The 54,867-nt window shown below is 66.5% G+C and carries 52 protein-coding genes, 2 tRNA genes, 1 pseudogene and 1 riboswitch (2 of these 56 running past the window's edge); of the genes and pseudogenes, 35 read left to right on the top strand and 20 right to left on the bottom strand.

Features of this window, described 5'->3' with window-relative positions; translation table 11 throughout:
* Positions 1-259, top strand: partial view of an IPTL-CTERM sorting domain-containing protein gene (locus tag ACORJG_RS13325; RefSeq protein ID WP_427789702.1) — the final stretch only. The gene continues 302 nt to the left of window position 1, outside the view; only the last 259 of its 561 coding nucleotides appear in the window; its start codon lies beyond the left edge, outside the window; the stop codon is at positions 257-259.
* Positions 260-440: 181 nt separating this feature from the next.
* Here the strand turns inward: ACORJG_RS13325 and ACORJG_RS13320 are convergent, their stop codons facing one another.
* Positions 441-692 (bottom strand): hypothetical protein, encoded by a 252-nt coding sequence (locus ACORJG_RS13320; RefSeq protein ID WP_427789700.1) that lies wholly within the window; start codon positions 690-692, stop codon positions 441-443.
* 116 nt (positions 693-808) lie between these two features.
* Between ACORJG_RS13320 and ACORJG_RS13315 the strand changes: the two are divergent.
* The 4 genes and pseudogenes from ACORJG_RS13315 (at position 809) to ACORJG_RS13300 (ending at position 5,241) form a co-directional block, all read left to right on the top strand.
* A pseudogene (locus tag ACORJG_RS13315) lies at positions 809-1,536 on the top strand (IS5 family transposase).
* Between the two features lie 88 nt (positions 1,537-1,624).
* On the top strand, positions 1,625-3,070 hold the full coding sequence (locus ACORJG_RS13310) for an AMP nucleosidase (protein ID WP_427789698.1): 1,446 nt from the start codon (positions 1,625-1,627) through the stop codon (positions 3,068-3,070).
* 66 nt (positions 3,071-3,136) lie between these two features.
* Positions 3,137-3,913 carry a tyrosine-protein phosphatase gene (locus tag ACORJG_RS13305; RefSeq protein WP_427789696.1) on the top strand — a complete coding sequence of 259 codons (777 nt, stop codon included), beginning with the start codon at positions 3,137-3,139 and terminating at the stop codon, positions 3,911-3,913.
* Positions 3,914-3,990: 77 nt separating this feature from the next.
* The gene (locus tag ACORJG_RS13300; RefSeq protein ID WP_427793056.1) at positions 3,991-5,241 is read left to right on the top strand and encodes an anthranilate synthase component I family protein; all 1,251 of its coding nucleotides are present in this window, start codon (positions 3,991-3,993) and stop codon (positions 5,239-5,241) included.
* Here ACORJG_RS13300 and ACORJG_RS13295 read toward each other — a convergent pair.
* Genes ACORJG_RS13295 through ACORJG_RS13285 form a run of 3 tightly spaced genes read right to left on the bottom strand, consistent with a single transcriptional unit; the run spans position 5,238 to position 6,726 of the window.
* Positions 5,238-5,795 carry a TadE/TadG family type IV pilus assembly protein gene (locus tag ACORJG_RS13295; protein ID WP_427789694.1) on the bottom strand — a complete coding sequence of 186 codons (558 nt, stop codon included), beginning with the start codon at positions 5,793-5,795 and terminating at the stop codon, positions 5,238-5,240. The genes ACORJG_RS13300 and ACORJG_RS13295 overlap by 4 nt on opposite strands.
* Complete coding sequence (locus ACORJG_RS13290) at positions 5,792-6,328, bottom strand: TadE/TadG family type IV pilus assembly protein (protein ID WP_427789692.1); 537 nt, start codon at positions 6,326-6,328, stop codon at positions 5,792-5,794. Before ACORJG_RS13290 ends, ACORJG_RS13295 begins: the two co-directional genes overlap by 4 nt.
* Before the next feature lie 5 nt (positions 6,329-6,333).
* Positions 6,334-6,726, bottom strand: coding sequence for a pilus assembly protein N-terminal domain-containing protein (locus ACORJG_RS13285; RefSeq protein ID WP_427789690.1), 393 nt, complete (start codon positions 6,724-6,726; stop codon positions 6,334-6,336).
* 294 nt (positions 6,727-7,020) lie between these two features.
* Between ACORJG_RS13285 and ACORJG_RS13280 the strand changes: the two genes are divergently transcribed.
* From ACORJG_RS13280 to ACORJG_RS13240, 9 genes are all read left to right on the top strand, one after another.
* The gene (locus tag ACORJG_RS13280) at positions 7,021-7,218 is read left to right on the top strand and encodes a Flp family type IVb pilin (protein WP_427789688.1); all 198 of its coding nucleotides are present in this window, start codon (positions 7,021-7,023) and stop codon (positions 7,216-7,218) included.
* A gap of 97 nt (positions 7,219-7,315) precedes the next feature.
* On the top strand, positions 7,316-7,828 hold the full coding sequence (locus tag ACORJG_RS13275; RefSeq protein WP_427789686.1) for an A24 family peptidase: 513 nt from the start codon (positions 7,316-7,318) through the stop codon (positions 7,826-7,828).
* Between the two features lie 119 nt (positions 7,829-7,947).
* Positions 7,948-8,898, top strand: coding sequence for a Flp pilus assembly protein CpaB (gene cpaB / locus ACORJG_RS13270; protein ID WP_427789684.1), 951 nt, complete (start codon positions 7,948-7,950; stop codon positions 8,896-8,898).
* A 23-nt stretch (positions 8,899-8,921) separates the two neighbouring features.
* Entirely contained in the window at positions 8,922-10,730 is a 1,809-nt protein-coding gene (locus ACORJG_RS13265; RefSeq protein ID WP_427789682.1) for a type II and III secretion system protein family protein, read from the top strand.
* A 5-nt stretch (positions 10,731-10,735) separates the two neighbouring features.
* A complete protein-coding gene (locus ACORJG_RS13260; protein ID WP_427789680.1) occupies positions 10,736-11,410 on the top strand; it encodes a CpaD family pilus assembly protein in 675 nt (224 codons plus the stop codon).
* Positions 11,407-12,921 (top strand): AAA family ATPase, encoded by a 1,515-nt coding sequence (locus ACORJG_RS13255; RefSeq protein WP_427789678.1) that lies wholly within the window; start codon positions 11,407-11,409, stop codon positions 12,919-12,921. Before ACORJG_RS13260 ends, ACORJG_RS13255 begins: the two co-directional genes overlap by 4 nt.
* Before the next feature lie 4 nt (positions 12,922-12,925).
* Positions 12,926-14,536 (top strand): CpaF family protein, encoded by a 1,611-nt coding sequence (locus ACORJG_RS13250; RefSeq protein WP_427789676.1) that lies wholly within the window; start codon positions 12,926-12,928, stop codon positions 14,534-14,536.
* Positions 14,537-14,541: 5 nt separating this feature from the next.
* Entirely contained in the window at positions 14,542-15,525 is a 984-nt protein-coding gene (locus ACORJG_RS13245) for a type II secretion system F family protein (protein ID WP_427789674.1), read from the top strand.
* Positions 15,526-15,541: 16 nt separating this feature from the next.
* Positions 15,542-16,525 (top strand): type II secretion system F family protein, encoded by a 984-nt coding sequence (locus tag ACORJG_RS13240; RefSeq protein WP_427789672.1) that lies wholly within the window; start codon positions 15,542-15,544, stop codon positions 16,523-16,525.
* A gap of 4 nt (positions 16,526-16,529) precedes the next feature.
* On the opposite strand, the gene ACORJG_RS13235 is transcribed toward ACORJG_RS13240, so the two are convergent.
* Positions 16,530-16,964: an SRPBCC family protein gene (locus ACORJG_RS13235; protein ID WP_427789670.1), complete on the bottom strand. Its 435-nt coding sequence runs from the start codon at positions 16,962-16,964 to the stop codon at positions 16,530-16,532.
* 113 nt (positions 16,965-17,077) lie between these two features.
* On the opposite strand from ACORJG_RS13235, the gene ACORJG_RS13230 reads away from it, so the two are divergent.
* From ACORJG_RS13230 to ACORJG_RS13220, 3 genes are read left to right on the top strand one after another with little or no spacing between them, the layout of a single operon-like run.
* Positions 17,078-17,419, top strand: coding sequence for a RidA family protein (locus ACORJG_RS13230; protein ID WP_427789668.1), 342 nt, complete (start codon positions 17,078-17,080; stop codon positions 17,417-17,419).
* A gap of 1 nt (position 17,420) precedes the next feature.
* Positions 17,421-17,636, top strand: coding sequence for a hypothetical protein (locus ACORJG_RS13225; protein ID WP_427789666.1), 216 nt, complete (start codon positions 17,421-17,423; stop codon positions 17,634-17,636).
* Positions 17,633-18,091 (top strand): YbaK/EbsC family protein, encoded by a 459-nt coding sequence (locus ACORJG_RS13220; protein WP_427789664.1) that lies wholly within the window; start codon positions 17,633-17,635, stop codon positions 18,089-18,091. The genes ACORJG_RS13225 and ACORJG_RS13220 overlap by 4 nt, the downstream gene beginning before the upstream one ends.
* A gap of 4 nt (positions 18,092-18,095) precedes the next feature.
* On the opposite strand, the gene dapE is transcribed toward ACORJG_RS13220, so the two are convergent.
* Positions 18,096-19,337 carry a succinyl-diaminopimelate desuccinylase gene (gene dapE, locus ACORJG_RS13215; protein WP_427789662.1) on the bottom strand — a complete coding sequence of 414 codons (1,242 nt, stop codon included), beginning with the start codon at positions 19,335-19,337 and terminating at the stop codon, positions 18,096-18,098.
* An 85-nt stretch (positions 19,338-19,422) separates the two neighbouring features.
* Here dapE and ACORJG_RS13210 point away from each other — a divergent pair, with 85 nt between their 5' ends.
* Positions 19,423-20,706 carry an MFS transporter gene (locus ACORJG_RS13210; protein ID WP_427789660.1) on the top strand — a complete coding sequence of 428 codons (1,284 nt, stop codon included), beginning with the start codon at positions 19,423-19,425 and terminating at the stop codon, positions 20,704-20,706.
* A 151-nt stretch (positions 20,707-20,857) separates the two neighbouring features.
* On the opposite strand, the gene ACORJG_RS13205 is transcribed toward ACORJG_RS13210, so the two are convergent.
* Positions 20,858-21,892, bottom strand: coding sequence for a 2'-deoxycytidine 5'-triphosphate deaminase (locus ACORJG_RS13205; RefSeq protein WP_427789658.1), 1,035 nt, complete (start codon positions 21,890-21,892; stop codon positions 20,858-20,860).
* A gap of 92 nt (positions 21,893-21,984) precedes the next feature.
* On the opposite strand from ACORJG_RS13205, the gene apaG reads away from it, so the two are divergent.
* A complete protein-coding gene (gene apaG, locus ACORJG_RS13200; protein ID WP_427789656.1) occupies positions 21,985-22,392 on the top strand; it encodes a Co2+/Mg2+ efflux protein ApaG in 408 nt (135 codons plus the stop codon).
* On the opposite strand, the gene ACORJG_RS13195 is transcribed toward apaG, so the two are convergent.
* From ACORJG_RS13195 to ACORJG_RS13185, 3 genes are all read right to left on the bottom strand, one after another.
* Positions 22,389-23,816 (bottom strand): MFS transporter, encoded by a 1,428-nt coding sequence (locus tag ACORJG_RS13195; RefSeq protein ID WP_427789654.1) that lies wholly within the window; start codon positions 23,814-23,816, stop codon positions 22,389-22,391. The genes apaG and ACORJG_RS13195 overlap by 4 nt on opposite strands.
* A gap of 86 nt (positions 23,817-23,902) precedes the next feature.
* A complete protein-coding gene (gene soxR, locus ACORJG_RS13190) occupies positions 23,903-24,352 on the bottom strand; it encodes a redox-sensitive transcriptional activator SoxR (protein ID WP_427789652.1) in 450 nt (149 codons plus the stop codon).
* Positions 24,353-24,712: 360 nt separating this feature from the next.
* The gene (locus ACORJG_RS13185) at positions 24,713-25,252 is read right to left on the bottom strand and encodes a GcrA family cell cycle regulator (protein WP_427789650.1); all 540 of its coding nucleotides are present in this window, start codon (positions 25,250-25,252) and stop codon (positions 24,713-24,715) included.
* A gap of 234 nt (positions 25,253-25,486) precedes the next feature.
* Here ACORJG_RS13185 and ACORJG_RS13180 point away from each other — a divergent pair, with 234 nt between their 5' ends.
* The 4 genes from ACORJG_RS13180 (at position 25,487) to argF (ending at position 29,688) form a co-directional block, all read left to right on the top strand.
* The gene (locus ACORJG_RS13180; RefSeq protein ID WP_427789648.1) at positions 25,487-26,326 is read left to right on the top strand and encodes an ABC transporter permease; all 840 of its coding nucleotides are present in this window, start codon (positions 25,487-25,489) and stop codon (positions 26,324-26,326) included.
* Positions 26,327-26,412: 86 nt separating this feature from the next.
* A complete protein-coding gene (locus ACORJG_RS13175; RefSeq protein ID WP_427789646.1) occupies positions 26,413-27,327 on the top strand; it encodes a M20/M25/M40 family metallo-hydrolase in 915 nt (304 codons plus the stop codon).
* 135 nt (positions 27,328-27,462) lie between these two features.
* A complete protein-coding gene (locus tag ACORJG_RS13170; protein ID WP_427793054.1) occupies positions 27,463-28,638 on the top strand; it encodes an aspartate aminotransferase family protein in 1,176 nt (391 codons plus the stop codon).
* A gap of 132 nt (positions 28,639-28,770) precedes the next feature.
* Positions 28,771-29,688 carry an ornithine carbamoyltransferase gene (argF, locus tag ACORJG_RS13165; RefSeq protein WP_427789644.1) on the top strand — a complete coding sequence of 306 codons (918 nt, stop codon included), beginning with the start codon at positions 28,771-28,773 and terminating at the stop codon, positions 29,686-29,688.
* A gap of 56 nt (positions 29,689-29,744) precedes the next feature.
* Here the strand turns inward: argF and ACORJG_RS13160 are convergent, their stop codons facing one another.
* On the bottom strand, positions 29,745-29,963 hold the full coding sequence (locus ACORJG_RS13160) for a hypothetical protein (RefSeq protein WP_427789642.1): 219 nt from the start codon (positions 29,961-29,963) through the stop codon (positions 29,745-29,747).
* A 245-nt stretch (positions 29,964-30,208) separates the two neighbouring features.
* On the opposite strand from ACORJG_RS13160, the gene ACORJG_RS13155 reads away from it, so the two are divergent.
* The 3 genes from ACORJG_RS13155 to ACORJG_RS13145 all read left to right on the top strand — a co-directional run bounded on the left by ACORJG_RS13155 (position 30,209) and on the right by ACORJG_RS13145 (position 34,853).
* The gene (locus ACORJG_RS13155; protein WP_427789640.1) at positions 30,209-32,998 is read left to right on the top strand and encodes an SEL1-like repeat protein; all 2,790 of its coding nucleotides are present in this window, start codon (positions 30,209-30,211) and stop codon (positions 32,996-32,998) included.
* A gap of 116 nt (positions 32,999-33,114) precedes the next feature.
* Positions 33,115-34,038 (top strand): sulfite exporter TauE/SafE family protein, encoded by a 924-nt coding sequence (locus tag ACORJG_RS13150; protein ID WP_427789638.1) that lies wholly within the window; start codon positions 33,115-33,117, stop codon positions 34,036-34,038.
* A complete protein-coding gene (locus ACORJG_RS13145; protein WP_427789636.1) occupies positions 34,038-34,853 on the top strand; it encodes a TIGR02186 family protein in 816 nt (271 codons plus the stop codon). The genes ACORJG_RS13150 and ACORJG_RS13145 overlap by 1 nt, the downstream gene beginning before the upstream one ends.
* 142 nt (positions 34,854-34,995) lie before the next feature.
* On the opposite strand, the gene ACORJG_RS13140 is transcribed toward ACORJG_RS13145, so the two are convergent.
* The 3 genes from ACORJG_RS13140 to ACORJG_RS13130 form a co-directional block, all read right to left on the bottom strand.
* Positions 34,996-37,188 (bottom strand): 3-hydroxyacyl-CoA dehydrogenase NAD-binding domain-containing protein, encoded by a 2,193-nt coding sequence (locus ACORJG_RS13140; RefSeq protein ID WP_427789634.1) that lies wholly within the window; start codon positions 37,186-37,188, stop codon positions 34,996-34,998.
* A 17-nt stretch (positions 37,189-37,205) separates the two neighbouring features.
* Positions 37,206-38,411, bottom strand: a complete 1,206-nt coding sequence (locus ACORJG_RS13135; RefSeq protein WP_427789632.1) for an acetyl-CoA C-acetyltransferase — start codon at positions 38,409-38,411, stop codon at positions 37,206-37,208.
* A gap of 280 nt (positions 38,412-38,691) precedes the next feature.
* Positions 38,692-39,924 (bottom strand): PQQ-dependent sugar dehydrogenase, encoded by a 1,233-nt coding sequence (locus tag ACORJG_RS13130; protein ID WP_427789631.1) that lies wholly within the window; start codon positions 39,922-39,924, stop codon positions 38,692-38,694.
* A 193-nt stretch (positions 39,925-40,117) separates the two neighbouring features.
* On the opposite strand from ACORJG_RS13130, the gene ACORJG_RS13125 reads away from it, so the two are divergent.
* A tRNA-Met gene (locus tag ACORJG_RS13125) sits at positions 40,118-40,194 on the top strand.
* Between the two features lie 186 nt (positions 40,195-40,380).
* On the opposite strand, the gene ACORJG_RS13120 is transcribed toward ACORJG_RS13125, so the two are convergent.
* From ACORJG_RS13120 to ACORJG_RS13110, 3 genes are all read right to left on the bottom strand, one after another.
* Entirely contained in the window at positions 40,381-40,608 is a 228-nt protein-coding gene (locus ACORJG_RS13120) for a hypothetical protein (RefSeq protein ID WP_427789629.1), read from the bottom strand.
* Positions 40,609-41,012: 404 nt separating this feature from the next.
* Entirely contained in the window at positions 41,013-41,240 is a 228-nt protein-coding gene (locus ACORJG_RS13115; RefSeq protein WP_427789627.1) for a hypothetical protein, read from the bottom strand.
* 96 nt (positions 41,241-41,336) lie between these two features.
* Positions 41,337-41,918, bottom strand: coding sequence for a manganese efflux pump MntP family protein (locus ACORJG_RS13110; RefSeq protein ID WP_427789625.1), 582 nt, complete (start codon positions 41,916-41,918; stop codon positions 41,337-41,339).
* Positions 41,919-41,926: 8 nt separating this feature from the next.
* Positions 41,927-42,097, bottom strand: a riboswitch (yybP-ykoY riboswitch).
* A gap of 176 nt (positions 42,098-42,273) precedes the next feature.
* On the opposite strand from ACORJG_RS13110, the gene rlmN reads away from it, so the two are divergent.
* The 3 genes from rlmN to ACORJG_RS13095 all read left to right on the top strand — a co-directional run bounded on the left by rlmN (position 42,274) and on the right by ACORJG_RS13095 (position 44,857).
* A complete protein-coding gene (rlmN, locus tag ACORJG_RS13105) occupies positions 42,274-43,449 on the top strand; it encodes a 23S rRNA (adenine(2503)-C(2))-methyltransferase RlmN (protein WP_427789624.1) in 1,176 nt (391 codons plus the stop codon).
* A 129-nt stretch (positions 43,450-43,578) separates the two neighbouring features.
* Positions 43,579-44,022: a DUF350 domain-containing protein gene (locus tag ACORJG_RS13100; protein WP_427793052.1), complete on the top strand. Its 444-nt coding sequence runs from the start codon at positions 43,579-43,581 to the stop codon at positions 44,020-44,022.
* A gap of 10 nt (positions 44,023-44,032) precedes the next feature.
* A complete protein-coding gene (locus tag ACORJG_RS13095; protein WP_427789622.1) occupies positions 44,033-44,857 on the top strand; it encodes a S1 family peptidase in 825 nt (274 codons plus the stop codon).
* 36 nt (positions 44,858-44,893) lie between these two features.
* Here ACORJG_RS13095 and ACORJG_RS13090 read toward each other — a convergent pair whose 3' ends face one another.
* Positions 44,894-47,746: a M16 family metallopeptidase gene (locus ACORJG_RS13090; RefSeq protein ID WP_427789620.1), complete on the bottom strand. Its 2,853-nt coding sequence runs from the start codon at positions 47,744-47,746 to the stop codon at positions 44,894-44,896.
* A gap of 152 nt (positions 47,747-47,898) precedes the next feature.
* Positions 47,899-48,774 carry an isoaspartyl peptidase/L-asparaginase family protein gene (locus tag ACORJG_RS13085; protein WP_427789618.1) on the bottom strand — a complete coding sequence of 292 codons (876 nt, stop codon included), beginning with the start codon at positions 48,772-48,774 and terminating at the stop codon, positions 47,899-47,901.
* 106 nt (positions 48,775-48,880) lie between these two features.
* On the opposite strand from ACORJG_RS13085, the gene ACORJG_RS13080 reads away from it, so the two are divergent.
* Positions 48,881-49,882, top strand: coding sequence for an NADPH:quinone oxidoreductase family protein (locus ACORJG_RS13080; protein ID WP_427789616.1), 1,002 nt, complete (start codon positions 48,881-48,883; stop codon positions 49,880-49,882).
* Between the two features lie 35 nt (positions 49,883-49,917).
* Here ACORJG_RS13080 and ACORJG_RS13075 read toward each other — a convergent pair whose 3' ends face one another.
* Entirely contained in the window at positions 49,918-50,322 is a 405-nt protein-coding gene (locus ACORJG_RS13075; RefSeq protein ID WP_427789614.1) for a YkvA family protein, read from the bottom strand.
* Positions 50,323-50,377: 55 nt separating this feature from the next.
* Between ACORJG_RS13075 and ACORJG_RS13070 the strand changes: the two genes are divergently transcribed.
* The 4 genes from ACORJG_RS13070 to lpdA form a co-directional block, all read left to right on the top strand.
* Positions 50,378-51,160, top strand: a complete 783-nt coding sequence (locus ACORJG_RS13070; RefSeq protein ID WP_427789612.1) for an SDR family NAD(P)-dependent oxidoreductase — start codon at positions 50,378-50,380, stop codon at positions 51,158-51,160.
* 270 nt (positions 51,161-51,430) lie between these two features.
* Positions 51,431-51,505 (top strand) — tRNA-Gly (locus ACORJG_RS13065).
* Between the two features lie 224 nt (positions 51,506-51,729).
* On the top strand, positions 51,730-54,564 hold the full coding sequence (locus tag ACORJG_RS13060) for a TonB-dependent receptor (protein ID WP_427789610.1): 2,835 nt from the start codon (positions 51,730-51,732) through the stop codon (positions 54,562-54,564).
* A 186-nt stretch (positions 54,565-54,750) separates the two neighbouring features.
* On the top strand, positions 54,751-54,867 hold the start of the coding sequence (gene lpdA, locus ACORJG_RS13055; RefSeq protein WP_427789608.1) for a dihydrolipoyl dehydrogenase. Its footprint extends 1,296 nt past the window's final position; the window shows 117 of its 1,413 coding nt (coding positions 1-117); its start codon is at positions 54,751-54,753; its stop codon lies beyond the right edge, outside the window.

Genomic DNA, 54,867 nt, shown 5'->3' with positions numbered 1-54,867 from the left:
GCAGCAGTTTACCCTGAAAACGGAGGCAGTGCTGCCGTCTGGCGCTATGCCGGGAACTCTCTTGACGGGAGAAGCGGAGGTCAGGCCCAGCGCGCTGGATCCTGATCCGACCAACAACCGCGCCACGGCGACGGCGACGGTCGGCAGCGTCGCGCCTGCGCCCGTTCCGACCCTGGCCGAATGGGCCATGATCCTGCTGGCCGTCCTGCTGGGCGGGGGGGCGGCCTGGCAGTTACAGCGTCGTCATCGACCGGTGTGAGGCGCCTGCCTGAGAAGGCCGATCTGAATATGATGGTGCGTCCGGGGTCGGGCGGAACCAACCGCACGATCAGGGGTTGTGCAACCGGACACGTCGGATACGCCCCCCCGATTCCGACCTTGTCTGTGGCGGCCCGGCCTTAACGCCCCCCCGACTGAGAAGCCGGGCCGCCCCCTCTCCCTCAATCCAGCCTCAACACCATGTCCCAGCACAGGGCCACGCTGATCCTGTCCGGCTCGATCGCATTGCCGCCGCAGGCCATGACGCGCCCGTCGCGCTCGATCACCTGATAGGCGTGTTGAAACGCCGTTGCTTGCAGATAGTCGACGAATCCTTCGCGCTCAGCGGCGTCGAAAAAGCGAGGCGTATTGCCGTCGAACAGGGTCAGGCAGGCCTCTCGATCTTCTGCGCGATAGGGGTGTGCGGTCAGCATGCTTTCCTTTGGGCGGCTCATAGCCAAGGTCCCAAGACTCCATCTAGGCTCAGGACCCGTTGATATGAGGCGCTCGATCTGATTCAGGCTGGATATGGAGTGACCTGTATTGGCTGATGGACGAGCAGATGACTCGGCTGGCGCTTTATTTCCCCAAGAGCCCCGGCAAGCCCCGAGTGGATGACCGTCGGGTGTTGAGCGGGATCATCTTCGTCAACCGTAACGGCCTGCGCTGGCGGGATGCGCCAGCGGCCTACGGCCCGCATAAGATCCTCTACAATCGCTGGAAGCAGTGGAGCGAGGCAGGCGTATTCATCAGGATGATGGAGGGCCTGTCCGGGCCCCAGACCGAACGCCGCACCGTCATGATCGACGCGACCTATCTGAAGGCGCACCGCACGGCTTTGAGCCTGCGGGTAAAAAAGGGGGCCTCGGGGGCGCACCAAGGGCGGCATGAACACCAATCTCCACGCCCGTGACCGATGCGAACGGCAGACCCATCAGCCTCTTCATGACGGCGGGTCATGTCAGCGACTACACCGGCGCTGCCGCGATGGTGCGCAGCCTGCCTAAAGTGCAATGGCTGCTGGGCGACAGGGGCTATGACGCAGATGGATTCCGAGAAGCCCTTCAGGCCAGGGGGATCACCCTATGTATCCCAGGCCGCAAATCCCGGACCGAGCCCATCCGATACGACAAACGCCGATATAAACGACGCAATCGTATTGAGATTATGTTTGGACGCCTGAAAGACTGGCGACGCGTCGCTACGCGTTATGATCGCTGCCCCACCGTCTTCCTGTCCGCCATAGCCCTCGCCGCAACCGTCCTGTTCTGGCTATGAGTCCTGAGCCTAGACGCGCTCGCTCAACTGTCATTTCAGATCAGCGTCGCTGTCTCGCCACGGTCATGTTTTTCCGCTAGGGGAAGTCATGACAGAGAAGATGACCCCCCAGGCGGCGCTGGACCGCCTCGAAGCCCTCTACAATCAATCCGTCGCCAATCTGCGCCAGGCCGTGAAGACCTTCCTGGCGACCGGCGAGCGCGCCGAACCTGAGGCGCGCGCGGAAGGCCTGTTCGCCTATCCCCGCCTGACGGTGACCTGGTATGGCGACCGCCCCCAGAATCTGGAAACCCGCGCCTATGGGCGCCTGTCCTGGCCTGGCGTCTATACGACGACGATCACCCGGCCGGATCTGTTCCGCCCTTATCTGCTGGAACAGCTGACGCTTTTGGCCAACGAATACGACGCCGATTTCAGGGTCGAGCCGTCGGATCAGGAAATCCCCTTCCCTTATGTGCTGGATGGCTCGGACGTGGTGTTGGACCGCACCATGACGGCGGCCATCGCCCGCTGGTTCCCGACGACGGAACTGGCCCATATCGGCGATGAAGTCTCCGACGGCCTGTGGGAGCCGGGCGAAGAGCATCCGCTGGCCCAGTTCGACGCCCTGCGGACTGATTTCTCGCTGGCGCGGCTGCGGCATTACACCGGCACGCCGGTCGAGGATGTGCAGAGCTTCATCCTGTTCACCAACTACAACCGCTACGTCGACGAATTCGTGCGCTGGGCCACGGCCGAGATCGCCGATCCCGACAGCCCTTATGAGAGCCTGTCCTGCGCGGGCGGCGTTGTGGTGACGCGCGCCACCGACGACCCGGAGGCGGCCATCATGGACGCCGCATGGCGCAAGCATCAGATGCCCGCCTATCACCTGACGCGACCGGACGGTCAGGGCATCACCCTGGTCAACATCGGCGTCGGTCCGTCGAACGCCAAGACGATCTGCGACCACCTGGCGGTCATGCGTCCGCACGCCTGGATGATGATCGGCCACTGCGGCGGCCTGCGCGGCAGCCAGACCATCGGCGACTATGTGCTGGCCCACGCCTATCTGCGTGACGACCATGTGCTGGACGCTGTCCTGCCCGCCGACATCCCCATCCCCAACATCGCCGAGGTGCAGCGCGCCCTTTATGACGCGACCAAGCTGGTCTCGGGCGCGCCGGGCGAAGAGGTGAAGAAGCGCCTGCGCACCGGCACCGTCGTCACCACTGACGACCGCAACTGGGAGCTGCGTTATTCCAAGTCGGCCCTGCGCTTCAACCAGAGCCGCGCCGTCGCCATCGACATGGAAAGCGCCACCATCGCCGCGCAGGGCTATCGCTTCCGCGTGCCCTACGGGACGCTGCTGTGCGTGTCGGACAAGCCGCTGCACGGCGAGATCAAGCTGCCGGGGCAGGCCAACCGCTTCTATGAAGGCTCGATCTCGGAACACCTGCAGATCGGCATTCAGGCCGTGGATCTGCTGCGCGCCGAGGGCAATCGCCTGCACTCGCGCAAGCTGCGCGCTTTTGACGAGCCGCCGTTCCGGTAAGGGCGTTGTCAGCCCCGGCGCCGGGCGGACTGGCGCCGGGCGCTGAACCGGCTAAGGATGAGGGTCATGAGCGACTTTCTTCCGCCGTTCGAGGCCATCGACAACTTCCGAGATTACGGCGGTTACGCTGCGGACGATCGCCTGCTGGCGCGCGGGCGGCTGTATCGCGCTGCGCATCAGGCGCGGGCCACGGATGCGGATGTGGCGCGACTGGATGCGCTGAAGCTGGCGGCGGTGGTTGATCTGCGCCGTCCCAGCGAACGCAAGGCCCAGCCCTCGCGCCGACCCGCCGGATGGGCCGGGGCGTTGATCGAAAGCTATCATGACGATGGCGGCGAGGCGCCGCATCTGACCTTTCTGAAGACCGCCGAACTGACCGAGGCGTCGGGCCGCGCCTTCATGACCGAGACCTATCGCCGCCTGCCGTTCGAAGCAGCTCACGTCGACCTGTTCAGCCGCTATTTCCGCCTGTTGGGCGATGTCGATGGACCCGTGCTGATCCACTGTGCGGCGGGCAAGGACCGCACCGGCCTGCTGGCGGCCCTGACCCACAATCTGCTGGGTGTAAAACACGATGACCTGATGGCGGATTACCTGGCGACCAATGCGGCGGTTAGGCTGGAAGAGCGGGCCGAGGAAATGGCGCGCAAGCTGACGGTCATGACGGGACGCACGGCGTCGCGCGGCGCGGTGACGGCCTTCCTCGGCGTGGAGGCGGCCTATCTGGATGAGGCCTTCCGCGCCATCGGCGCGCACAGCGGTTCGGTCCGCGCCTATCTGGAGCAGGTTCTGGGCGTGGATGCGCCGCTGGCCGACCGCATTCGAGCGCGACTGGCGCCGTGAGCGACCTGCCCGCGTTCTGCGTCGAGGCGCATCCGTGGCGTGATCCTCTGGCGACGGCGGCGGGATTGAACCGGCGCATGGGGGCGCTGGCTATGCTGGCGGGGGCAGGCGATCCGGCGGCGCATGGCGGACGATGGTCCTATGTGGCCTGCGAACCGGATCAGATCCGTGTGGGACCGGCCAGTGACGGCGCCTTGTTCCAGCGCCTGCGCGAACCTGTCTTTGGAGGCGGCGGGGTCGTCGGTCTGATGAGCTACGACGCCGGCGCGCGTCCGGCGACGGGCGAGCGGGGCGGCGACTGGCCGGACCTGATGTTGGCCCGCTATCCGGCGGTCCTGGTCTTCGATCATCGCGAAGGTCGGGTGCAGGCGATCGGGCGCGGGCGGAATGAGGCGCAGGCGCGCGCGCAGGTTCGACGCGCGGCCCTCTGGCTGGAAGAGGCGGCGCAGATCCTTGAGACGCCCCCTCCGCCCTGTGACGATGTGGTCGAAGACGGCTCAGGCGCGGCTTATAAGGCGGCGGTGGCGGACGTGGTTTCGCGTATCGGTGCGGGCGAACTGTTTCAGGCCAATATCGCGCGTGCATGGACCGGGCGCCTTTCGGCCGGGAGCGATCCTTTCGAGGTGTTTCTGAGGCTGTCGGTCGGGCGGGGCGCGGCTTACGGCGCTTTCTGGCGGTTGGGCGAGCGGGCGGTGGTGTCCAATTCGCCCGAGCTGTTCCTGACTTTTGACGGCGACAGCGGTCGGATCGAGACGCGCCCGATCAAGGGCACCCGCGCACGCGATATGGACCCTGTGCGTGATGCGGCGCTTGCGGCTGACCTGCTGGCCAGCGCCAAGGACCGGGCCGAAAACCTGATGATCGTGGACCTGATGCGCAATGACGTGGCGCGCGCGGCGCAACCAGGTTCAGTACGCGTCGATCGCCTGTTCGAACTGGAAAGCCATCCGACGGTGCATCATCTGGTCTCGACCGTCAGCGCGCAGGCGGCCTCTGGCGTCGGTCCGGCCGAGGTGATGGAGGCGACCTTCCCGCCCGGCTCAATCACCGGCGCCCCAAAGCATCAGGCCATGAAGGTCATCGCCGGTCATGAACCGCCGCGCGGACCGTGGTGCGGCTCCCTGTTCGGCTGGGGGCTGGGCGTGGAGCCACGACTGACCGCCTCCGTCCTGATCCGCACGGCGGCTTTTGAACGGGACGAGGACAGCTGGCGCTGGCGCGCTCAGGCCGGGGCGGGGATCGTCGCCGACAGCGACCCGCACGCCGAACGACTGGAGACCGAGGCCAAGTTTCGCGCGCTCAGAGAGGCCCTGACCGGCGTGGACTAACAGTCAGGGCAGGCGATCTGGTTGGCCGTTCGCGGAAGAAGGAAATAGCGGCGCCGGAAGGTGATGTCCCTGGACAGGGCGCCGGGGATGAACAGCTTATAGCGATACTCTGTTTCACCGAGAATCACGGTCTCACCGGCTGAAATCAGGTCAGGCGGCAGATTGTCGATCTGCGAGTCACGCTTGCGTTGCGCCATATTCCGCCCGTTGGCCCGGCTCCACTGCACAGTGGCGACGCCGCGCGAATTGACCGTGACGCTGGACGCCCGGATCGAGAGTTGCGCGGGCGCGAAAGGCTGCATGATGATGTCGCCGACCCAGAAGGTGCTGTCGAGATCCTTCCTGGATGTGCCGTCGGACTGCGCGATCAGGTCGGCCACGATGGACGCGACGTGGCTGGCCCGACGTTCGGCCATATAGGCCTGGCTGAACACGACGAGCCCGAAATAGATCAGGATCATCACCGGAGCGATCAGGGCGAACTCGATCGCCGACACGCCGCGCTGATCGTTCAGAAGGCGTTTCGGCAGGCTGCTCAGGCGCCCGCGTCTCATAGATAGGGCTCGTTGCGGAACGCCAGGGCGGTCGTCAGCATCACGCGGCCGTCGCCGGTGCGTGACACGGCCTGAGCGATGAAGGGCGTGTAGATGGTGTGATCATACCAGACGCGCACCAGAACGCGTTCGCCGGGCGCGCCGGGTTGATATTCCAGCTCATCGGGATCGAATTCGCCCGATTCCATGGGGTCGACATCCGGTTTGCTGGCGAAGTTGTCGAGGACGCGGATGTCGATGTGGGCGCGTTTGGGGCAGTCGCCGGAAAACAGGCTCATATTGGCGCATAGCCGCGCCTTGATGTCCTCGGGCTTGAGTTGCCTGGTTTGAGCCTGGCCGGTGCGGATCTGGCGACTGGTGTCCGACGCCGCCGTTTCCAACAGGGCGTCGACCAGCAGCATCAGCCCGATTTCCAATATGCCGAACAGCAATACGAAAAAGGGTAAGGCCACCAGCGCGAACTCAACCGCCGTCGAGCCTTCGCGACGACGTCTGGAAGATATGCTGCGTATCAGGCCCGGCGAGTGTCGCATGAAGATCAGGGCGCCGCAGGGCCGGCGACGGCGGGCGCACAGCGCGTTCCGCACGTGACATCGACGGCTTCGCCCCCGCGCCAGACACGCACGGAGCCTGTCTGCCCGGGACTGACGATGACCTGACGCCGGAACAGGGGGCGGCCAAGGGCGTCGACCGCGATGATTTCTGTCAGTCCATAGCTTTTGCCGGTGATGAACAGGGTTCGTGCGTCGGTGACGGCGACATCTGCGATACGGGGATTGGCCACGATCACCGATCCGGCAGGCGCCCGCAACTGGACCTGGGTCGCCTGATTGATCGGCACATCAAGCGGACCCTGCTGCGCCTGAGCCGGCGCCCCTGCGAAGAGGGCGGCAGCCAGGCCGAGGCCGGCGATCACAGGGGAGAGGCGCATGGGCTTCCTTCGCGATATCAAAATTCAATCAAGAACGTGCGCGCGCGAGCGCCGGGAAGAATGCTGACGCTTAAAAGTCAAGAAAGCCTGAAATTCGGCGGAAAACTGCATTGAGCGCCGAAGGCCTGTAAACGAACAAGTAACCATCAATAATTGTCGATGGCGGCGATATTTTACCCGCTCTTAAGGCGTGGCGGCGCATTGTCTTCATGCAAACGGGGTTCAAGCGGGCATAACCGACGACCCTGATGGTGGGTTTAAATGCTCGTTACTTATAAAGAAGGAAGACAATAGATGCGTAACTTCATCACTCGCTTTGTCAAAGACGAATCCGGCGCTACGGCTATTGAATACGGCCTGATCGCTGCCTTGATCGCTGTGGTGATCATTGGGGCTGTTGGTCTTTTAGGCAAGCAACTTAAGACGACGTTTGAAAGCGTCACGGATGGCCTGGAAGGGAAAAGCCCTGCCAGCCCCGGTGCTGGCAGCTAATCCGACTTATTAAGGTTGGAGCCGAAGCCTTGCGGCTTCGGCTCCAGTCTTTAAGCGTTAGTAAGTCTGTTTCAGTAATACGTTTATATAAACGGGAATGTTTGTTGTGAGCTCACTTCTAATCAGCATTTTTCCCGTTCTTGTCGTCATTGCGGCCTTGAGTGACTTGACGACGATGAAGATTCCGAACTGGATATCCGGCTTTCTCATTATAGGTTTTTTTCCTGCTGCATTTGCGATGAATGTGCCGCTTGAGGCCGTGGGCATTGGTGCGGGATTGGCCGCGCTGGCGCTTCTCATCGGCATGGGCATGTTCGCGATGAACTGGATCGGCGGGGGCGACGCCAAGCTTCTGGCGGCGTCCATGCTGTGGATGGGAGCATCCGCAAGCCTGCCCTTTGTTCTTTATACGGCGATTGCCGGTGGCGGTTTCTGCTTGATGCTGATGACGGCGCGCAGCCATTTACCGTTCTTCGCTCAGACTGGTCCCGGTTGGGTGATGCGTCTGATGCAGCCCAAGGGCGACATTCCCTATGGCGTGGCGATCGCCATCGGCGCCTTGCTGGCCTATCCGTCCAGCCCGCTGATGGCGGCCTTTATCGCCGGTTGAGCAGACAATGTTCGTCAAGCGCTGTCCCGCTTAGGGACACGTTAACCTCGTTCCGGCAGCATGGTTAACGTGCAGGCGGCGGCTGGATAGGTTTCTGTTGCGTCTGCCGGAGACCTTTCATGAAGCCCGCCAAGATCGCTGTCATCTGCGTTGCAGCCCTCGCGGCCATCGGGCTGGCGCTTGTCGTGCGGGCCATGGGATCGTCCGGCGCGCCCGATACGGTCACATCCGCCGCTGTCGAAACACGCTCTATGGCGAAGGTTCTGGTGGCCGCGCGCGATCTGGAGCCGGGGCGCCGTTTGGTCGAGGCGGACCTGAACTGGAAAGACTGGCCGCTCGACGAACTCAACCCCCTGTTCATAACGGACGGCGCTGCGCCGACGCCCGGCGTCGGTGGCGCGGCCGCAGAAAATGCGGCGGTCGGGGACGCCAGGCCGGACGCCGCCAAATCCGGTGTCGTGGACAAGGCCGTGAAGGCTGTTGCGGACATCAACACGCCTGGCGCCAAGGCGGACTATATCGGCGCCGTGGTGCGCGAACCCATTCTGGCCGGAGAGCCTCTGGTGGCGCGCAAGATCGTGCGCGCGGGCGACAGCGGCTATATGGCCGCCTATCTGGAGCCGGGCATGCGGGCCATGGCCATCAGCGTGACGGTCGAAACAGCGGCGGGCGGCTTCATCCTGCCAGGCGACCGCGTCGATGTGCTGTTGACCCGCGAGCTCAAATCCAGCGGCGCGGATGCGAGCGGCTCACGATATACGACGGCCACGGTCATGCGGAACGTCAAGGTTCTGGCCATCGATCAGAGCACACGCGCGGCCGAAGACGAACAGGCTGTCGTGGGCGCCACCGCCACGCTGGAGCTGACCGGACGCGACGCTGAGATTCTGGCCCTGGCGCGGTCGGAGGGGAATCTCTCCCTCATTCTGCGTTCCTACGCCGATACGGCGGGCCCTTCCGGGCATGTGCCGGGCGCGGTGCGCAGCCGCCCGACCGAGGCCGGCGGCGGAGCCGGAAGCACCGTGCGCATCTACCGTGAGGGGCAGGTCGAGACGGTGGCGGTGCCATGAGGGCGACGATGGGATTATCCGGCATGAATCGTTTCGCATTGGCGGCCTGCGCGGCTCTGATCGCCATGACAGGCGCAGGGCCTGACGGCGTCAGGGCGCAGACACGGGCGTCCATCACGGCCGGATCGGCGCCGCAGATGGTGAATCTGCCGCGTGGAACGTCTTTTGCGATTGATCTTCCTGCTGACGCGCGCGACGTCATCGTCTCAAACCCCACAGTGGCGGAGGCCATGCTGCACTCGCCGCGCCGGATCACCATGATCGGCCTGGCGGGCGGCGAAACGGACGCGGTGTTTCTGGACGGTGCGGGCCGTACCATTCTGGCGCTGCGGGTTCGTGTCGATGCGGGAGTCAGCGCGCTTCAGGACACGCTCAGCCGTGTGGCGCCCGGCTCAAATCTGCAGGCCGAAGCCGTCAATGACAGCATCATCCTGACCGGCGTGGCCGCCAGTCCGGCCGAAGCCGATCGCGCCGCACAGGTGGCCCGCGCCTTCGTCAGCGGACCGGAAAAGGTCATGAACATGATCGCCGTCGCCGGTTCAGATCAGGTGACGCTGAAGGTCCGAGTGGTCGAGGTGCAGCGTTCCGTGCTCAAGCAATTGGGCGTGTCGACGGATATCCTGCGCAATAACGGCATCCATTCCTACGGCTTCGGCCGGGCCTCCAGCTATGGAGTGAACGGGGCTCAGGGCGGCGGCGCGCTCTGCTATGGCCAGAACGGCGTGCGCACGACGAACCATGCGCAGACTGTTGAGACGACGCAGGGGCGGACCAGCGGCACGAACGCCTCGACCAACATATCGCGGAACATCACCAATACGGCGGGCCTGAACAACTCCGCCGCCGCTACGACGACCCTGACGACGTCAGACGGCCGGACGCTGACCTTCAACGGGGTTGCGCCGGGCGCCGTTACGGTCACGGATTTTGCTGGAAATTCAACCGTGCTGACGGGACGAACTGCTCTTGAGGCCATCCGTTCGGTTCTGGCGAGCGGCGAATACACCACTTCGGCCAACGCCAGTCTGGGCAGCGCCATTACGGATGTTCTGGCGACGGTCACCGGCTCGACCGAGACGACCAGCCTCAGCGATGTTCTGGGCAATGTCGCCTCTACGGCGTGGAAAACGGCGACCGGCACCGAGGCGAACGCCTGTCTGGAGGCATTTGAGCGGGTCGGGCTGATGCGGACGCTGGCCGAGCCGAACCTGACATCGGTCAATGGCGAGGCGGCGAACTTCCTGGCGGGCGGAGAATTCCCTGTGCCTGCCGCCCGTGACCGCGACGGTCAGGTGTCCGTGCAGTACAAGCCCTACGGCGTCGCCCTGGCGTTCCGGCCGATTGTCCTGTCGGAGGGCCGCATCAACATGCAGGTCAAGGTCGAGGTGTCGGAACTGACCCCTCAGGGCGGCCTGACCATCGGCGCCGGCACGCCATCATCAATCACCCTGCCGGGCCTTACGGTGCGACGTAGCGAAAACACCATAGAAATTCCGTCTGGCGGCTCGATGATGATCGCGGGCCTGCTGCAGGAATCCACCCGCCAGAGCGTGGACGCCCTGCCGGGGATGACCAACCTGCCGGTGCTGGGACAACTGTTCCGGTCACGCGATTATCTGATGGGCGAGACGGAGCTGGTGGTCATCGTCGAGCCCTACATCGTCGCGCCGACGTCGCCGGATCGGATGCAGACGCCCGCCGACGGCCTGCGCATCGCACAGGATGCTGAAACCCTCTTCTTCGGCCAGTTGAATCAGGTCTACGGCTCGCCCGCGCCGACCGCCCAGGCGGGCGCCGGGTGGCGTGGGCCTGTCGGCTATGTGATCGAGTGAGCGCCATGATCCGCACCGCTTCCATCTCCGCACTTCTTCTCGGTCTGGTTCTGAGCGGCTGCGTCGGCGGACCGGCCAGCCTGGGCGGGGAACCGCCCCTGACGCCGACGTCTCGCTTCGCCCTGCAGGTCGAGCCGGGGCTGGACCGCATCGCGCTTGCGGTGCACGAGACGGGTCTGTCGCCCAACCAGCACGCCGCGCTGGACGCCCTGATCGGGCGTTTCGCCATGGAGGGGGCGCCCGCTCTGGTGATCGAAGCGCCCGCAGGCGGCGATCCCGTAGCGAGCCGGGCGGCATGGAACGTCAGAGCCGCCTTCGAAGCGGCGGGCGTGCCCGGCGACCGCATTCAACTGATCGGCTATGACGCGCCGGATCCGCGCGCGCCCGTGCTGGTCGGTTTTGAGACCGTCCGCGCCGCCGTGCCGCAATGCGGAACCCAGTGGGGCAATCTGGGCCGGACGGGCGATAATCAGTCAGCCTCGAATTTCGGCTGCGCCATCAACGCCAATCTGGCTGCACAGATCGCCAATCCGCGTGACATCATCGCGCCGCGCGCCATGTCGCCGTCGGACATGGGTCGCCGCTCGGTCGTCTTCGACAACTATCGCAAGGGCGGACAGACCTCGGCCCAGCGCGATCCTCTGATCGCCCGGACCAGGATCTCGCAGGCCGTTCAATGACCACAGCGCCCAAGCCTTTTCCTTCTCAGGCGTTCGATCCTCTGGACGGCTATGATCTCGACGATGAGTTCATGGATCTCGACGCCACGCACGGTCTGACGCCGGCCTCGGCGGCGGCGTCGATAGAAGAAGGTTTCGACCCGCTGGACCTGACGCTGGATGCGGGCGCCCCTGCGGCGGATCCGTCTGCGCCTGTCGTGTCGGCGGCGCCTCCTGCGGCGGCCATGCCCGCGCTGGAGACCGCGATGGCCCTGGCGACCGGCGGACCGGCTGCGGTCGAGGTGTCGATCCCGCGCATCGGCTTGCACATCTTCGCTGAGCGTCAGGACACGGCCGAGGCCGCAGATCGTGCGGGGCAGGACCGCCGTATGACGCGCGCCACGACGCAGATCCGTCTGGGCGGGGTGCAGGCGGCGATCGAGGCTTATCAGACTGAGTCGACGCCGCCTCTGATCATCGTGGAAAGCCTGAAGGCGCCGCAGGATCTGCTGACTGAAATCGATCAGTTGGCCGAGGTCTGCGATTCCGGCACCAAGGTCGTCATCATCGGCGCGACCAACGACATCCTGCTGTTCCGCGAGCTGATGCGTCGGGGCGTCAGCGAATATCTGGTTGCGCCGGTCCAGCCGCTTCAGCTGATCGCGGCCATCGGCGGTTTGTTCTCCGATCCCAGCCAGCCGTTCGTCGGCCGGACCATCGCCTTTGTCGGCGCGCGCGGCGGGGCGGGCGCCTCGGCCGTGGCGCACAACACCGCCTATGCGATGAGCGAGCGGATCGGCGTCAACACCGTCATTGTCGACTATGATCTGCCGTTCGGCACGGCGGGGCTGGATTTCAATCAGGACCCGCTGAACGGCGTGGCGGACGCCCTCAGCCGCCCGGACCGTCTGGACGCCACCCTGCTGGACCGGATGATGGTCCGCTGCACCGACAAGCTGAGCCTGTTCGCGGCCCCCGCCACGCTTGAGACGGACTGGGACATCGGCGCCGAGGCTTTTGAGGAAGTCACCAACCGCATCCGTTCGACGGCGCCTTTTGTGGTGCTGGACCTGCCGCACCTGTGGTCGGGCTGGATGCGACGGGCGCTGATCGCCGCCGATGAAGTGGTGGTGGTGGCGACGCCGGACCTGGCCTCGCTGCGCAACGCCAAGAATATGATCGACCTGATCAAGCAGGGCCGACCCAACGACGCCCCCCCGCGTCTGGTGCTGAACCAGGTCGGAATGCCGGGCAGGCCTGAGATTCCGGCCAAGGATTTCGGAGCGGCTCTGGGGGTTCACCCCAGCCTCATCATCCCCTTCGACGCCAAGGTGTTCGGCGCGGCCGCCAACAACGGCCAGATGATCGTGGAATCTGCTGCGAAGACGAAGACGTCCGAAGCATTCGAAACTCTGGCGCAGATCGTGACGCGCCGTGAACTGCCCGCCGCGCCTGCGCGTGGGGCCACGCGGAACAGGTCGGGAGCGAAGGGCGGCTCTCTGATCGGTTCCCTGTTCGGCAGGAAGTCCTAAACGGATGTTCGGCAAGCGGACAGCACAGCCGGGTCAGGCGCCGCTCGCGTCTCGGCCTGCCGAGGCGGCCGTGGCGGAGGCGCCGCGTCGTCGGACGCCTGAGCCTGTGGACGGCTTTTCAGCCGAGGACCTTGATCCCCTGGCCCCGCCGCCGGTCGCAGTTCCGCCCGCCGTCCCATCTCCGGGCGATGCCCCGCGCAGCGATCGTCTGGACGCGCTGGACGGGCTGACGGGGCGAAGGCCGAAGGCGGCGCCCGTCGGGCCTGTCGCCGGACCCCGCGCCACGCCAGGTCTGGAACAGCTGAAGAAGGCGCAGGCCGTCGCCGAGATCGTGCGCGAACAGAGCGACTATTACCACGCGACGAAGACCACCATCTTCAACGCCCTGATGAACACCATCGATCTGGCCCAGCTGGCGCAGCTGGACCAGAAGACGGCGTCCGAGGAAATCCGCGACATCGTCGCCGAGCTGGTGGCGATCAAGAACGTCTCCATGTCGGTGGCCGAGCAGGAGCATCTGGTTCAGGACATCCTGAACGACGTCCTCGGCTACGGGCCGCTGGAACCGCTGCTGGCGCGCGACGACATCGCCGACATCATGGTCAATGGCGCGGGGCGGGTCTTCATCGAGGTCGGCGGCAAGGTGCAGCTGACCAACGTCCGTTTCCGCGACAACGCCCAGCTGATGAACATCTGTCAACGGATCGTTTCCCAGGTCGGGCGACGTGTCGACGAGGCCAGCCCGATCTGCGACGCCCGCCTGCCTGACGGCAGCCGCGTCAACGTCATCGCCCCGCCGCTGGCCATAGACGGGCCGACGCTGACGATCCGGAAGTTCAAGAAAGACAAGCTGACGATGCGCAATCTGGTGGAGTACGACTCCGTCAGTCCGGAATGCGCGCGCGTCCTGGGCGTCATCGGCGCCTCACGATGCAATCTGGTCATCTCGGGCGGCACCGGGTCGGGCAAGACCACCCTGCTGAACACCTTGACGGCCTTCATCGACCCGACCGAGCGCGTCATCACCTGTGAAGACGCCGCCGAACTGCAACTGCAGCAGCCCCACGTCGTGCGCCTTGAAACCCGCCCGCCGAACCTTGAGGGGCAGGGCCAGATCACCATGCGCGATCTGGTGAAGAACTGTCTGCGTATGCGCCCTGAACGCATCATCGTGGGCGAGGTGCGCGGGCCTGAGGCCTTCGACCTGTTGCAGGCGATGAATACCGGCCACGACGGCTCGATGGGCACGCTGCACGCCAACAGCCCGCGCGAAGCCATCAGCCGGATGGAATCGATGATCACCATGGGCGGTTACGGCCTGCCGTCCAAGACCATCCGCGAGATGATCGTCGGCTCTATCGACGTCATCGTCCAGGCCGCCCGCCTGCGCGATGGTTCGCGCCGCATCACCCACATCACCGAGGTGGTGGGGCTGGAAGGCGACGTCATCGTGACTCAGGACCTGTTTGTCTATGAGATCACCGGCGAGGATGCAGACGGCCGCATTACGGGTCGCCACCGCTCGACCGGCATCGCTCGCCCGCGCTTCTGGGACCGCGCCCGCTACTACGGGCTGGAGCGGGAACTGGCCGAAGCCCTGGACGCGGCGGAGTAGGGCTTATGCTGCTTCCGATCCTCGCGGCGGTTCTGGCCTTCATCACCATCGGCGGCGTGGGCTGGGTTCTGGTCAGCGGCGATGACGCTGCGGATCAGGCGGTCAAGCGCGCCAGGACCATCGGCGGCGTTCGCGCCGAGGCCGTCGCCAACGCCAAACGCACGGCTGTGGCCAATACGCCCGAGGCCCGCCGCAAGCAGATCATGCTTCAGCTGAAGGAGGTCGACCGGCGCGAACGCAAGGCGCGCATGACCATGAGCGCCAAGCTGAAGCAGGCGGGGCTGAAGATGTCGCTGCGCGTGTTCGTCATCATCAGCGTGGCGTCAGGGCTGGTCGGCGGGCTGATCACCCTGGGTCTGGGCGCAAACATCATCCTGGCGCTGGGCGTGGGCATCGCCATGGGGCTGGGCCTGCCGCGTTGGCTGGTGGGGATGAAGGCCAAGGCGCGGATGAAGAAATTCTCCATGGCTTTCGCCGATGCGGTCGACATTCTGGTGCGAGGCATCAAGACCGGCCTGCCGGTGCATGAGTGTTTCAAGATCATCGCCCGTGAAAGCCCCGAGCCGCTGGCCGGAGAGTTCCGCACCCTGGTCGAAGGGCTGGGCGTCGGCCTGACGCTCGCAGAGGCGCTGGACAAGATGTACGAACGCATACCCACACCCGAGCTGAAGTTCTTCGCCATCGTCATCGCCATCCAGCAGAAGTCCGGCGGCAACCTGGCCGAGGCGCTGGGCAATCTGACGGCGGTGCTGCGCGCCCGGCGGATGATGGTCGAGAAGATCAAGGCCCTGTCGTCCGAGGCCATCGCCTCGGCAGGCATCATCGCTTCCCTTCCGCCGGCGGTCATGATCCTCGTTCTGTTGTCCAGCCCGGGCTATATGATGCTGATGTTCACCGACATCCGGGGCCAGCTGATGCTGCTGGGCGCAGGCCTGTGGATGGCGATCGGCGTCTTCGTGATGAAGCGCATGATTTCCTTCAAGTTCTGAGACAGAGACGGCGATCATGAGCGGCTTCATGCGTTTCATCACCGACCCGCAGAACCTGTTGAGCATCGGCGTCGGCGTGGCCGTCTTCGCCAGCGTCCTGACCCTGCTGTCATCCTTTGTCGGGGGCGGCGCCCGGCTGGATCGCCGGATGAAGGCCGTGGGCGAACGACGCGAGGAACTGCGTCGCCGGTCGCGTCAGGCCATTCGCGGCGGCGAAGGATCCGGCCTGCGCCAGACCGACAACAGTTTCCGCAGTCGGGTGGTCAAGCGCCTGAACCTGATCAAGTTGCTGGAAGATCCCAAGGTGGCCGAGAACATGGCTCAGGCCGGGTTTCGCGGGCCTGGGCCGCTGAACACCTTTTATTTCTTCCGCTTCGCCACGCCGTTCATCCTGATGGGACTGACGGCCTTCTATCTGTTCGGCGTGGTCAAGCCGGACCTGCCTGTGACCACCTATCTGGCCATCGTCGTGGGGGCGGCGGGCGTCGGCTTCTATGCGCCGAACATCTATCTCAAGAACATGATCGACAAGCGACGCGCCTCGATCATGGCGGCCTTTCCGGACTCGCTGGATCTTCTGCTGATCTGCGTGGAATCCGGCATGTCGATCGAGGCCGCCATCCAGAAGGTCAGCCAGGAGGTGGGCGGCCAGTCCATCGAGTTGGCCGAGGAACTGTCCCTGTTGTCGGCTGAGCTCAGCTATCTGCCGGATCGCCGCATGGCCTATGAGGGCATGGCCAAACGAACTCAGCACCCCGGCATCAAGGCCGTGGCGACCGCCATGACCCAGGCCGAGACCTATGGCACGCCGCTGGGTGCGGCGCTGCGCGTCATGGCCAAGGAGAACCGCGATCTTCGTCTGGCGGCCGCAGAAAAGAAGGCTGCGGCCCTGCCGGCCAAGCTGACCGTGCCGATGATCCTGTTCTTCCTGCCGGTGCTGTTTGTCGTCATCCTGGGCCCGGCCATCATCAATATTCAGGACATGATGAAGGGCGGCTAGGCGGTCAGTCTTCTTCGGCGACGCGCTTCAGGGCTTCGCTGATGGCTTGATAGGCCGGGCGGATGCGGGCGCGGTGCTTGTCGTGGAACAGCTCGGCCCGCAGGCCGGTGAAGACCGTGCCGTGCGAGACGATGCAGGCGCCGCGTTCCAACTCTTCGATTTCATAGTAGCGCAGGGTGCGGAACAGGAAGCCGCGCCGCTCGATCCAGACCAACTGGGCGTTGGGCTCCCACTCGCCCAACTGGGCCTGTACCTGACGCTCGCCGAGATCAGGCAGCCGTTCGGTCAGGCTGATGGGCGCGCCGAAGCTCAGCGAGCCCTGAATCTCGACCTCATGCGGGTTCCAGCGACGCCAGCCGTTGAAGTCCGTCAGCACGTCCCAGATGCGTTCGGCGGTGGCGCGCACGCCGATGCGGTTTTCGATACGGATCGTTTCCATGGCGCTTCCTGTGGCACGGCTTTTCGCGTTTAGGAAGACGGCGCCGTCGGCCTTTGCCCTTGGAGCGCCTGCCGCGCCGCGTTAAGTCCGGCTTCAAGCGCAAAGGAGACGCCATGATCACCCGCATCCAGCCCGAACGGCGCATGAGCCAGGCCGTGATCCACGGCCAGACCATCTATCTGGCCGGACAGGTTGGAGAGCCGGGACAGGATGTCGCCGCCCAGACGCGCACCGCCCTGGCCGAGGTGGAGGCGCTTCTGGCCGAATGCGGCAGCGACAAGTCGAAGATATTGTCGGCTCAGGTGTGGCTGGCCGACATCGCCGATTTCGAGGCGATGAACGGCGTCTGGGACGCCTGGGTCGATCCGGCCAATCCGCCCGCCCGCGCCACCTGCGAAGCGAAGCTGGCTACGCCGGACTATCTGGTCGAGGTCATCGTTGTGGCGGCGCGCTGACATGGCCCGCGTCATCACCAATGAAGGCGAACTGGAGCGGTTCAAAGCGACCCGCGTCACCGCCCTCTATCGCCTCGATCTGATCGAGAAGGGGGCGCAGCTGACCTATGACGACGGCACCCCGGTCGACATGGCGTCCGAGGCGCAGCGCCTGAAGGATCAGGTCGCCGACATGGACCGCCGCATCGCCCGGCTGGAAGCGGCGCAAAAGCCGTGAGCCTGGACAGCGTCCGCGCCTTCTTCGCGCAAAAGGCGCCTGACGTCGCCGTCATCGAACTGGACGTCAGCACCGCCACGGTGGCCGAGGCGGCCGCCGCCCACGGCGTCGAGCCGGGCCAGATCGCCAAGACCCTGTCCCTGCGCGCAGGCGACCGCGTCGTCCTGCTGGTCACGGCGGGCGACGCGCGGCTGGACAACGCCAAGGCCAAGGCGGCCTTCGGCGGCAAGGTGAAAATGCTGGATTTGGCTGAGGTCGAGGCTGTGACCGGCCATCCGGTCGGCGGCGTCTGCCCCTTCGGCCTGGCGACGCCCCTGCCGGTCTATTGCGACGTGTCGCTGAAGGCGTGGGACGTGGTGATCCCGGCGGCCGGCGCCATCCACTCGGCCGTCCGCATCGGCCCTGAGCGGATGGCCGACCTTGCCGACGCTGAATGGGTCGACGCCTGCCGTTGAGCCGTCAGGCCGCCAACCGTTGCAGCACTGTCGTGATGACGCGCTCATAGGCGTCGGTCAGGGCGCGCAGTTCGGCCTCGGGCACGCGCTCGTCGACCTGATGCATGGTCTGGCCGACCAAGCCCAGCTCCAGCACCGGGCACAGGGCGCGGATGAAGCGGGCGTCGGAGGTGCCGCCGGTGGTCGAGGCTTCAGGGCGGCGGCCCAGCACGGCCTCGACCGCGTCCTGAACAGCGCTGACGAAGACGCCGGGTTCGGTCAGGAAGGCCTCGCCTGAGCACATATGCTCCAGCTCGATCTGCAGACCCGTCTCGGCCTGAAGCGCCCCGGCCTCGCGGTTCAGCCAGTCGATCAGGCCGTCGCCGGTGTGGGTCGGGTTGAAGCGGATGTTGAGGCGCGCCTTGGCTTCCGCCGGGATGATGTTGGTCGCCGGGTTGCCCACGTCGATGGTGGTGATCTCAAGGTTCGAGGGCGGGAATCCCACGCTCATGCAGCCCTGCTCCGCGAGCGGGGCGTTAGCGTCCAAAGATGGATAGCCTTCGTCGAGGACGTGGGCGTTGAGACGCGCCAGCAGGCGGGCTACGACCGGGGCCGGATTGGCGGCGCGGTCGGGATAGGCGACGTGGCCCTGTTTGCCGTGCACGGTGATCCAGGTGTTCAGCGAGCCGCGCCGCCCGACCTTGATCATGTCGCCCAGATGTTGGGCGGAAGACGGCTCTCCGACCACGCAGGCGTCGATGACCTCGCCCTCGGCGGCCAGGGTCTGGACCACCCGCTTGGTGCCGTGCAGGGCGGGGCCTTCCTCGTCGCCGGTGATCAGGAAGGACAGCGATCCCTCGATTTCTCCTGCCGCCAGCACGCGCGAGACGGCGGCGACCCAGGCGGCGATGCCGCCCTTCATGTCCACGGCGCCGCGGCCATAGAGGACGCCGTCGCGGGTCTCGCCCTCGAACGGACCGGCGCTCCAGGCCTTCAGGTCGCCGATCGGCACCACGTCGGTGTGACCCGCGAAACAGAGGTTGGGCGAGGCCGTCCCGCGCCGGGCGTAGAGGTTCTCGATCCGGGCGTCATGACCGACGCCGCTCGGCCCCTCGAACACCATGCGGCGGCAGGTGAAGCCCAGGCCCGTCAGGGCGCGCTCCAGCACGTCCATCGCCCCCTCGTCGGCGGGGGTGACGGAGGGAATGCGGATCAGGTCGCGAGTCAGTTCGACAGGATCGATGACGGATTGTGATGCGGCGCTCATGGGCAAATGCTTTAGGCATAATCACGCACCTGCGAGAAGACCTGATCGCCGCAACGGCGGCTTAGCTTGAAGACGCACCACGACCGTGACGACTGAAAGTCCTGTTTCCGCCTCGCCCGCCGGTTCGCCGCGCGACGAAGAACCCTCCAGTCCGTGGGCCATCGCTGATTTCCGCCTGTTGTGGCTGGGACGGCTGGCGGCGGTGCTGGGCATCCAGATCCAGTCCTCGGCCCTGTTGTGGCAGGTCTATGAGATCGCCCGGCGCGATCATCCGATCGAGGAAGCCAGTCTTTATCTGGGGCTGGTGGGGCTGTGTCAGTTCCTGCCGCTGTTGGCCTTCACCCTGCCGGCGGGCGCGATGGCCGACCGGCGTGACCGCAAGCACACCGTCACCCTGTCGAACGGGGTCGAGGGGCTGTGCGCCGTCGCTTTCCTGATGATGGCCCTGCACGGTTCGCCGCCTTTGTGGGGACTGCTGGCGGTGGCCGCCGTCTTCGGCGCGGCACGGGCCTTCCTGGCCCCGGCCAGTCAGGCTTTCCTGCCGATGGTGGTGGGGCGCAAGGCGTTGCCGCCCGCCATCGCCGCCCAGTCCATCGCCTTCCAGACCGGCGCCATCGCCGGGCCGGCGCTGGGCGGAGTGATTGTGGCCGTGTCCGTGCCTATGGCCTACGCCTTTTCGGTCGGTCTTTTCCTGATCGCGATCATCTGCTTCGTAATGATCCGCACGCGCGGCAAGCCGCAGGTCGACCCGTCCAAACTGGGGCCGGTGCAGCAGGTCCGCGAAGGACTGGCCTATGTGTGGAAGACCAAGATCGTGCTGGGCGCCATCTCGCTGGATCTGGTCGTCGTCCTGCTGGCGGGGGTGGCCCTGCTGACGCCGATCTTCGCGCGCGACATCCTGCACGTCGGGGCCGTCGGATTCGGTCTGTTGCGGGCGTCCTTCGGCGTCGGCGCCCTGGTCATGGCCGTCTATCTGAGCCGCTTTCCCATCGTGCGCCACGGCGGGCGCTGGATGTTCGGGGCGGTGGCCATGTTCGGCGTCTGCACCCTGATTTTCGGCCTGTCGAAAAGCGTCTGGCTGTCAGGCCTTGTGCTGTTTCTCGGCGGCGCCTCGGATATGATCAGCGTCAACATCCGCCAGACCCTGATCCAGCTGGCCACGCCCGATCATATGCGCGGCCGGGTGTCATCCGTGTCGATGTTGTTCATCGGCGCATCCAATGAACTGGGCGAGGCCTATTCCGGCGTGATGGTGCGCTTCCTGGGTCCGATCGGGGCGGCGGTGTTCGGCGGCTTCGGCGCTCTGGCCGCTACGGGCGTCTGGGCCAAGGTCTTCCCCGACTTGAGGAAGGCGAACAGGCTGACCTGACGCCCACGCTTTCCTCCCCATTCCATGGGGAGGGGGACCGCGAAGCGGTGGAGGGGGCGGCGCAGACAGTTGCCGTGGAGTCGCCCTCCGTCACGGCCGCTATCGCGACCGCGCCGCTTCCCCATCGCTATGCGACAGGGAGGAAAGAAGCCTAGCCCCAGGGGCGGAAGTGTTTCGACAGCTTGAGCCCCTGGCTCTGGTAGTGGCTGCCGCCTTCGCCGTAGAGGCGCGAGGGCCGTTCCGTCAGCGGCTCATAGACCAGTCGGGCGACGATCTGGCCGTGTTCCAGCAGGAAGGGGGTGTCGTGGGTACGGACCTCCAGCACGCCTTTTGACCCGGCGCCGTGGGCCTCGTCCGTACCGAAGCCGGGGTCGAAGAAGCCGGCGTAGTGGACGCGGAACTCGCCGACCGAGGGGTCGATCGGGGTCATCTCGGCGGCCTGATCGACCGGGATCTCCACATCGTCCGATGAGGCCAGAATGTAGAACTCGCCCGGATCCAGCAGCAGCTCGCCGCGACGAAGCGTCAGCGGCTCCCAGAAGTCGCGCGGGTCGTGGCCGTCGATGTGGTCCATGTTGACGACGCCCGCGTGGCGTCGGCCGCGATAGCCGACGACGCCGTTGTCGCCTGCGCGCAGGTCGACGCCGACGCTGCGGGTCTCCAGCTTGGGCGGCTCGCCCGCCTTGAGACGCAACTGGTTCAGGCGCGTGCCCGGCTTGACCAGGATGGAGAAGGTCTGGGGTGCGATCTCGAGATATAGCGGGCCGTCATAGCCTTCGTCCACGTCGTCGAAGCTGCCGCCCTGATCGGTCAGCAGGCGCACGAAGACATCAACGCGGCCGGTCGAGCTTTTCGGGTTGGCGCGGGCGTTCAGCCCCTTGGGCAGGTTGAGGCGCTCCTGCAGGCGGGCGATGTAGACGCAGCCCTTTTCCATCACATAGCCGCCGAACAGGTCGATGACGTGCATGGCGACGTCGGCGATGCGTTCCTCGACCTTGCGCTGGCCGGGCAGGAAGGAGGCGCGCACGCGCCAGGCCTGATCGGACAGGCGCAGGTCGATGCTGGCAGGCTGGACCTGATCGGCGTCGAACGGGGTGTCGGAAGCGATGGCGCCGATCGCGATCAGGGTCTCAATACCCTGGAAGGGAAGGATGCCGGGCTGGTCGGGAAACTGAAAGCTGGTCATGCCGTCCTGTTCTCACACGGATTTCGTCGTCTGTGTAGCGCGACACGAAGACAGACGCTTGAACCCCGAGCACGGCGGGCGGCATATAGCGCATGCACTCCGCTCCTGCCTACTCCGCCGAGACCGAAGGCGTCGTCGTTCGCGTCCGCCCCTCCTATCTGGCGGGGCAGTCCGACCCCGCCGAGGGGCGCTGGGTCTGGGCCTATCAGATCGAGATCGTCAATCTGAGCGGCGGCCCGGTGCAGCTGGTGGCCCGACGCTGGACCATCACTGACGCCATGGGGCGGGTCGAAGAGGTACGCGGCCCCGGCGTGGTCGGCGAACAGCCGGTGATCGAGCCGGGCGACAGCTACGCCTATGCCTCGGGCTGCCCGCTGACGACGCCCTCCGGCTCGATGGTCGGCGCCTATTTCATGCAGGACGCCGAAGGCCGGATGTTCGAAGCCGCCATCCCGGCCTTCAGCCTGGACGTGCCGGATTCCCGGCGCGTCCTGAACTAGCCGCGCCGCGCCGCCGTCAACCGCAACAGCTGCGGCGTCAGCAACAGCACCAGGATGGGCGCCGCGGCGAAGAGAGTGGACAGCCAGAAGGCGGCCGAGACTGCGCCCTCTACCCCGCCGGGCGTCGCGATCCCGGCGACGTTGGCGATCATGCCTGCGCCCGCGGCGCCCATGGCGATGGCGAACAGCTGGACCGTGGTCATGGCGCCGCTTGTCAGGTCGCGCTCGTCGTCGGGGGCGTTCTGGAACACCCGCGTCACCAGGGCGGGCCAGACCAGGCCGATGCCGAAACCGACCAGGAACAGGCCTAGGCACACGCCGACCAGCACGCCCGCGCCGCCGGCAGTCCTGATCGGCAGGAAAACCGACATCAGGATCAGCCCGACCAGCATCAGCAAGGGGCCGGCAAGCAGCAGGCGCTTGCCCGATCCTCCCTGCCAGCGGCTGCTGACCAGGGTGGCGAAGGTCCAGCCGAAAGCCATAAGGGCGGCCAGATACCCCGCCCACAGCGGCGACTGGGCGTGCAGGGTCTGCAGCAGATAGGGCACGAAGATCTCGGCCTGCATTCCTGCCATCAGCAAGGCGATCGTCAGATAGAGCGCGCCCAGCGGCATCCTCAGGCTGAACGACCTGCGCGGCAGCAGGCGCGCCTCTGAGCGTCCGTCGATCACAGCGATCAAGGCGACCAGGACGACAGCAGCGCTTAGACCTGCCAGATTCCACGTCAGCACCGGCGACAGACTTCCGGCCGAGACACTGAGCACGGCGCCGGACAGCAGGGCCAGTTGAGGCAGGGGCAGGCGGCCGTCGTCTTCACGCGCGCGGTCACGACCCGGAAGAACGGTGAGGGCCAGCAGGATGAAAAGCGCAGCCACAGGGACCAGGGAGCCGAAGGCCAGACGCCAGGCGCCTATCTCGGCGAACAGGCCGCCGACGGCCGGGCCGATCAGGGTGGCGACCCCGAACATGGCCGAGATGACGCCGATGACCCGGCCCCACAGGGCCTCAGGGAAGACGATGCGGGTCACGGCGTAGGCCAGGGCGTAGAGCAGACCGCCGCCGAACCCCTGGATGAAGCGACCGCCCAGCATCACCGGCATGGAGGGCGCCAGCGCGCAGATCAGCGAGCCGCCTGCAAAGACCAGGGCCGCCGCCGCGTAGGCCGTACGCGGACCCGTCGCGCGCAGAAAAGGGGCGGTCAGGGCCGCCGCCAAGATGGAGGCCAGGACGAACAGGGTCGTGGTCCAGGCGTAGAAATCCAGCCCGCCGATGTCCTGCACAGCCGAGGGCATGACGGTGGTGGCGATGTAGATGTTGACGGAATGCAGGACGACGCCGCCCGCCAGGGCCAGGGCGTAGACGCCGTTGCGGCCGGTCAGCAGGGCGCTCCACCCCGGCGGGGCGTCGTGGGATATGTCGGTCATGTCGGCTCTCAGGGAGGGCGGCGGGGCTGCCGCAAGCCGATGAGCCTCTAGAACCTCAAGCGCACTTGAGGTCAAGTGCGCGGGCGTCAGACCGGCGGGATCAGATGTCGCGGCCCCGGACCCTCCAGGCTCAGCACGTCGTCGGGGTTGCGCAGCGGGCATTCGTCCAGCGACAGGCAGCCGCAGCCGATGCAACTGGTGATCTGGTCCCGTAGTTGGGTCAGGGCGGCGATCCGTTCATGCAACATGGCGCGCCAGGCTTCGGAGAAACGACGCCAGTCGGCGGCGTTGGGCGTGTGGTCGTGCGGCAGGTCGGCCAGCGCCTCGCGCACCGTCGCCAAGGGGATGCCGGCGCGCTGGGCGATGCGGATGATGGCGATGCGGCGCAGGACGGCGCGCGGATAGCGGCGCTGGTTGCCTTCGGTGCGCCAGCCTTCGATCAGACCCTCGGCGTCATAGAAGTGTATGGTGGAGACGGCCACGCCGCTGCGCCGCGCCACCTCGCCGACTGATAGTGCGGACTTCAGCGCAGACATGAACAAACCTCGAGCATGGCTGAGGTATGTCGAGGGCGGCGGCGCGACGCAAGCTGTCGGCTGGGCGGCCAGCCTCGTCCTCAAGCAGCGCAAAGAGCGGCAGGGCCAAATAAAAAACCCCTCGCCAGAGGCGAGGGGATGGGGCTGCGTCAACCCGGATGAACCGCAGCCCCGCCCCGTAGCCCGCCGGCAAACGGCGGGGCGGACGGCGGCCCCTGTAAGAGGCGTTCATGTCGGCCGTTGGGCCGAAAGCCGACGACGCGGCGGCCACCCTGATCAAGCAGCGAGCCGCCGCGCTGCAAGCGATAGCGATCACGTCTGCTCAAGCAGCAAGCGACCGCGTCGCGAGCGATAGCAGGCTTAAATGTACCGGCGCAGGCTGCGGGCCAGGTCGGACGAGGCGTCCTTGTTGGGGCTCTTGCGGACCTGAGGCTGGTAGGCGACGCGGGCGTGTTCGACGCAGTAGACGCCTTCCGAGGCGCGACGGCCGCAGAAGCTGAAGTCGCTGGTCGAGGGGTCGCCGATCGGCCATTTGCACATGTGGGCGCCCAGCGTCAGCACGGTTGCGGTGCCGGGCAGGTCCGGCGCGACGACCGGGGTCTGGGACACGGGGGCGGCGACCACAGGGCGCGGGGCCACGGCCTCGATGCGGCGCGGCGCCGACGGCGCCTGCACCGGCGCGGCCGGTGCGGCGGCGCGCGGTCGAGCCGGGCGGAAGGTGGTGCGCGCGGGTTGCGACGGCGCCGCTCGGCCCGACAGGCCAAGGCGGTGCACCTTGCCGATCACGGCGTTGCGGGTCACGCCGCCGCCAAGGGCCTTGGCGATCTGGCTCGCTGACTGACCTTCCAGCCACAGCTTCTTGAGCGCGCCGACGCGGTCTTCGGTCCAGCCTGGGTTCATGTCGCCCTCCCGGGAGAAGTCGGATTCAATATCTTGTGCCGGAGTCCGAATTTCGGCTCCTCATCACGCCTCTAATCGTAAATCACCCCTTAAAACACGCAATATGTGGGAATTCACCTGTCCACAGAAACTACATCTAGTATGGTTAATGTCCCGATTTGACTCAATTTCTTGGCCGTCATCCACAGGCCCCACGCCTTGCGAAACCGGCTTGGCTGTCGCATCTGAGACCGCATGACGCTCCTGACCGCCGGTTCCGACGCCTCTTCCGCCACTCCTCGCGGCCTTCCTCAGCCCCGCCGTTATGACGGGATCAACTGGGTGGGGCTGCGCACCCTCTACCTGAAGGAGGTCCGCCGCTTCTGGAAGGTGGGCGCCCAGACGGTGGCGGCGCCGGTGGTGACGACCCTGCTCTACATGATGGTCTTCGTAGTGGCGCTGAAGGGCGCGCGGCCGCCTCTGCACGGCACGCCCTTCGCCGAGTTCGTGGCGCCGGGTCTGATCATGATGGCCATCCTTCAGAACGCCTTCGCTAACGCCTCGTCCAGCCTGATCCAGGCCAAGATCATGGGCACGGCGACCGATTTCCTGACGCCGCCGCTCAGCCCGCTGGAGCTGATGGTCGGCTTCACCCTGGGCGCCGCGACGCGCGGCGTGGCGGTGGGGCTGGTGACGGCGCTGTGCGTCATGCCGTTTGCGAAGCTGGGGCTGGCCAACATCGCCCTGATCGTCTGGTTCGGCCTGATCGCCTCCCTGCTGATGGGCATGGTCGGGGTGCTGGCGGGTCTGTGGTCCGAGAAGTTCGACCATCTGTCGGCGGTGCAGAATTTCGTGGTCATGCCGATGACCTTTCTGTCGGGCACCTTCTACCTGATCGACAGCCTGCCTGAGCCCTTCGCCAGCATCAGCAGGTTCAACCCCTTCTTCTACCTGATCGACGGGTTCCGGGCGGGGTTCATCGGTCATGCCGAGGGCAGTCTGATTGTCGGCGTGGTCATGAGCGCCGTGTTGACTGTGGTGATGGGCGCGACCTGCTGGCTGGTGTTCCGTTCGGGCTGGCGGCTGAAGAGCTGAGTTCGGATGCGGTCGCATCTGGACCGGTTTCACTTTAATCGGATCATTGAGCGCGGGGCGTGGGGCCCCGTAAAAGGGGCCTCGCCATGTTGTTTCATCTCCGCCTGAAAGCCGCTGTCGCCGCCGTCTGCCTGGCGGCTGTCTGCATGACGGCGGCGCCGTCGCTGGCCCAGAACCGCGCCGCCGATCTGCGCGAACAGGTCGGCGCCTTTGTGCAGCCGTCCAACGCCGCGCGACTGGACGTGCTGTTGCGCCAGCTGCGCGACGAAGGTTTCGCGCCGACCGTCGAGACATTCGAGGGCGGCGGCCGGGGCGGGCCGATGCAGGGCTCAAACGTCATCGTCACCCTCGGCGAGGGGCAGAAGGAGATCCTGCTGACCGCCCACTATGACGCGGTGAAGCTGCACGACGGCACCCTGTCGCAGGGGGTGATCGACAATGCGGGCTCGGTGGTCGCCCTGATCGAGGCGGCCAAGGTGCTGCGTGAGGCGCCGCTGTCGCACCGCATCCGCATCATCTTCTTCGATCAGGAAGAGCTGGGCCTGATCGGCGCCAGGAAGTGGATCGAGGCGCACGGCATCGCCAATGTCGCCGCCGTGGTGAACTCCGACATCGCCGCCTATGGCGACACCCTGATGTACGGCCAGAACAACGGGGCGCAGTCCGCCTTCGTCACCCGCGCTGTGCAGGAACTGTGCGCCGAGCACGCCATGCAGTGCGTCGGCTTCCCCCAATATCCGCCATCGGACGATCGGGCATTCTCGGCGGCGGGCGCGCCGGTCGTCTCGCTGGGTTTTCAGGACGAGATCGGCGCCCACCAGATGTGGCTGGCCTTCAACGGCGGCGAGACGAACGGTCTGGCCGAGGGCTTCGTGCCGCAGGTTTTCCGCGTGATCCACTCCAAGGACGACGCCATCGAGGCGGTCGAGGGCCACACCATCGACCTGGCGGGGCGGACCTATGCGGCGCTGATCCAGAAGCTGGACGCGCAACTGCGCTGAATTCGCGCCCCACGCGGTGTTGACTATAGGGAAATAGCGCCCGACAAGTTCGTCGCCCTTTTCCAAAAGCGGTCCCGTCGCAGACGCGTCGGGACCGTCTCACTTTATGGAGTCTGCCAAGTGTCCGGTCATCTGATGGGTGTCTACAATCGCGCGCCGTTGGAAGTGGAGCGCGGCCAGGGCGTCCGACTGTGGTCGGTCGACGGGACGGAGTATCTGGACTGCGTTTCGGGCATCTCGACCAACGCCCTGGGCCACGCCCACCCCAAGCTGGTGCAGGCGGTCAAGGATCAGGCCGAAAAGCTGTGGCACGTCTCCAACATCTTCAAGATTCCGGGGCAGGACGCCCTGGCTGACTCCCTGTGCGAGAAGTCGTTCGCAGACGTCGTCTTCTTCACCAACTCGGGCACCGAGGCGATCGAGTGCGCCCTTAAGACGGCGCGTAAATTCCACGTCGCCAACGGCCAGCCTGAGCGTATCGACATCTACGGCTTCGACGGCTCGTTCCACGGCCGCACCTATGGCGCGATCAACGCCGCAGCCAACCCCAGCTACACCGAAGGCTTCGGGCCGAAGATGGAAGGCTTCCATCAGCTGAAGTGGGGCGACAAGGCCGCCCTGACCGCCGCCTTCGAGAACCCGAACACCGCCGCCATCATCCTTGAGCCGGTTCAGGGCGAGGGCGGCTGCCGCGCCACGCCCGAGGAAGACCTGCGCTGGATGCGCGAGACGGCTGACAAGCACGGCGTCCTGATCATCTTTGACGAAGTCCAGTGCGGCATGGGCCGGACCGGCAAGCTGTGGGCGCACGAATGGGCCGGCATGACGCCGGACATCATGGCCATCGCCAAGGCTTTGGGCGGCGGCTTCCCCATCGGCGCCTGCCTGGCCACGGCCGAGGCGGCCAAGGGCATGACGGTCGGCGTCCACGGCTCGACCTTCGGTGGCAATCCGCTGGCGATGGCGGTCGGTCAGGCCGCCTTTGACGAAGTGTCCTCGGACGCCATCCTGAACAACGTCAACGAAGTCGCAGGCTATCTGAAGCAGCAGCTTCACGGCCTGCAGGAACGCTTCCCCGACGTGATCGTCGAGGTGCGCGGCAAGGGTCTGCTGCTGGGCGTCAAACTGGTTCCGAACAACCGCGAGTTCATGGGGTGGGCGCGCGACGAGGCCAGGCTGCTGGTCGCGGGCGGCGGCGACAATCTGGTCCGCGTCCTGCCGCCGCTGAACATCACCCTCGAAGAAGCCCGCGAGGCCGTCGAGAAGTTCGAGAAGGCCTGCGAGTTCGCCCGCACCAAGGTCGCGAGCTAGACGCTTTCTTCCTCTCCTTCATGGGGAGGCGGGGTGGGGGCGCTTTCTTCTACTTCCAGATTTCCGCAGGGCCGCCCCACCCGGTCCCTGCGGGACCACCCTCTCCATGAAGGGGAGGGAGAAGGCTTGGTCATGGTTCGTCACTTCCTCGACATCCACCGCCTGGACGCGGCTGATCTGCGTGCCATTCTGGACGACGCCCACGCCCGAAAACGCGCCCGAAAAGGCTGGCCCCAGGGCCGCGCCGACGCCGATGCGCCGGGTAAGGACCGCGTCCTGGCCATGATCTTCGAGAAGAACTCGACCCGCACCCGCTTCAGCTTTGACGCGGCCATCCGCCAACTGGGCGGGGACTCCATCATCGCCACCGCCTCGGACATGCAACTGGGCCGGGGCGAGCCGGTCGAGGATACCGCCCGGGTCCTGTCGCGCATGGTCGACGCCGTGATGATCCGCGCCAACGACCACGAAGACGTCGAGCGTTTCGCTCGTGTCTCGACCGTGCCGGTCGTCAATGGCCTGACCGACCGCAGCCACCCGTGCCAGATCCTGGCCGATCTGATGACGATCGAGGAGCATCGCGGCCCGATCGAGGGCAAGACGATCGCCTGGATCGGCGACGGCAACAACGTCTGCCACAGCTTCATGCACGCCGCCCCCAAGCTGGGTTTCCACCTGCATGTCGCCTGTCCGGCGGAATACCATCCCGACCTGCGTGATCTGGAAAAGGGCGGCTCTAACGTTCACCTGACCAGCGATCCGCGCGAAGCGGTCAAGGGCGCCGACGTCGTCGTCACCGACACCTGGGTCTCTATGGGCGATCAGGACTATGAGGCCCGCCTCGCGGCCTTCGAACCCTACAGCGTCGACGAGGCCCTGATGGCCGAGGCGGCCGACGACGCCGTCTTCCTCCACTGCCTGCCCGCTCACCGCGGCGAAGAGGTGACCGACGCCGTCATTGACGGCCCGCAGTCGCTGATCTGGGACGAGGCCGAGAACCGCCTGCACGCCCAGAAGGCGGTTCTGGCCTGGTGCTTCGGGGCTTTTTAAGTCGCCCTAACGCGCTTCGCGCTGCTTGAGGGCGAGCGAGGCGCAGGCCTCGCCGTCTAGAACTGCCTGGCGGACGGCAGCGGTCGTCCGCTGACTTCCGCCAGCAGGTGGATCAGCAGAAAGAAGACCAGCGCGGCCGCCAGCAGCATGATGAAACGCCACGGCATCATGCGCGGCCCGCGCATGATGTCGGTCGGCCGTGACCCGCGCCATCCGGCGAAGACGACGACCGCCACAGAGGCGATCAGCAGGATCAGGGTGAGCGTGGCGTCCATGAGGGCGCCAGTTGGGACATCGCCGGGCCGGTTGCAAGCGCTCCTGCGTGTCTCATTCGACGGCGCCGCCGCAATTCTTGCTGCACGGTTAATCTAAACGCGGCATTAACCATGTCAGGCGCATCAGCAGCTTGACGGCAGGCGTCGCTGTAACGGCGTGAGGCGCTACATCTAGCGATTAACGTCGCGTTTACACGCTTCATCTGGAAGGATACCGTTCGCATCATGGGTCTGGAGGCGAATCAGTGACCGCAGCGGCGCCGTGGAGCGTGAAGGGCATCGATCCCAAGGCGCGTGAAATCGCCAAGGATCTGGCGCGCCGCTCAGGCATGACCCTGGGCGAGTGGCTGAATTCCATGATCATGGACGACCCGGACGAGGATGACGGCGTCGCCACCCTGCCGCGCCGCACGCCGATCCCCGACCCCTATGATCGCCGCAGCCGCTCGCGTCGTCTGGACGATGTCTATGGCGATGACAGCCGCCATGAAAGCATGGGCCGGATGGGCGCCTCTCTGGAGGTGATCGCCGAGCGTCTGGAAGCAGCCGAGCGCCGCTCGACACTGGCCATTCAGGGCATAGATCAGGCCGTCGCCGGTCTAGTGCGCCGTCTTGAGAAACAGGATGAGGCCGAGGTCGCCAAGGCGCGCCGCATCGACGATATCGCCGAGGAACTGCGCGAAGGTCACCGCCGCCTGCGCCGTCTGGAACAGGACGCCGGGACCGAGGCGCGCGAGGGGCTGGACAAGCTGGATGCGGCCCTGACTGCTGTTTCCACGCGCCTCTACGACATGGACGAGCGCCAGCGCGCGGGCGTCAGCGAACTGCGCGACCGCATCGAGGCGGTCGAGAAGGCCGCCGGGCCGGGCGCGGGAACCGCCCTGCTGACTCAGGTCGGCGCGCGTCTTGACGATGCGCAGGCGCGCACATCTGAGGCCCTGAAGGCGCTGGAACAGTCGTTCGCCGCGCTGGACCGGCGCATGGACGACGTCGAACGCCGTATCGAACCGGCCCATCGTCATGAACGCGAGGCCGACCCGGATGCCGAGGCGTCACGCCTTGAACGGCTGGCCGAGGATCTGACCCGTCAGGTCGAGACCAGCCGCACTGAAATGATCCGTCGCCTTGAGGCGGTGGAGAGCGTTGAACGCTCGAGTCGTCTGGAAACCGCCCTGGCCGCCATCGGCGAACAGGCCCGCGCCGCCGAGCAGCGCTCGGCCGCTGCTGTCGAGGGCATGGGCCGCGAGATCATGCGGATCGCGCGCAACCTGAACGGCCGCGTGCAGAAGGTCGAGGAAGAGGGCGCAGCCTCATCCGGCGCCCGTATGGCTGCGCTGGAACAGAAGATCGAACGCGACCTGACGCGTCACGCCGAGGCTGTGGACCGGCGCCTGACCCAGGCTGACGACCAGCACGCTCTGGCGCTGGAGCGGTTGGGCGACGAGATCTCCCGCATTTCTGATCGCCTCAGCGAGCGCATCGCCCAGTCGGAGCGCCGCTCGGCTCAGGCGCTGGACGACATCGGCCGCCGCCTGTCGGAAAGCACCGACCGGATACAGCAGCGCCACGAGCACGCCTCGGGCGAACTGGCCGAACGGATGCGTCAGAGCGAGGAGCGCACCGCCCGCCTGCTGGCCGAGGCGCGCGGCAGCATTGAACAGCGCTCTGACCGCGATGTCCGTCGCGCGCCGCCGCTGGAAAGCCCTGATCCCACGCCGTGGACCCCGGCGGAAACCGCCAGCGGTGACTGGCGCGCGACCGCCTTCGCCGATGCTGCGGACGACTGGTCTGTCGATGATGCGACAGGCGTCCTCCATGACGGGGCCGCTCTGGCCGTGCGCGGCGATGTCTTCGCCGACAGCGTCTTTGAGGATGCGCCGACGTCTGCACAGGCGGACGCCGACCGGGCGCCGCCGTCCTTCGGACAGGTCGCGCCTGATCCGTGGGCGCAGGCCGACGAAGATCTGTTCGGCGGCGCCGACGTCAACGACATCCTGAAGGTGACGGGCGGATTTGAGCCTGAACCGGCGTCTGCGCCTGCTCAGGATGATGACGGCTTTTCGGCGGATCTGGAGTTCGTCTCTCCGACGCCGCCGTCAGAAGAATTGACCCGCCCCAGCACGACGCGCGATGTTCTGGAGGCGGCGCGCGCCTCCATGACGCCGGAAGATGCGGCGGAGACGCGTCAGGGCTTTGGCCTGTCGCGGCGGGGCGGCAAGTCCAAGCTGCAGGAACGTCTGGACAAACAGGCCGGGCGTCAGAACTCGACCATGCGCACCGCCCTGAGCGCCATGGCCGTGGCGGCGCTGGGCGTGGCCGGGGGCTATGCGACCCTGCAGGTCGCGGGCGGTTCGGGACTGACCCTGCCCGGCGGATTCACCCTGGCGCCGGACGCTGTGGACGGCGGCTCGGGGCCAGCAGCAACCACGGCGCCGATAGCCGCACTGGCGCTGGACGCCTCGCCCACGGACGCCGTGCCTTCGCCTGACGCGGCGGCGACCGAGGGCGCAGGCCTGTTCGCGCGCGCCGTGCAGATGCTGGACAATGGCGACGACAGCGGGCTGGAGCCTCTGACCCGCGCCGCCAACCTGGGCTACGCCCCGGCGCAGCTGCGTCTGGCCAGCCTGTATCAGGACGGCGCCGCTGGACTGGCGGTGGATGAGGTCGAGGCTCGCGCCTGGGCGCGTCGCGCGGCCGAGGCGGGCGACGCCAAGGCCATGCATTTCTACGCCATGCAGATGTATGACGGCGTGGGCGGCGCGCGGAATCGCGTCGACGCCCTGAACTGGCTGACCAAGGCGGCCAGCGCCGGTCGCGTCGACAGCCAGTACAATGTCGCCCAGCTTCTGGAGAAGGGCGACGAGGGCGTGGCGCCGAACCGGGTCGAAGCCTTCAAGTGGTATATGATCGCGGCGCGGCGCGGGGATCAGCAGGCCTTGGCCTCGGTCCAGCGCTTGACTTCGGGTCTGTCGGCGGCGGATCGGCGCAAGGCGCGCGAAGCCGCTGACGCCTTTACGGTCGCGCCGGTCGGCTGATCCGCACCTGGTGCGCCCACCCGGGGGTGGCGGTTCGACGCAGGGGCCGCTAAGACCGGAAGCCTAGTCGCCTTTCCGGCGCTGATTGCCTGTCCTTCCAGCCGAAGGCGCGTGCCGTGGATATTTACCTGCCGATAGCCGAAGTCTCGGTGAACTGGCCGCTCCTGGTCATGCTGGGGGCGCTGGTCGGATTCGTGTCCGGTCTTTTCGGTATCGGCGGCGGCTTCCTGATGGCGCCGGTGCTGGTTTTTCTGGGCATCCCGCCGACCGTGGCGGTGGCCAGCCAGGCCAGCCACGTCGTCGCCTCATCGACTTCGGGCGTGATACGATATTCCGGCATGAAGGCGGTCGACTACCGCATCGGCGGCATCATGGCTGTGGGCGGGGCGCTGGGCGCCGTGCTGGGGGTCGAGCTGTTCCGCTACCTGCGGCTGCTGGGACAGGCTGATCTGGTGGTGGCCCTGTCCTATCTGCTGTTCCTCGGCTCCATCGGCAGCATGATGCTGTACGAAAGCCTGACGCAGATCCTGCACCGGGTCCGGGGCGAGACGCCGCCGCGCAAGGAGCGTCGCCGCCCCATGTGGCTGTACGGCCTGCCGTTCCGGATGCGCTTCCCGCGCTCGGGCCTCTATATCAGCGCTATTCCACCGTTCGGACTGGGCGTATTCGCCGGGATACTGTCGGCCATCATGGGGGTAGGGGGGGGCTTCATCCTGGTGCCGGCCATGCTCTATGTCCTGCGTATGAGGGCCAGCGTGGTGGTCGGCACGAGCCTGTTCCAGATCATCATCACCACGGCCATCACCACTGTGCTTCAGGCCGGGCGCAATCAGACGGTGGACATCGTCCTGTCGACCATCCTGCTGCTGGGCGGGGTGGTGGGCGCGCAGTACGGCGCGCGCCTGTCGGGCAAGTTCCGGGCGGAAGAGATGCGCGCGGCGCTGGGTCTGATCGTGCTGCTGGTCGGCATCCAGATGGGGCTGGAGCTTTTCGTGCGGCCCAGTGATCTGTTCCTGCTGGCGCCGGGGGTAGCGGACTGATGTTCCAGGTCCTGCCGCCCGAGCCGCCCCCTGCGGCCGCCCCCGAGATCATCATCGAACGCTCGGCCGGAACGACGCAGGATGTGCGGGTCGCCGCCGCCCTGACCGATGCGCGGGTGGATGTCGACTCCGGGTTCAAGGGCGCGTCCATCGTTCTTTATGGCGCAGTGTTCAATCCAACCGATACGCCCGCCGATGTCGTGGTCGTGGTGCGCGGTCCAGACGCCCCGGTCCGTCTGGTCAAGAAGACGCGCAACATGGGGGTCTGGCTGAACAGCCGCCCGGTGCTGTTCGAGGGCGCGCCCGGCTTCTACATGACCGCCTCGACGCGGCCGCTGAGCGACATCGCCGACTTCGGCCAGCTGCGCCGTCTGGGCGTGGGGGTCGACCATCTGCGCATCGACGCCCCCGAAGAGGCGCGCACCGTCACCCGCTACGGCGTGCGCGACGTGGTCATCAGCCGTCTGGGCGAGGACTATCTGGATTGGCGCCGCGCCGTGATCCGGCTGAAGGAGGCGGCGGCCCTCTATGACACCGATCCCAAGGGGGTGGAGTTCGTCGACCGGGGCCTGTTCCGCGCCGAGGTCAAACTGCCCGCGGTGGCGCCGACCGGCAAATACTACGCCGAGGTTTGGCTGTTTCAGGAGGGGGCGCCGGTTTCGGTGTCCAATCTGACCCTGACCGTCGAGAAGGTGGGACTGGAGCGCGACATCTATGAGTTCGCTCACAACCGCCCGTGGAGCTACGGCGTGCTGTGCGTGCTGTTGGCGGCGATGACGGGCTATGCGGCGTCGCGGGTGTTCAGGAATCGTTAGTGTCGCTATCGCTCGCCGCGCGGCGGCTCGCTGCTTGAGCGACGCATTTCCCTTCCCCCATCGAGGGTGAGGGCTTGGAGAGCGCCAACAAAAAGGGCGGCCCGCGAAGGCCGCCCTTTCCGTTTCAGTCTGAAGCCGAGCCTCAGGCCGCTTTCTTCTCCGGCGCGAAGCGGCCGTAGAAGGTTTCATTCTTGGCGGCCATGTCGCGCAGAAGCTGCGGGACCTTGAAGCGGTCGCCGTATTTGGCGGCCAGTTCATCAGCCTTGGCCACGAAGGCCTTCAGGCCCGTCTGGTCGATGAAGGTGATGGGGCCGCCGGTCCAGGGCGCGAAGCCCCAGCCCAGAATGGCGCCCAGATCGCCTTCGCGCGGGTCGTCGATGACGCCCTCTTCCCAGCAACGGGCCACTTCCACCGCCTGGCGATACAGCAGGCGGGTCTTCAGCTCGTCGATGGCGGCCAGCGCCTCGGGGCTTTCGCCGAAGGCGTCGCCCTTGGTGGTCGGAGCCAGCTCGGCCAGACCCGGCCAGATGACCTTGGGCTTCTGGTCGTAATCATAGAAGCCCTTGCCGTTCTTGCGGCCATAGCGACCCTGTTCGACCATGGTGGCGACGATCTTTTCGCCTTCGGTCGGGACGTATTTGTCGCCCAGATCCTCGCGGGTCTGTTTGGCGATCTTGTACGACAGGTCCAGGGCGACGTCGTCGTGCATCTCCAGCGGGCCGCGCGGCATGCCGGTCATGCGGCCGATGTTGTCGATCAGCACGGGCGAATAGCCCTCTTCCAGCATAGCCATGCCTTCCATCAGGAAGGTGGAGAAGCAGCGCGAGGTGTAGAAGCCGCGGCTGTCGTTGACGACGATCGGCGTCTTCTTGATCTTCAGGACATAGTCCAGCGCCTTGGCCAGGGCCGCGTCGCCGGTCTTTTCGCCCATGATGATCTCGACCAGCATCATCTTGTCGACGGGCGAGAAGAAGTGGATGCCGATGAAGTCTTCCGGCCGCACGCTGGCCTCGGCCAGACCCGAGATCGGCAGGGTCGAGGTGTTGGAGCCGAACACGGCGCCTTCAGCCAACTGAGCCTCGGCGCGCTTGGTGACGTCGGCCTTGATCTCACGGTTCTCGAACACAGCCTCGATGACAAGATCCGAGCCCTTGATAAGGTCATAGTCCGTCGTCGCCGTGACCAGGGCTAGGGTGGCGTCGAACTTCTCCTGGGTCATCTGACCGCGCGACAGGCGCTTCTTCAGCAGTTCCTCGACGTGGACCTTGCCCTTGTCGGCGGCTTCCTGCGTCTGGTCGATCAGCACGGTCTCGATGCCGGCCATGACCTGAACATAGGCTATCCCTGCGCCCATCATGCCGGCGCCGAGGACGCTGACCTTTTTCGGGTCGGACTTGGGCACGCCCGCCGGACGCACGGCGCCCTTGTCCAGTTCCTGCTTGGACAGGAACAGGCTGCGGATCATGGCCTGGGCCTGCGGCGTCATCAGGGTCTTGATGAAGTAGCGCGTCTCGATGCGGAGTCCTGCTTCGATGGGAACCTGCACGCCTTCATAGACGGCCTTCATCATGTTCAGAACGGCAGGATAGTTGCCGTAGGACTGCTTGCGCAGGATGGCGTTGCCCATGACGAAGACCTGCATCCCCGCCGGATGGTGGGGGCCGCCGCCGGGGATCTTGAACTTGGGATCGTCCCACGGCTGGACGGCCTTGCCGCCGTTCTTGATCCAGGCCTTGGCCGCTTCGACCGACTGGCCCTTTTCGACGACCTCATGGACGACGCCCGCGCCCTTGGCGTCGTTCGGGCGCCAGGACTTGCCCTCGGCCATCTGCATCAGGGCGGTCTGGACGCCGATCAGGCGCGTCAGACGCTGGGTGCCGCCGCCGCCGGGGAAGAGGCCGACCTTGATCTCGGGCAGGCCCAGCTGGATTTTCGGGTCGTTCTCGACGACGCGATAGTGACAGGCGAGGGTGAACTCCAGCCCGCCGCCCAGCGCCAGACCGTTGATGGCCGCCGCAACCGGCTTGCCCGAAGTTTCCAGCGCGCGGAAGGCGCCGTTCAGCGCCCAGCCGGTGTCGAACGCCTTCTGCAGGTCGCCGCCGCCGGCCAGCATGCCCGAGGCCATGTCGCCCAGATCAGCTCCGGCGCAGAAGCCGGTCGGCTTGCCCGAGGTGATGACCACGCCCTTGATGGCGTCGTCGGTTTTGATCTTCTCCACCAGAGCCGGAATCTCGGCGATGACGGCGCTGGTCAGGGTGTTCATCGAACGGCCCGGTACGTCGAAGGCGACTGTGGCGATGCCGTCGGCGTCGATATCGATCTTGAAGTTTTCCATGGTCATATGCTCCCGGATCAGACGCGTTCGATGACGGTGGCGGTGCCCATGCCGGCGCCGATGCAGAGGGTGGCCAGTGCGGTGGACTTGTTCGAGCGTTCCAGCTCGTCCAGCACCGTGCCCAGGATCATGGCGCCGGTGGCGCCCAGCGGGTGGCCCATGGCGATGGCGCCGCCGCAGACGTTGATCTTGTCGTGCGGGATGTCGAGCGCCTGCATGTAGCGCAGCACCACGGCCGCAAAGGCTTCGTTCAGTTCATACAGGTCGATGTCGCCCGGTTGCATGCCCAGCTTGCCCAGCAGCTTGCGGGTGACGGGCTCGGGGCCGGTCAGCATGATCGACGGTTCCGAACCGATCGAAGCGCCGCCCAGAATCTTGGCGCGCGGCTTCAGGCCCAGCGCTTCGCCCATTTCCTTGGTGCCGATCAGCACGCCCGCGGCGCCGTCGACGATGCCGGACGAGTTGCCGGGGGTGTGGACGTGGTTGACGCTGGCGACCTCGGGATAACGCTGGCCGATCACGGCGTCGAAGCCCATGCCGCCCATCATGGCGAACGAGGGGTTCAGGCCCGCCAGCGTCTGCATGTCCGTGTTCGGGCGAACGGTTTCGTCACGATCCAGCTGGACGAGGCCGAGCTGGTTCCTGACCGCAATCACCGACTTGCCGAAGCGGCCCTCGGCCCAGGATTTGGCGGCGCGCTTGTGGCTTTCGACAGAATAGGCGTCCACGTCATCGCGGCTGAAGCCGTATTTGGTGGCGATCATGTCGGCGGAGACGCCCTGCGGCACGAAATAGCTCGGGAAGGCCGAGGACGGGTCGGTCGGCCAGGCGCCGCCGTCGGACCCCATCGGCACCCGGCTCATGGCCTCGACGCCGCCGCCGACGGCCATGCCCGCCTCGCCCGACTTCACCTTGGCGGCGGCCACGTTCACGGCTTCCAGACCCGAGGCGCAGAAGCGGTTCAACTGATAGCCCGCCGTTTCCTGGCTCCAGCCTGCCGTCAGGACGGCGGTGCGGGCGATGTCCGCGCCCTGTTCGCCGACCGGGGAGACCACGCCCAGCATGACGTCGTCCACCTTGGAGGTGTCCAGGCCGTTGCGGTCGCGCAGCGCTTCAAGCACCTGGGCCGCAAGGCTCAGGGCCGTGATCTCGTGCAGGCTGCCATCCTTCTTGCCCTTGCCGCGCGGGGTGCGCACGGCGTCGTAGATGTAGGCGTCGGCCATGGAGCGTCTCTCTCTTGTTGTGTCCCTATCGTTCGCTGCGCGGCAGCGAACTGCATGAGGGACGGGGTTTGAGTGTCCCTGTCGCTCGGCGCGTGTGCAGGGGCGGTGGGCGTCTTGGTTTGGGCGCGGTGGACGGGCGGGCCCGATCATCGCGTCTGGAATTGAAACTCAGGTCGTTAGAAAGCCGACGTTTACGTCAACGTCAAGTAACAAGGCGCGTGAGGACGCCTGATGTGAAAAGGGCGGGCCGCTTCATGCGACCCGCCCCCGAGGTTCAGTCTCAGCGGCGCGCCAGTCGCACCAGCTTGCCGTTCTCCTCGTCCGTCACGACCCAGACGGCGCCGTCGGGCGCCACGGCCACGTCGCGGATCCGCTCGCCCAGGCCGGTCAGCAGCCGCTCTTCGCCGACCACGCGCCCGTCGCGCAGCACCAGACGGACCAGATGCTTGCTGCCCAGTCCGCCGATCAGGGCGTTGCCTTTCCAGTCGGGGAACATGGCGCCGTCATAGAAGACCATGCCGCCCGGCGCGATTACCGGATCCCAGTAATAGACCGGCTGGACAGTGCCTTCCTTCGTCGTCGAGGCACCCTCGATGGCCTCGCCGCTGTATTCGATGCCATAGGCCGCGCCCGGCCAGCCGTAGTTGGCGCCCGCCTTCTCGAGGTTCAGTTCATCGCCGCCGCGCGCGCCGTGTTCGATGCTCCAGACCGCGCCCGTGCCCGGCTGGACGGCGATGCCCTGCGGGTTGCGGTGGCCATAGGACCAGATCTCGGGCAGGGCGCCCTCGCGGCCGACGAAGGGGTTGTCGGACGGAACCGAGCCGTCGGCGTTGATGCGGATGACTTTGCCGTGGTGCGAGGCCAGGCTCTGGGCCGTCGGCCGCATCGGCTTGTCCGACCGTTCGCCGATGGTGATGTACAGCTTGCCGTCCGAGCCAAAGACCAGGGAAGAGCCGAAGTGCTTGTCTCCGTCATAGGTGTCCTTGACCTGGAAGACGACCTGCACGTTTTCGATGCGGCTCAGATCGTCCGACAGGCGTCCGCGCGCCACGGCCGTGCCGTTGCCGCCGGTTCTCGGCTGGGCGTAGGACCAGTAGATCATGCGGTCCTGAGCAAAAGTCGGGCTCAGGATCACGTCCAGCAGGCCGCCCTGACCGCGCGCCGCCACGGCGGGCAGACCATTGATCGGCGCGCCGATCTTGCCATCAGCGCTTACCACGCGCATCCGGCCGGGACGTTCGGTCACCAGCCACTGGTCGTCCGGCAGTTGCGCGAGGCCCCAGGGATGCTCCAGCCCCTCGGCGACGACGCTATGCTGCATGGCGACCGTGGTGCTGACCGACGGCGCGCGGGTCTGGCCTTCATGCGCGGGTTTCTGATCGGGGTTGTTGGGCGGGCGCGTCTCGACGGGCGCGCCCGTGGCGGGGGCCGATTGCGCATCGTCCTGACCTTGCGCTCCGCATGCGGCGAGGGTCAGGGCGGCGGCGGAAACGGCGAAGAGGGCGAGGCGCATGGCGGCTCCTGAACAGCGTGTTGAGACGGCGAGGATGCAACCTCATGGCGCTTTATGCGAGCCGAAAGGCGCCGCGACCGATGGTCCCGCACGAAATCCGCATCGAAGCGGCTTGAACCGGAGGGAAGGCGGCGATATACGCACCCCTCTCGCGCTCAGGGTCGTTTCGGCTCCGCGCGAAACTCCCGTGTGGGGTTGGGTAGCTCAGATGGTTAGAGCGGTGGATTCATAACCCACAGGTCGGCGGTTCGATCCCGCCTCCAACCACCACGGATTTCTCGTTCAGAACCAGTGTCCGGTGCGCCGAAGCAAGAGCTTCGCTACGTGCATCAGCAGAGCAAATGGGGAACGGTTGCCGGCACCGGGAGCGAAGTTCTGGAATGGTTCCTCGGGATGTTTGCGCGACAATCTTCCCTGGGATTCTCTCGCTCTGTCGATCCGCCTTACCGGACAGCGTCAGGAGACAGCAGGCGCATCGGGTATCGCCTCGACGGCAGGTAGATGCAGGTCGATGATTTCGACGCAAGGCTCATGCCCCTGCTGGCGGGCGTAGTGGGCGGCGCTGTCCGCAGAAGCCATCATATGGGGCGGCTGTCTCTCGATCCGGTCGTTGATACGCAGGGCGTATTCATACCAGACGTGCGGTTCGCCGGCAGGCGTCGAACGCGATATGCGAAGGATCACGGCTGATGATGTCGCCATGTTTGCGTGCCCGCCCACCTGATTTCATATCAGTGAAATCCATGCCTGCGATCAATGAACATTGTCCAGCGGCAAGAGGCTTTATTCACAGCCCTTTTGGGGTCGCACGGAGCGAAGAAGGGCAGGATGGGGCGCTCCCGGCGTTGCGGGCGCCGAAATATCGCAGGCGCAGGATCTGAACGAAAACGGGCCGCGTTCATTGTCCCGGCATGCCCCTTTTCCCTCTCGCTGTCGGCGCGGTCATGCTGGCGGTGATCCTGACCGGGATCGACCGCGCCATTATGGGTGAGCGTTCTCGCCCGCCTGATCGGGATGTGGATGGCGAACCGGACGAGTCGGACGGGCCAGCCCGCGGATTGTAGCAGGCGCATGCAGCAGAAGCGGGTTCAGCTATTCCCGATACGTGATGCGCCGCCTGTGATCTTGCACAGATAGTCGGCCTGCGGACGGCCAGTCTGCATGCCGCTGGGCGTGAGGATGCCGCCGCGCGCGACGCAGTCCGCGTCGAGCTTGTCCATTTCTTCCTTGTAGCTCGGCAGGTTGCGGTCGGTGGCGCAGGCGCCCAGGGTCAGGGGCGCGCTGATGGCGACAAGAAGCAGGAGTGTCAGGCGCATGAGGGTTTCCTTCGGCGCTGGGATGTCTTCACATCAGAAGTAAAGAAGGTCCGCCAGCCGGCGTCGGCTGGCAAGGATAAAGCAGTCTGCCGACGTCTAACCCGCCAGCACGCCCAGATGCTCCAGCAGGATTTTGCATCCCAGCGCGATCAGGGCCAGACCGCCGATCAGTTCGGCGACCCTGCCCAACCGGGTTCCGGCGATCTTGCCGATAAGAAGCCCGACGGTCGCCATGACGAAGGTGGTGAAGCCGACGCAGAAGGCGATCAGCCAGATGTTGGCGTTCAGCAGCGCCAGTCCGACCCCCACCGCGCCCGCGTCGATCGAGGTGCCGACAGCGGTGGCGACCAGAGCCAGCAGGCCGCGTGAGGCGGGGTGGGCATCAGCGTCCGCCTCGGCCTCGTCCCGCTTCAGCGCCTCCCAGATCATCTTGAGGCCGACGGCGCCCAGCAGGCCGAAGGCGATCCAGTGGTCCACCGCCTCGACGAAATCAGCGGCGGCGACACCCAGTGCGAAGCCGATCAGAGGCGTGATGGCCTCGACCACGCCGAAGACAAGGCCGGAACGCAGGGCCTGAGACACGGTGGGGCGGTGTTGGGCGCCGCGTCCTATGGCGGCGGCGAAGGCGTCGGCGGACATGCTGAGGGACAGCACCGCTATGGCGATCGGAGACATCATGGAAACTGAAACTCGGCCGGGCGTATGACAGCACGCTCCACACACGGGCCGGCCCCGCATATGCAGCATGCTGGTCTCGCTAGGCGGATGGACACCCGCTGATCGCGCCATGCCCCGCAAGGCAAGTATGTTGACGCGACCCCGACTGGAGATGTCGGAAGCTACTCCCCAACAGGAGGCCGATGTAGCGGGCGATGCCGGGTGGATCAACCACAGCAGCCGCCGCAGTGGGTGACTTACTGTTTCGGGGCGCGGACAATCGGCTGCGCTTCTGCCGCCTCATGGCCAAAGGCGACAGAACCTACCATCTGTGCTAAAGATCGCCGCTTCACCCTTCGTCGCAGGACATCCGACCTTGAGCATTTCGCTCGATCTCTCGCGCGCCAGCGCCCCCACTCCTGGCATGGTCAAGACGCCCGTCAACCTCAGCGGTCTGACGCGCGACGAGCTGCGCCAGGCCCTGATCGACGCTGGAATCTGTCCGCCGGAGAAGGCCAAGATGCGCGCCTCTCAGGCGTGGCGCTGGATTCACCACTACGGCGTCACCGATTTCGATCTGATGAGCGACGTGGCCAAGGACACCCGCGCCAAACTGGCGGAGGCTTTCACCCTGGCCCGCCCCGAGATCGTCGAGCGCCAGGTGTCCAAGGACGGCACGCGCAAATGGCTGATCCGCACGGCGCCGGGCATCGAGATCGAAACCGTCTACATCCCCGACGTGGGTCGGGCGGGCGCCCTTTGCGTCTCGTCTCAGGTCGGCTGCACCCTGAACTGCACCTTCTGCCACACGGGCACGCAGAAGCTGGTCCGCAACTTGACGACGGCCGAGATCGTGGCTCAGGTCCAGGTGGCCCGTGACGATCTGGACGAGTGGCCCTCGCCCAAGGAAGACCGCCGCCTGTCCAACATTGTCTTCATGGGCATGGGCGAGCCGCTCTACAATCTGGACCACGTCGCCAACGCCATCGACATCATCTCCGACAACGAAGGCATCGCCCTGTCGCGTCGCCGGATCACGGTGTCCACCTCGGGCGTCGTGCCGCAGCTGAATGCTCTGGGCGAGCGCACGGCGGCCATGCTGGCCATCAGCCTGCACGCCACCAACGACCCCTTGCGCGACCAGTTGGTGCCGCTGAACAAGAAGTATCCGCTGGATCAGCTGATGGCCGCCATCCGCGCCTATCCCGGCCTGTCCAACGCGCGCCGGGTGACGTTCGAATACGTCATGCTGAAGGGCGTCAACGACAGCCCGGCCGAGGCGCGCGCCCTGATCAAGCTGATCGAGGGCATTCCGTCCAAGGTGAACCTGATCCCGTTCAACCCCTGGCCCGGCACGGACTATCAGTGCTCGGACTGGAAGACGATCGAGACCTTCGCCGCCATCCTGAACAAGGCCGGTTACGCCTCGCCCATCCGCACCCCGCGCGGCCGCGACATTCTGGCCGCCTGCGGCCAGCTGAAGTCCGAGAGCGAAAAGCTACGGGCCAGCGCGCGCCTGAAGGCCGAGCGCGAAGAGGCCGACGCGGCCTGACGCCATTCGTCCGATCTGACGCTTTGTCCGCCGACTGTGGCGCGGGCGCCCTAGCGGAACGGTCAGGCTTTCGGGCAAGGGTGTTTTGGTTTCGTTCCCCTTCAGGCTGGGAGGCTAGGGTTCATCGTGATGGAGACCTCGTCGTTGCCGGGCGTTCTGTCGACCCCTGAACTCCAGGCGTTCGCGACGGGCTTTCCGATCCTGATGCTGCATCTGGTCGTGACCTTCGGCCTGCTGGCGGCGGGGGCGGCGGTCTACGCCCTGCTGACGCCGTGGCGCGAGATCGCCCTGATCCGCCAGGGCAACTCGGCCGCCGCCGTGGCCTTTGCCGGCGTGTTGGTCGGTCTGGCGATTCCGCTGGCTGTGTCCCTGTCGGTGGCGAACTCGATCCGCGATATCGCCATCTGGGGCGTGGCGACGGTGGTGCTGCAACTGCTGGCCTTCCGCGTGGTCGACTTCCTGCTGCACGGCCTGCCGCAAAGAATAGAAAAGGACGAGATTTCCGCCGCCGTGGTCCTGGCCGGGGCCAAGCTGTCGACCGCCCTGATTCTGGCGGCCGCCCTGACCGGTTGAGGGAGCGGCCTTGCGCTTTCCCCATCTTCCTGACTGGACCATCTACGCCGCCGTTATCGGGGTGATCCTGATCGCCTCGCTGAACCGGGGCGAGCGGGCCGATGCGCCGCACGATTTTCACGTCGATGATTTCTCAGGCCCTTTGCTGGGACCGATCACGCCGTTTGATCCGACGGTCACTGTCGATGCATCTGACGAGCATGAACCCGTATCCGGCACCGCCTTCTCCATAGCCGGGGACGGTCGCTGGATCACCGCCCGCCATGTGGTCGAGGGCTGCCGCAGGCCTGCCCTGATGATCGATAAAACGCGCGCCCTGGCCGCGGACGTGCGTCTGGCGGCGCGGGCGGATGTGGCGTTGTTGCTGACGGACGGCGGCCCGCCTGCCCTGCCCATCGCGGCGGAGGCGCCGCTCTACAAGGGCCAACGCGCCTTTCACCCGGGCTTCCCGCAGGGGCAGCCGGGCGAGATCGCTTCGCGCCTGATCGGCCGCGAGACGCTGAAGATTCGCGGCCACCGCTCCTATGACGAGCCGGTGCTGGCCTGGGCCGAGGCCGGGCGCACGCGAGGGCTGAAAGGCACGCTGTCGGGTCTGTCAGGCGCGCCTGTTCTGGACCGGCGCGGGCGGGTGCTGGGCGTGACCATCGCCGAGTCGCCCCGGCGCGGCCGCATCTACACCACGGCGCCGGATACCTTCGTTCCCGCCGTCGGCGCCCAGCAGCGCGCCGATGAAGCGGCGCTGGGGCAGGCGGTCACGACCCAGAACTACGGCGCTGTCTCCGACCGTCTGCGCCGCGACCTGCGGGTGGCTCAGGTCGTGTGTCTGACGACCTGATTTCCTCCCCACAGGGTGGGGAGGAAAAGAGCGCGCTTATTTCAGCGTCGCGCTGTCCAGATTCAGTTCGGTCAGCGGAATGACCTCGACGTTCGGATATTTCGCCCGCAGGCTGTCGATGAACTTGGAGGCGTCCCCGACCACGACTATGCTGGCCCGGTCGGTCGGCAGGTGTTGGGCGAAGGCCGCCTCGACCTGCTGCGGCGTGACCGCGCGGACGCGCCCGGCATAGTCGGCCAGATCGCTCATCGGCAGGTCATAGAGCGCCAGGTTGGCGACCAGACCGCCCAGGCCGTCGACCGTCTCTAGCGAGCGGCCGAAGGCGCCGATCAGGGTGGCGCGGCGCGGGGCCAGTTCGGTCTCGGTCGCCGGGGCGGCGCCCAGCTTGGCGATCTCGGCCAGCATCAGCTCGACCACCTCGGTCGCCGACTCGTTCTTGGTCTGGGTCGAGGCGGTGAAGACGCCCGTTTCGGCTCGCGCGCTCAGCGACGATCCGGCGCCGTAGGACAGGCCCTTCTCGATGCGGATCTTCTGGTTAAGCCGCGAGGAGTAGCCGCCGCCCAGCAGGGTGTTGCCGACCGTCAGCGGGAAGAAGTCGGCGTCGGTGCGGCTGACGCCGCGGATGGCGGCGACGACCGCCGCCTGACCGGCGCCCGGCTGGTCGATGACGACGACGCGCGGCGTCAAGGTCTGGCCCGCCTTGTCGATGGCGGCGGGGGCGGGACCCGCGTCGCGCCAGTCGCCGAAGGCTTCATCCGCCAGCGCGCGGGCCTCGGCCGGGGTCACGTCGCCCGAGAAGACCAGAGTCGCCTGCGACGGGCGGAAGCGGTCGGAGTGGAACACCGCCACGTCGTCGCGCGTCAGGGCGGGGATGCTGTTCACCGTGCCCGAGCCAGGCGCGCCGTAGGGTGCGTCGCCGTAGATCACGCGGCCGACCGCCTGTCCGGCGACGGCGCCGGGTTGGCTCAGCGCCACGCGCAGGCCGTCCAGCGTCTGGGCCTGCTGACGCTCCAGTTCCTCGGCGGCGAAGGTCGGATTGCGCACCAGATCGGCCATCAGGGTCAGGGTCCGGCTGAACACGTCCTTGGGCGCATTGGCGTAGACATTGGTGAAGTCGGCGCCCGCGCCTGCGCCGATGCTGGCGCCCAGTTGCTCGATGGCGGTGGCGATTTCCGGCGCGTCCTTGGTCGTCGTGCCTTGAGTCAGCAGGGCGGCCGTCATGGAGGCGACGCCCGCTTTGCCTGCCGGGTCATGGGCGGAACCGGCGTTGAAGTTCAGCCGCGCCGAAACCAGCGGCAGACCCGTCGTCGGCGCGACCAGCACGCGCAGGCCGTTGTCGAGGCGGAAGTCGGCGATGGCGGGGGTGGCGGGCGACACCTCAGGTCCCGGCTGGGGCAGGCGGGCGCGCTCGGCTTCCGGCAGCAGGACGGCGACCGGACCGGCCGGGGCCAGGGACGCGACCGTGATGGGGGCGTCGACGTTCTTCTTCTGCTCGCTGGGCGCATTGGCGTCGTCGGCGGGCAGGTAGTTAATGGTGATCTGGCGTTGCGGCGTCAGATAGCGGCGGGCCACGCGCTGCACGTCGGCGGCGGTGACGGCCTGGATCTCGGCGATCTCGCGGTCGGCGGCGGTCGCGTCGCCGGTCATGATCAACGCCATGCCCAGGGTGGTGGCGCGGTCGTCGATGCTTTCACGGCCGCGCAGGGCGTCGGCGACCAGCTCGTTCTTGGCCTCGGCCAGTTCGGCGGCGGTGACAGGTTCGTCGCGCAGGCGCGCGATCTCGGCCTCCAGCGCGGCCTTGCCGGTCTCGACCGTCTGGCCGTCGGCCATGATGGCGTAGGCTGCCAGATTGCCCGCCTGCTGGGCGAAGTCGGGGTTGGAGCCCGCCGAGGCGGCGATCTGCTTGTCATAGACCAGCGAGCGATAGAGGCGGCTGCTCTCGCCGGTCGACAGGATGCCGTCCAGCACCGTCAGGGCCGCGCGGTCGGCGTCCTTATAGGCCACGGTGTTCCACGCCAGGGCCACGGCGGGCAGGGGCACGTTCGGCGCATAGTAGGTGGCGGTGCGCGGGCCGGTCGGCTCCGGCTCCTTGACGTCGTGGGTCGGCATGGGCGTCGACGGACGCTTCAGTGGGGCGAAATACTCGTTCACCCAGCCGTCCAGCTGCGCCTGATCGAAATTGCCCGCCACGATCAGCATGGCGTTGTCCGGCCGGTAGTAGGTGGCGTGGAAACGCAGCACCTCGTCCAGCGTCGCGGCGTCCAGCTCCTCGATCGAGCCGATGCCCGGACGGCGATAGGGGTGGTCCTGATAGATGGTCTCGGGCGTGAACAGGCCGAACAGGCGGCCGTAGGGGCTGGCCAGGATGCGCTGGCGGTATTCCTCCTTCACCACGTCGCGTTCGGAGGCGAAGTTGGCCTCGTCGACGACCAGCGAGCCCATGCGGTCCGCCTCGGCGAACAGGATGCGCTGCAGGTGGTTGGCGGGGACGACCTCGTAATAGGCGGTCACGTCGTCGGCGGTGAAGGCGTTGTTGAAGCCGCCGACGTCCTCGGTCAGACGATCGAACGTCTCGGACGGCATGTTCTTCGTCGCCTTGAACAGCAGGTGCTCGAACAGGTGGGCGAAGCCCGAACGGCCCGCGGGATCGTCCTTCGACCCCACGCGATACCAGACCTGGACCGTGACGTTGGAGGTCGAGGCGTCGCGCGCCGTATAGACCTCCATCCCGTTGGCCAAAACCCGCTTGTGGAAGCCCAGCGGCGGCACGGCGACCCCGCCCTGCGCGGCGGCGAGGGCGGCAGGCGGCGCCTTGGCTGAGGCGGCGACGGCGGGCAGGCCCATCAGAAGCGCCGAGGCGCAGACGGTCAGGATCAGGCGATTCTTCATGGCGGACGGCCTTTCAGCGCCCGCGCTCGAAGAAACGGGCGCTGAAGACCTAGCAGGCCGAAGAGCCGGCGCACACCTTACGGTGCTGTAATGAAGCGGCCCCCCATTCACCGCTCATTCCCACGGAGGCGGGGATGAGCGTAATCAGGATGTCACCGTCCGAACACCTCGACGCCCACGCTGCCGTCGGTCGCCAGCCAGGCGCGCTTCATGCCCTGGCTGTTGTAGGGCTGGGCGATGTTGCCTTCGCGGTCCAAGGCGATCAGGCCGCCGTCTCCGCCGAGGGCGCCTATGCGATCGATGACGGCCTGCGACGCCTCGGCCAGAGACTGACCGGCGGCCACGCCGAAGGCGGTGCGCGCGGCGGCGGCGACGCGGATGAAATACTCGCCCTGTCCGGTGCAGGAGACGGCGGCGTGCTCGTCGGCCCAGGTTCCGGCGGCGGGGATGGGGGTGTCCCCGACGCGGCCCGGCATCTTGCCGAACACGCCCGCCGTCGAGGTGGCGGCGGCCAGCCGGCCCTGACTGTCCAGCACGCAGCAGCCGACGGTGCCGTGGCTGAGGCCGCTGGGCGGATGGTTGTCCTCGCCCTGACCGGCGCGGGTGTACCAGGCCTCGGGATCTTCGACGCGCGCCAGGCCCTGTTCGGCGGCGAAGCGGGCGGCGCCGTCTCCGGCCAGCATGACGTGGGGCGTGCGGTCCATCACCGCGCGGGCGGCGACGACCGGATTGCGGAAGCCCTGCAGGGCGGCGACGGCCCCGGCCTTGCCCGAGGCGCCGTCCATGAGGCTGGCGTCCAGCTCATAATCGCCCGCCAGATTGGGCGAGGCGCCGCGACCGGCGACATAGAGGCCGGAATCCTCCAGCATGACGACCGCCTCGACCGCCACGTCCAGGGCCGAGGCCCCGGCGTCCAGCCGCGCCTTCATCGCCTCGACGACCTCGCGCATGTGAACGACCTCGGCGTCGTAGTTGCGCTCGCGCCGGGCGCCGGCTCCGCCGTGAAGGATGAGGGCGGTTTTCGCCATGATCGTCTCCTTGCCTCGTTTGGCCTCTTGCATCGGGCCGCGCGCTGATTAGCGTCGCGATCGTGTCGGCGCCAAGGCCGATGGGGGATAGCTGAAAGAGTCCTACATGCGCGCAGTCCTGTCCAAGGCCCCCGGCGGCCCGGAATCGCTTGTCGTCGAGGAGATCATGGACCCCACGCCCGGACCGGGCGAGGTGGTGATCGAGGTCAAGGCCGTGGGCGTCAACTATCCCGACGCCCTGATCATCGCTGACAAATACCAGTTCAGGCCCGAGCGCCCCTTCGCGCCGGGCGCCGAGGTGGCGGGCGTGGTCGACGCCGTCGGCGAGGGGGTGAAGGGCGTCTTCCGGGGCGACCGGGTCGTCGCCGTGCCCGGCTGGGGCGGCATGGTGGAGCGGCTTAAGGTCAAGGCCGAGACCCTGATCCCGATCCCCGACGGCATGGACTATGAGACCGCCGCCGCCTTCATCATGACCTACGGCACCAGCTACTACGCCCTGAAAGATCGGGCGCAGCTGCAACCGGGCGAGACGCTGCTGGTGCTGGGCGCGGCGGGCGGCGTCGGCGCCGCCGCCGTCGAACTGGGCAAGGCGATGGGCGCGCGCGTGGTCGCCGCCGCCTCGACCAACGATAAGGTTGAGTTTGCGCTCGAACTGGGCGCCGACAACGGCCTGATCTACCCCTCCGGCCCGATGGACAAGGCGGCCCAGAAGGAACTGTCGGGCGAGTTCAAGCTGTCGACCGGCCGCGACGGCGCTGACGTGGTGTTCGACGGCGTCGGCGGCGACTACGCCGAACCGGCCCTGCGCGCGATGGACTGGAACGGCCGCTATCTGGTGGTGGGCTTCCCGGCGGGGATTCCATCCCTGCCGCTGAACCTGACGCTGCTGAAGTCGGTGTCCGTGGTCGGCGTCTTCTGGGGCGCCGCCGTGGCGCGCGATCCGCAGGGACACGCCGCCAACATGGCCGAACTGATGCAGCTCTACACGGAGGGCAAGATCAAGCCGCGCGTCAGCCGCACCTTCCCGCTGGAACGCGCCCACGAGGCCATTCAGGCGCTCAGCGATCGCACCGCCATCGGCAAGATCGTGGTCAAGGTCGAGGACTGATTGGAGCGCCCTTCTCCTGCTGGCGGGAGAAGGGCCTATTCCTCATCTTCACGCAGTCGCCGTAGAGCCTGCGCCGCCTGTTCGTGGTGGCGCGGCTTCAGGTGGGCGCCAAGGGTGGCGAGGACGGCGGCGATCACTGCGGCGTCGTCGGTGAAGCCGATGCCGACGAAGACGTCGGGAATGGCGTCGACGGGCATGACGAAATAAGCCAGCGCGCCCAGGATCAGCCCCTTGGCAGCCAGCGGCGTCTTGGGGTCCTGTGCGGCGTACCAGGCGGCGACGGCCTGATCGGCGAAGGGAATGTGCGCGGCGGTGCGGCGCATCTTGGGCCAGAAACCCTTGCGCACCCGGACCTCGTTCACCTTCTGGACAGAGGGAAGCAGCGCCTTCTCAGGATTGATGGCGTCTTCGGGCGACATTCCGTTGGTCTTTGCGGTCATGACCGCTAAATCCTCGCATGAGCACTCGGTTCAATCGAATATAGGGACGACTTCCATGAAACTCGACGCTTCGATCGCGGCGGTGGTGACGGGCGGGGCTTCGGGCCTCGGCGAGGGCACGGCGCGCGCCCTGGCGGCCAAGGGCGTCAAGGTCGCCCTGTTCGACCTGAACGAGGAAAAGGGCGAGGTCATCGCCAGGGAAATCGGCGGCGTCTTCTGCAAGGTCGACGTGACCTCGGACGAGAGCGTGGCCGCTGGCTTCGCCAAGGCCCGCGCCGCCCACGGCCAGGAGCGCCTGACCGTCAACTGCGCCGGGATCGCCACGGGCCAGAAGACCGTCAGCCGCAAGCGTGATACCGGCGAGATCCGCGCCCACGACATGGCCCAGTTCGAGCGCACCGTCACGATCAACCTGTTCGGCACCTTCCGCGTCCTGTCGCAGTCGGCGGCGGGCATGGTGACGCTGGAGCCGATGGCGGACGGCGAGCGGGGCCTGATCGTCAACACCGCCTCGGTAGCGGCTCAGGACGGCCAGATCGGCCAGGCGGCCTATTCGGCGTCCAAGGGCGGCGTCTACGCCATGACCCTGCCCGTCGCCCGTGATCTGGCGCAGGAAGGCGTGCGCGTGAACACCATCCTGCCCGGCATCATGTGGACGCCGATGATGGCGGGCATGGACCAGAAGGTTCAGGACAGCCTGGCCGCGGCCATTCCCTTCCCCAGCCGCCTCGGCACGCCTGCGGACTATGCGGCACTGGCCCTGCATTTGGCGGAGAACGTCTACATCAACGGCGAGTGCATCCGTCTGGACGGAGCCATTCGTCTGGCTCCTCGCTAAAGCGAGGATCATTAAGGTCGCTATCGCTCGCCACGCGGCGGCTCGCTGTTTGAGCGGGCAGGGCGCAGACAGAGCGGCGACGGCGCTTTTAAGCGGCCCTCGGGGCGTCCGTGCTGGCGTTTCGGGGGCCGTTTTCGTGTGAAGTTTCAGGGCTATTCGAAAAAAATCGATGGATTGAACGAAAATCGAAAAAGGGGCTTGCGCGATCCGAAGTCGGTCCGCTATACGCCCCTTCCTCGACGGGGAGCAGCACATCGCTCCCAACGGAGTGCGGGCGTAGCTCAGGGGTAGAGCATCACCTTGCCAAGGTGAGGGTCGGGCGTTCGAATCGCCTCGCCCGCTCCAGTCGAAAGGGAAAACGGGGTCCGGCCGCAAGGTCGGGCCCCGTTTCCTTTTGCGCGCCTGTCATCGCAGGCGGATGATCCGTGGCGGGATCAACTGTCGCCATTTCGTGTTCCGCGCGCAGATTCCTTTTCGTCAAACCGTCGCTGCCGCGTCGCCGCTGCGCATTAGCCATCCCCGCCAGAACCGGAGCGCCATATGCGGCGCCGGGCGTCGGGGACAAGCACATGAAGCTCGGACTTCTTCTCAGCGCGGCCAGCCTGCCGCTGATCTTCGCCGTGGCCGCTCAGGCGGCTGACGTCGTGGCGGTGGACGCCGCATCGGCCGCTGTGGCTGCAGTGGCGGGCGACGGTCTGGTCGGGCGTGTCGTCAGCGCCGACGGCTCGCCCCTGCCGGGCGTCGAGATCATCGACCGCGTCAGCGGCCGCCGCGCCGTCAGCAACAGCCAGGGCGAGTTCAACCTGGGCGGCGTCTCGGGCCAGGTGACGCTGGAGGCGCGCTACATCGGCCTGCCGACCGCGACGCAGACAGTCGCCGCCGCGCCGGGGCGCCTGACCTCCGTCACTGTCATGATGGGATCGGGCGACGCCGTCGCCGTGGCTGATGTCGTCGTCAACGGCGTGATCACCGATGGCGTGGCCCGCTCGCTGAATCAGCAGAAGAACGCCGACGGCACCGTCAACGTCCTGTCGGCCGACGCCATCGGCCGCTATCCTGATCCGAACGTGGCGGAATCGCTGCAGCGCGTGCAGGGCATCGCCATCCAGCGCGATCAGGGCGAAGGCCGCTATATCAACGTGCGGGGCGCACCGTCGTCCTTCACGGCCATTTCCGTGGACGGCGTGGCCATTCCGGCGGTCAGTCCGACGACCCGCGCCGTGGACCTGGACACCCTGCCCAGCGACATCGTTTCAAGCGTAGAGGTGTCCAAGACCCTGACCCCGGCCCAGGACGCGGACTCCATTGCCGGGGCGGTCGAGATCAAGACCCGCTCGCCCTTCGACAAGCGCCGTCTGGCGATCAGCGGCTATGCGGGCGGCAGCTATAACGACTACGGCGGTTCGGATACGCGGGCGGGGGCGACGATCTCCAACGTCTTCGGCCCGGACCAGACCTTCGGCGCCCTGCTGTCGCTCAGCTATTCGGAAACCAACCGCCGCCCCGACAACGTCGAGAACGCCTGGGTCTATGACAAGGATACCGGTCGCTATCTGATCGAAGAGACGCTGTTCAAGGACTATGAGACCAAGCGCACGCGCCAGGCCCTGACCGGCGCACTGGAATGGCGCCCCGGCGACGCCTTGCGCGCCTGGGTGCGCGGCTCATACGCCGAGTTCGAGGATGACGAATATCGCGACACCCTGCGGTTCGGCTATTCGGACGGCGCTATTCAGCCGGGCGCGACCGATCATTCGGCGACCTTCAAAGATGCGCGCATCTACAAGGCCCTGCGTCACCGCACCCAGAACAACCAGATCACGACGCTGAACACGGGGATGGAGCGTACCTTCGGCAACGGCGCCGTGTGGGATGCGACCCTGTCGTGGGCCAAGAGCGAGCAGACCTATCCGCACCGCGATGAACTGGTTTTCCGCTCAGGCAAGCAGACGCTGAGCTATGACGCCAGCGACCACTATCAGCCGACCTATTCGGCCTTTGCTGATCCGAACGGCTATTACCTGAACGCCGCCAACTACGACTTCCGCGAGAACACCTTCCGCTCGAACGCGACGACGCAGGAAGATGTGGCGTTCAGGACCAACTATGAGCTGCCGACCATCATCGCCGGGCGCGAGGTGACGCTGAAGTTCGGCGCCAAATACAGCACCCGCGACGTGGAGGCCGATGAGGAGCGGTTCCGTGATCGCAACGGCGCCGTCAGCCCCGGCGCCATGGGGCCGCTGCTGTCGGGCCGCGAGTCGCAAAACTATGACTACCGGCTGGGCTTCAAGCTGGATCACGGTCAGGTCGCGGACTATTTCGAACGTATCCGCGCGACATCGACCAATCCTGATCCCGCCGCCGGGGTGCGCCGCATGCCGCAGTCGATCACGGCCGACTACACCGCCAATGAAGACGTGCTGGGCGCCTATGGTCAGGCGCGCTTCGACGTCGGCGCGACCAATGTCCTGGTCGGGCTGCGCGTCGAGAAGACGGACTTTGAGGGTTCGGCGCTCAATGTTCCGACCAAGGGCGATCCGGTGAAGGTGACGGTCCAGCGCGACCAGACCGACTTCTTCCCCAATCTGACGCTACGCCACAGCTTCAGCGACCAGTTGGTCGGCCGTTTCGCCCTGACGCGGGCGATCTCGCGGCCGGACTATAAGGACATCGTTCCGCGCGTTCTGGACACCACCGACAGCGGCCGCATCACCGTCTCGCGCGGCAATCCTGACCTGAAGCCGACCCTGTCGAACAACATCGACGCCGGGCTGGAATATTACCTGCGTCCGCTGGGCGTGGTTTCGGCCAACGCCTTCTACAAGGATCTGTCGAACTATCGCTTCACCCTGATCACGGAGGACGCGCCCTATGCGCCCTCGCCGTCGGGCCTGGCGTCCATTACCGAGGCCATGAACGCCCCGGACGGCCATCTGATGGGCATTGAGTTCAACTGGCAGCAGACCTTCGGCTTCCTGCCGGGCTGGGCGTCGGGCTTCGGCGTCTTCGCCAACTACACCCTGACGGACGCCGAGATCAAAACCAGCCGGACCTATGGCGGGCGTGACCGTTTCACCCTGCCGGGCCAGTCGGACGCGACCTATAATCTGGCCCTCTTCTATGAGCGCAGCGGTCTCAGCGCGCGGGTGTCCTACACCCACCGCGGCGACTATCTGGAGGCGATCGACGCCGAAAACCCGGGCATGGACCTGTGGGTCGAAGGCCGCGGCCAGCTGGACTTCACCGCCTCCTACGACTTCGGCAACGGGGTCGAGGTGTTCGGCGAGGCCAAGAACCTGACCGACACGGCGGGCGTCCGCTACTACGGCTCGCGCGAGCGGACCTATGAGTATGAGAAGTTCGGCTACAACGTCTTCATGGGCGTGCGCTTCAAATACTGATCAGTCCTGACGGGGTGAATCCGAAGGCCGGGCGGCGACGCCCGGCCTTTTGCCTTCCTTGGCATGGCCCCCGTCGGGATCAGGGCCTATATGGACTGTGGCGGTTGACCCCGCCGGGGCTGGCGCTAGTGTCCGCGCCGCTTCTTTTTCAGCGCCTGCGCGGCGCCCGAACCATCAGAGGACCTCATGGCCGACGCCGCTTCCCAGACCTACGACGTGGTGATCATCGGGGGCGGGCCGGGCGGCTACAACGCCGCCATCCGCGCCGGACAGCTGGGGCTGAAGACCGCCCTGGTCGAAAAG

Source organism: Brevundimonas diminuta (assembly GCF_050310045.1).
In the GTDB taxonomy this organism is placed as follows: domain Bacteria; phylum Pseudomonadota; class Alphaproteobacteria; order Caulobacterales; family Caulobacteraceae; genus Brevundimonas; species Brevundimonas diminuta_F.
The sequence above is the reverse complement of the archived record's forward strand: the minus strand, read 5'-3'. Positions and strand labels throughout refer to the sequence as shown.

Bases quoted from the DNA above. Each gene is read 5' to 3' on its own strand.
- ACORJG_RS13240 (WP_427789672.1), top strand. From the start codon at position 15,542: ATGAGCGGCTTCATGCGTTTCATCACCGACCCGCAGAACCTGTTGAGC.
- ACORJG_RS13290 (WP_427789692.1), bottom strand. From the start codon at position 6,328: ATGCGACACTCGCCGGGCCTGATACGCAGCATATCTTCCAGACGTCGT.
- ACORJG_RS13295 (WP_427789694.1), bottom strand. From the start codon at position 5,795: ATGAGACGCGGGCGCCTGAGCAGCCTGCCGAAACGCCTTCTGAACGAT.
- ACORJG_RS13305 (WP_427789696.1), top strand. From the start codon at position 3,137: ATGAGCGACTTTCTTCCGCCGTTCGAGGCCATCGACAACTTCCGAGAT.
- ACORJG_RS13310 (WP_427789698.1), top strand. From the start codon at position 1,625: ATGACAGAGAAGATGACCCCCCAGGCGGCGCTGGACCGCCTCGAAGCC.
- ACORJG_RS13145 (WP_427789636.1), top strand. From the start codon at position 34,038: ATGTTCCAGGTCCTGCCGCCCGAGCCGCCCCCTGCGGCCGCCCCCGAG.
- ACORJG_RS13135 (WP_427789632.1), bottom strand. From the start codon at position 38,411: ATGGCCGACGCCTACATCTACGACGCCGTGCGCACCCCGCGCGGCAAG.
- ACORJG_RS13160 (WP_427789642.1), bottom strand. From the start codon at position 29,963: ATGGACGCCACGCTCACCCTGATCCTGCTGATCGCCTCTGTGGCGGTC.
- argF (WP_427789644.1), top strand. From the start codon at position 28,771: ATGGTTCGTCACTTCCTCGACATCCACCGCCTGGACGCGGCTGATCTG.
- ACORJG_RS13090 (WP_427789620.1), bottom strand. From the start codon at position 47,746: ATGAAGAATCGCCTGATCCTGACCGTCTGCGCCTCGGCGCTTCTGATG.
- ACORJG_RS13070 (WP_427789612.1), top strand. From the start codon at position 50,378: ATGAAACTCGACGCTTCGATCGCGGCGGTGGTGACGGGCGGGGCTTCG.
- ACORJG_RS13225 (WP_427789666.1), top strand. From the start codon at position 17,421: ATGGCCCGCGTCATCACCAATGAAGGCGAACTGGAGCGGTTCAAAGCG.
- ACORJG_RS13285 (WP_427789690.1), bottom strand. From the start codon at position 6,726: ATGCGCCTCTCCCCTGTGATCGCCGGCCTCGGCCTGGCTGCCGCCCTC.
- ACORJG_RS13060 (WP_427789610.1), top strand. From the start codon at position 51,730: ATGAAGCTCGGACTTCTTCTCAGCGCGGCCAGCCTGCCGCTGATCTTC.
- ACORJG_RS13170 (WP_427793054.1), top strand. From the start codon at position 27,463: ATGGGTGTCTACAATCGCGCGCCGTTGGAAGTGGAGCGCGGCCAGGGC.
- ACORJG_RS13100 (WP_427793052.1), top strand. From the start codon at position 43,579: ATGGAGACCTCGTCGTTGCCGGGCGTTCTGTCGACCCCTGAACTCCAG.
- ACORJG_RS13300 (WP_427793056.1), top strand. From the start codon at position 3,991: ATGGGGGCGCTGGCTATGCTGGCGGGGGCAGGCGATCCGGCGGCGCAT.
- ACORJG_RS13265 (WP_427789682.1), top strand. From the start codon at position 8,922: ATGAATCGTTTCGCATTGGCGGCCTGCGCGGCTCTGATCGCCATGACA.
- soxR (WP_427789652.1), bottom strand. From the start codon at position 24,352: ATGTCTGCGCTGAAGTCCGCACTATCAGTCGGCGAGGTGGCGCGGCGC.
- ACORJG_RS13255 (WP_427789678.1), top strand. From the start codon at position 11,407: ATGACCACAGCGCCCAAGCCTTTTCCTTCTCAGGCGTTCGATCCTCTG.
- ACORJG_RS13110 (WP_427789625.1), bottom strand. From the start codon at position 41,918: ATGATGTCTCCGATCGCCATAGCGGTGCTGTCCCTCAGCATGTCCGCC.
- ACORJG_RS13260 (WP_427789680.1), top strand. From the start codon at position 10,736: ATGATCCGCACCGCTTCCATCTCCGCACTTCTTCTCGGTCTGGTTCTG.
- dapE (WP_427789662.1), bottom strand. From the start codon at position 19,337: ATGAGCGCCGCATCACAATCCGTCATCGATCCTGTCGAACTGACTCGC.
- apaG (WP_427789656.1), top strand. From the start codon at position 21,985: ATGCACTCCGCTCCTGCCTACTCCGCCGAGACCGAAGGCGTCGTCGTT.
- ACORJG_RS13280 (WP_427789688.1), top strand. From the start codon at position 7,021: ATGCGTAACTTCATCACTCGCTTTGTCAAAGACGAATCCGGCGCTACG.
- ACORJG_RS13085 (WP_427789618.1), bottom strand. From the start codon at position 48,774: ATGGCGAAAACCGCCCTCATCCTTCACGGCGGAGCCGGCGCCCGGCGC.
- ACORJG_RS13245 (WP_427789674.1), top strand. From the start codon at position 14,542: ATGCTGCTTCCGATCCTCGCGGCGGTTCTGGCCTTCATCACCATCGGC.
- cpaB (WP_427789684.1), top strand. From the start codon at position 7,948: ATGAAGCCCGCCAAGATCGCTGTCATCTGCGTTGCAGCCCTCGCGGCC.
- ACORJG_RS13185 (WP_427789650.1), bottom strand. From the start codon at position 25,252: ATGAACCCAGGCTGGACCGAAGACCGCGTCGGCGCGCTCAAGAAGCTG.
- ACORJG_RS13140 (WP_427789634.1), bottom strand. From the start codon at position 37,188: ATGGAAAACTTCAAGATCGATATCGACGCCGACGGCATCGCCACAGTC.
- ACORJG_RS13235 (WP_427789670.1), bottom strand. From the start codon at position 16,964: ATGGAAACGATCCGTATCGAAAACCGCATCGGCGTGCGCGCCACCGCC.
- ACORJG_RS13115 (WP_427789627.1), bottom strand. From the start codon at position 41,240: ATGCGCCTGACACTCCTGCTTCTTGTCGCCATCAGCGCGCCCCTGACC.
- ACORJG_RS13250 (WP_427789676.1), top strand. From the start codon at position 12,926: ATGTTCGGCAAGCGGACAGCACAGCCGGGTCAGGCGCCGCTCGCGTCT.
- ACORJG_RS13080 (WP_427789616.1), top strand. From the start codon at position 48,881: ATGCGCGCAGTCCTGTCCAAGGCCCCCGGCGGCCCGGAATCGCTTGTC.
- ACORJG_RS13130 (WP_427789631.1), bottom strand. From the start codon at position 39,924: ATGCGCCTCGCCCTCTTCGCCGTTTCCGCCGCCGCCCTGACCCTCGCC.
- ACORJG_RS13195 (WP_427789654.1), bottom strand. From the start codon at position 23,816: ATGACCGACATATCCCACGACGCCCCGCCGGGGTGGAGCGCCCTGCTG.
- ACORJG_RS13320 (WP_427789700.1), bottom strand. From the start codon at position 692: ATGCTGACCGCACACCCCTATCGCGCAGAAGATCGAGAGGCCTGCCTG.
- ACORJG_RS13175 (WP_427789646.1), top strand. From the start codon at position 26,413: ATGTTGTTTCATCTCCGCCTGAAAGCCGCTGTCGCCGCCGTCTGCCTG.
- ACORJG_RS13275 (WP_427789686.1), top strand. From the start codon at position 7,316: ATGTTTGTTGTGAGCTCACTTCTAATCAGCATTTTTCCCGTTCTTGTC.
- ACORJG_RS13205 (WP_427789658.1), bottom strand. From the start codon at position 21,892: ATGACCAGCTTTCAGTTTCCCGACCAGCCCGGCATCCTTCCCTTCCAG.
- ACORJG_RS13230 (WP_427789668.1), top strand. From the start codon at position 17,078: ATGATCACCCGCATCCAGCCCGAACGGCGCATGAGCCAGGCCGTGATC.
- ACORJG_RS13075 (WP_427789614.1), bottom strand. From the start codon at position 50,322: ATGACCGCAAAGACCAACGGAATGTCGCCCGAAGACGCCATCAATCCT.
- ACORJG_RS13180 (WP_427789648.1), top strand. From the start codon at position 25,487: ATGACGCTCCTGACCGCCGGTTCCGACGCCTCTTCCGCCACTCCTCGC.